The following is a 57671-nucleotide window of genomic DNA, read 5'->3' as shown; positions in this document are numbered from 1 at the left end:
AAAGATTATCGACATATATTGTAAATAGAAATCTTAGATTATTAGGTTTGCCTGCGCGCCTTCCCAACCAATAATAGCCGTTTTACGCGTATTTCCCCACATATAACCACCGAAGGTTCCTGAGGATTGAATCACTCGATGACATGGAATTAAAAAAGCTACAGGATTACTTCCAATTGCAGTTCCAACAGCACGAAAAGCGTTTGGTTTCTCGATTTGTTGTGCGATTATTCCATAAGTAGAAAGTTGTCCCATTGGGATTTTAAGTAAAGTTTCCCAAACTTTCAGTTGAAAGTCAGTTCCTTTTAAGTGCAGTTTGATTTCGGATAATTTGCTCCAGTCGTTCTGAAAAATAAACAAAGCATTTTGTTGCGATAAATCCAGTTTTCGGGAGAATGCTGCATTTGGGAATTTGTGTTTTAAATTTTCGAATCCGGTTTCTTCATCTTCGGCGAAAGCCATAAAACAAACGCCTTTATTGGTCGACGCAACAATAATATTCCCAAACGGACTTTCGGCAAAACTGAAATTAATATCTAAGTTTTTACCACCGTTTTTGTATTCGGCAGGTGTCATTCCTTCAATGTTTACAAACAAATCATGCAAACGGCTGGTTCCTGATAATCCTGTGTCAAAAGCGGCATCAGATAAAGTAACTTTATTATTTTCTTTTAGGATTTTCTTGGCGTGTTCGACACTAATATATTGCAAAAATTTCTTCGGACTTGTTCCTGCCCATTCTGTAAACAAGCGCTGAAAGTGAAACGGACTTAAATGCACTTTTTCGGCAACCTCATCTAAGTTGGGTTGTTCCTTAAAGTTTGTTTTGATATAATCGATCGCATCGGCTATTCGATTATAATTGATGTTTTCCTGTGTGTTCATTTTCGTTCAATTTTATAATGCAAATATCGAGCGGTTTTTGCGGGTATAAAATCCGAAACTTGCTGTCTTTTATTTTAACCGCAAAGGTTGCAAAGGTTTACGCAAAGAACGCTATGTTTTTTTTGCTCGCAATCCCGATGGTTATCGGGAGCGGAGCCGCAAAGTTTTTTCGCAATATTGTCATCCTGAGCGAAGTCGAAGGACCGCAAAGTAGCTCGACAAAGATTGGCTTAAACTTAAACTTTAAAATTAAAACTTTGCGACTTCGCGACTTTGCGAGAGATTATACAGCTACTTCAAACTTTTTTCCATTTTGTAATTGATCAATTCAACACCTAATCGGATATTTTTTTGTTTGGTTTTTACAACAAATCCCTTTTTCTCAAAAAATGGTTTTGCGGTTATGCTTACGTCAGCTGTGATGATTTCTGAGTTTTCCTTTTTAGCTTCGAGTTCTAATTCATTAAAAACTTTATCAGCAATTCCCTGACGCTGGAAATCTTTATGAACGCAGAAAAAGTCGATGTAATTTCCATCTTTTAGAGTTCCGTAACCTACAATTTTATCATCAATAAGAGCTAATAAAACAAATTGAGCATGAATAACTTTCAGCCAGCGCTCTACATTGTTTAGTCCGGAAATCCAGGCATCAATCTCTAGAGGACTGTAATCGTTTTTGCAAACCCATTTTATAGTCTCGATATACATTTCCTGCATTTCTGTCAAATCTGAAATCGTAGCTTTTTTAAAATCCATTGTTTTATTTTTAAAATGAATAGGTCTGAAATTGTTGAATATAGATGGCTTAGGGCTCTAATCAACCCGAAACTTGCAACAATTTATTATTAAGATCTAATGCGCCGTAGTTTTAGAAAAAACATTAATAACTACAACACCAATCATAATTAAGGCCAAACCAATTATTGCAGGTAAATCAGGAATTTGCTTGAAGAAAACGGCTCCAATAATTGTAATCAAAACAATACCAACTCCGGACCAAATAGCATATGCAATACCAACCGGGATGGTTCTAATTGCAAAACTTAAAAAGTAGAATGCTGCAAAATAACCCACAATCGTAATAATGCTCGGGATAATCTGTGTAAACTGCTCCGATTTTTTTAGGGCAGAAGTGGCAATGATTTCGAATATAATAGCAATACCTAAAAAGAAGAAGTTTTTCATGATTAACGGTTTTCACAAAGTTAATCTTATTGAAATGAAATTAATTTATTTAATGACAGAATCAAGATTTTTTAGATGAGATTATCTAAAGTCGTATTCGTAATTTATCTCTTTTAAATCGTCTTCTAATAATTTCCAATCTTCGATTTCGTCAACAATAGATAAAACCATTTCTTTGGTTAATATCTTACCTTGATAAATTTCGGTTACTGTTTTTAATGATATTCCGGTTTCTTTATAAGAATCTTCAAAATATTCGCTTGCCCAGTCAATGTAAGTTTGTGGATTTCCGTCAAAAATAGCCAGCAATTCAGCTGAGTTATCATTATAATCTTCAATCATTCCTACTTGCCAATTTCCGGTTTCATTTGTCCATAAACAAAATGTAGTTCCCAGAGAGGCGACCGGTTCTCCAAATATAAATTCATTATAAATTTCAGGTAAATTTTTAGTCAGGTCACTTTTTTTATTATGCTGAAATTCGTGTGCAAAACCATTTATTACACAATGATTTTCAAGAAAAAGAATGTTCATTAAATCGCCGGATCCATCTCTCATTTCGCAGTACTCTTCACCTTCTCCCCATTGAGAATTGTAGGAGTAATAACGATATTCCCATTCCTGACAAATGATAGCATCTAAAACCGAAATTGCTTTACAGATATTTTGTAATGAATTTTTATTGGGTAATAATTTAAAATCTTTTGTAGTAATCATTGTTATTTATATTTGATCAGTTCCAAACTGAATTGCTTTTGCCTCATCAAAACAATCAGCACATAATATTTTAAAATCGGCTTTAGCTTCAAAAGCATCATTCCATTCTTCGCCGTTATCCAGCAACCATTGTTCGCATGCTCCGCACCAGGCAATTTGAGGAAGATCTTCTTCGGCTTCAGAATAGAAGAAACCTACTTTTTCTTTTTGGTCTATTGCCATTGCAATATGAATACACGAAAATGACATGTCTTTTGTGCCATGCATTTCGCATACAACTTTTTCGATCATAGTATTATTTTTTCTTGTCTTGCTTTTCTTTTTGTTTTTTCGCCTTTTCCTCTTCCTTTAACCTTTTTTCTTCTTCTTTGGCTTTTTTCTCTTCTTCGTGTTGTTTCTCTAATTCTGCTTTTTTGATTTTATCAGCTTGTATCTGGTTTTGTAAATCCTGAATTTTATTCGAACTTTTTTCGATATCTGTTTTCGATTTGCTTATTTTTTCTTCAGACTTAGCGATTTCTTTTTTAGACTTTTCGATATTTTTTAGAATATCAGAATTGCTGTTTTTTTCGGAGTTAGTTTCAAGCGTTTTTAGTTCATCGGTTTTGGTCTTTAAATCGGCTTCTTTTTGGGTTACTTTTTCCTGAAGTTTTTTAAGTTTTTTTTCTTCTTTGGCGAGTTTGGATTCCTTTGTTTCGATGTTGTTCATCATACTTGCCATAGCGCGTTGCTGCTGTTGTTGCTGCAAGAACATTTGGTTTTGTTGTCTTACCATTGCGTTCGAAGCCTGCATTTGTCTTTGCAGACTAGATTGTGCATTGGTAAAAAAAGGCAATAGTAGTATTAATGTTAAAATTAGGCGTGTTCTCATGATTAGGTTTTAGATATTGGGATTTGAAGTTCAAATGTAAAGTTTAAATTTAAAAACCGTCTAAAATATCTGATTAAATTAATGTTCTTGGTTTACGTAAGAGTGAAGAATAGAAGCCAATGTTATTAAGTTAAGGGAAAAAAATTAAATGAGGTTGTTAAGCCTGATGTCTAATCAGGTTGTTTATTTGATTATTAGAAAATAAATAAATCTCGAACATTATTAATACACATATTTATATTTGCGGTTTTTGTTCCATCGGAACACCTCATCGGTAGCCCAATAAATTAGGTGTTTTTTTTCGTTCCGTAGGAACGTTTGATTTATAAATAATTGATAAAAATATATACAGAGATTTCTCAAACGTCCCAATGGGACGATATTTCTCACGATGCCTTTTTTTCTACCGACGAGATGTTCTGATGGAACAAATAGTTGTTAATTATACCTCGTCAGGTTGTTTTGGGTTAGCTGTATTTTATTTTAGAAGTCTGAAATCTTGAAACAACTGATAATCTTAATATTTACCCGCATTAAAATCAAAAATCTTTTAAATTAATTGCACTCCCTTATAATTTTAGATTGGAGATTTTTGATTTTAGATTAAAAAAGAAATTATGGATTGAATGATAATCCGACACTAAAAAACAATCGCACTTTGTCGATATTATTTATCCAGGAAGTATCAAAATGAATAGGTCCTAAAATGGATTGATAAGAAATAGCGGCTCCTCCTGATATTACAAGGCTAGGGTCTGAACCATCATCCCATTTTCCTTTTGGACTAAAGGCTTTATTGATGTATTTATCAAAAGATTCAAAACCAACAGTTGCGATATTAAAATGGGGAGTTAGATAAATTTTTCCCATAAGATTGATTTGAGAAGCAATTTTTAAGCCCATATATTGCGAAACATTGAGTTCATCTTCATGCAAGCCCGGAAATGAAAAACGATTACTGCCCGAACTCGGTATGTTTCCTCCTAAGAAATATTTTGAACCGTAACCAAAATCTGAAAATGAGATTTGACTATCTTTCAGTTTATCCTCAAAAACAAAATAAGAATCAAAGCCAATGATTCCTGTAATTTTCTTTCTTAAGAGAGCCCTTTTTTCAAAGCTGAAACCAAATTTTGTATAACCATTGGTTGCACCAGATATGCTTGTTTGATCAGGATCGTTAAAAGAGGTATAAACCTCTGATAACAAGGATCTGGTTACATTTGCTTTCATAATTGTTCCGTTTTCAGCAAAGAAAACTTTATCCATATCATTGTAAGAATAATGCAAGTTTAATTCAATAGTGTTTAAGGAATAATTCGTGATATCGATGGCATTAGGATTGTATTCTCTGCTGTATTTTGGTTTTAAATTGGCGTATTGATAGTTTAAACCATAGCCAAAATAACTTTTTAGTGAATTTATGTTTCTGTTGATCTCATTATTGAATTCTACAGCATTGTAAAGTACATTATCTGAAGCTTTGCCGTTAAAATAAATCTCCTGTCTTAAAAAGGCTCCATAAAGTTCAGATGACCACCACCAGTCCCTGTTTTTTCCAAAATTTTTCTGATAATTGATTCGTGCTTTTGGCTGTTCTGCAATATCGACTGATAAAAGAAGACGCGATGCTCTGGCAAGAACATTTCTCGCGGTGTAATTAAAAATGATTCCAACGCCCCGGTAAGTGTCATAATGTACAGATGTGTTCAGTTGGTTTTTGGCACGTTCATGTCCAAATATTGTAACGCCTAGTTTGTCGCCATCTTTGATGAAATAGCTGTATGTAATTTCATCAAAAAGATTCGTGCCCATTGCCCGGTTAATACCTGCTATTAAATCTTTGGTGGTATATTTTACATGTGTTTTAAGATTTATTCTTCCTAATACCAAAGCAAGGTTTTCCGGACTTATTTTTTTGTACACAATAGTGTCAAGAACAAATTCTGCGGGAATGTTTGGTAATTGGTGAGTTCGTTGAGTGTATCCTTTTAATTTTTCGGATAATGCAATTAAAGCCGGAAGGTTTTGTGCTGTTGCAATTTTACCATCTTTATAGATTTCGTCACTATCAGCAAAATCAGCTGTAGAAAAACGTAAGTTAGGCAAGTGGTCTACTAAGATATTGCAAAGTTTTCGGTTTGCCGGGTTTTTAATATTACTCGGAAACATACTAGTTTGAGTTAATATCGTTAAAAGATTGTTCAGTTTGGCAATGGGCTCCAATCCGCCGCCGACATCACTGCCAATAATAAAGTCAGCGCCCATTTCTTTGGCAACATCAGTAGGGAAATTATTCATTACACCACCATCAACTAATACTGTTTTTTCGTAGGTCATAGGCTTAAAAATACCCGGCAATGACATACTTGCTCTCATGGCATAAGCAAGACTTCCTTTGCTTAGTATAACTTCTTTCCCTTCGGCCAAATCGGTAGCCATGGCTCTAAATGGTATTGGCAGGCTGTCAAAGTCTTTAATATTGTATACCGGGTAAGTTAATTCAGAAAGGAGTTCTCTTAAGTTTTGATCGTTTAAAAGAGAGCCAACACTGTTTAGTTTTTTGTCTTTAACACCTATTCCAACTAAATACCGCTGAAATTCTCTTTTTTCTTCTACACTCACAGATTTTAACGACTGGCCACCGCCAAATAATTTATCCCAAATAATATTTTTGGTTAATTTTTCGATACTATCGCCAGAGTATCCCATCGCATACAAACCTCCTATAATGCTTCCCATACTATTCCCAACAATAAGATCAGGAACGATGTGCAAAGAATCTAGTTTTTGTAAAAGCGGAATATGTGCAATACCTTTTGCGCCCCCACCACTTAAAACTAAAACGACTTTAGGTTTCTTTTCCTGTGAAAAAATAATTTGCGGGAGGGAAAGTAAAAATAAGAAGACGATTAAATAAGTTGTTTTTTTCAAGTTTGTACTTTTAAGTATTTGATAAATAGATCCTTACTTTGATTATTAAATGTAAGTAGATATTTATAAACGTGCAATTTTTTGAGAGAAATGTTTTTTATGCCTGGTTGGGTGAGATTTTAATAAATTGTAGAGATAAATTATTGTAACTTAAAATATTGAAAGTGAGAATTACCGCATATCATCTCAGAAACTCCATTTTCTGTTTCAAAACCGATAAAATAAGCATTTAAAAGCCCTGAATTTTCATCAATAGAATATCGCCAAACTTCTTTATTTTTATACACAAATTCTGTAAAGTTAGAATCATAGTCGATATAAGTTGCAATTTCTGATTTTTTGCAAAAAATCACTGGCTCAGTTTTTATGAAACACCATTCTTTCGATTTTTTGTAAAGCTCAAAAAATAATATTTCATTGGAATTAATTGTTAACATTTCTCCAATCAAACCATTTTCATCAGGCATAACCCAATTTGAATCGGTGCTAATTTTTTTCCAATTTCCAGATATGTTTTTCAACAAATTTTCTCTGACGATTGATTTTAAGGAATCATATTTTTTATATGCAATTTGTCCTAGTTCGTTGTGGGGAATAATATGATGAGCAAAAAAAAATAATTGGATTGCTTTTTCATTTTGCCCTTTTTGTAAAAAAGATTCTCCTAAATCAAATCTATCTTTTTGAAATTCATATTTAGAATTGCCTTGGGCGGTTAATTCAATAGACACAATTAAAAAAATAATGATAAAAATATAATTTTTCATGTTTTTTAGATTGTTACAATAATACAAAAACCCTCACATTTCTGCAAGGGTTCTATATTCAGTTAATTTTAAAAATCTAAGATCAACAATCTTAAATCTAAAATTAATCTAGTATCTGTAGTACTCTGGTTTGAATGGACCTTCAACCGGAACACCAATATAAGCAGCCTGATCGTCACGTAAAGTTTCCAATTCAACTCCTAATTTAGCAAGGTGCAAAGCAGCAACTTTTTCATCTAAATGTTTTGGTAACATATAAACGTCATTGTTGTAAGCAGCACTGTTTTTCCATAATTCGATTTGTGCCAAAGTTTGGTTGGTGAATGAGTTACTCATTACAAAACTTGGGTGACCTGTAGCACAACCAAGGTTTACTAAACGACCTTCAGCAAGAATGATGATATCTTTTCCAGCGATAGTATATTTGTCAACCTGAGGTTTGATTTCGATTTTAGATGCACCGTGGTTTTTGTTCAACCAAGCCATATCAATTTCGTTATCAAAGTGACCAATGTTACAAACAACAGTTTTGTCTTTCATTTGCTCGAAGTGCTCTCCAAGAACGATATCTTTATTTCCTGTAGTTGTAATGATGATATCAGCAGTAGCAATTACAGTGTTTAATTTTTTAACTTCATAACCGTCCATTGCAGCTTGTAAAGCACAAATTGGATCAATTTCAGTAACAGTTACAATAGATCCTGCACCTCTAAAAGAAGCAGCAGTTCCTTTTCCAACATCACCGTATCCACAAACGATTACTCTTTTCCCGGCTAACATTAAGTCAGTTGCACGACGTACAGCATCTACAGCAGATTCTTTACAACCGTATTTGTTATCAAATTTAGATTTAGTAACAGAGTCATTAATGTTGATTGCAGGCATTGGTAAAGTTCCGGCTTTTACTCTTTCGTAAAGTCTGTGAACTCCAGTTGTAGTTTCTTCAGACAATCCTTTGATTCCAGGAACCAATTCAGGGAAACGATCAATAACCATGTTAGTTAAATCTCCACCATCATCAAGGATCATGTTCAATGGTTTTCTGTCTTCACCAAAGAATAAAGTTTGCTCAATACACCAGTCAAATGATTGCTCATCAAGACCTTTCCATGCATAAACCTGAATTCCTGCAGCAGCAATAGCAGCAGCAGCCTGATCCTGAGTAGAGAAAATGTTACAAGAAGACCAAGTAACCTCTGCACCAAGAGCAATTAAAGTTTCGATTAAAACTGCAGTCTGGATCGTCATGTGTAAACATCCAGCGATACGAGCACCTGCAAGAGGTTGTTCGTCTTTATATTCAGCGCGAAGTGCCATTAAACCTGGCATTTCAGCTTCAGCCAATTCAATTTCTTTTCTTCCCCAAGCCGCTAGAGAGATGTCTTTTACTTTGAAAGCCACAAAAGGCGTAGTTGTAGTACTCATTTATAGTATATTTGTATATTGTAAAATTTTTGCAAATTTACGGAATAGGTTTTTAATTCTACCTACTTTCTATAAGATTTGTGAAATGTTTAATTCCTTAATCTTTAGAATATTAGTTTGCGAATCTTTTTTAACCATATAAGTGATATAAGTTCATTTAAAAAAGATTCTTAACTATGCAGTTTTGCTGCGAATTGCTTAAATTTACTAATACATTTTTTTAATCTCAAAGTTATATTTTCTTATATAACTTATATGGTTTAAAAGACGCAAGCCATAATTAATAATTTACAATTAAAAAAGAATGCCTTTATTTCAAACCATACAATTCAACGAAACTACCAAAATCTTAATTTGGCACATAACAGAATCTTTTGAGGAGTTATTGAGCAAGGTAGTCTTAAAAGAAAAAACGCAGCAAAGACTCAACGGAATGAAGTCGCAAATGCACCAGCGTGCTTTTTTGAGCGTTCGTATGCTAATACAGGAAATGGGTTTTACAGATCATGAAATGCATTACGACGAATTTGGAAAACCTTATTTTAATTGTCACAATCATATTTCAATTACACATTCGCACGATTTTGCAGCCATTATCATCAGCGACGAAACCGTAGGAATCGACATGGAATTGCAACGCGAAAAAATTCTTCGCATTGCCGATAAATTTGTAGATACAGAAACCAGTTATTTAAACACTCAAAACACACCCGATTATATAAAAGAACTCACCGTAATCTGGGGAGCAAAAGAAGCCATCTTTAAAATCAGAAACGAAAAAGGAATCAGTTTTAAAGATCATATCAGGGTAAATGCTTTTTCATTAAACAAAAATCTAACAGATGCCAGTTTGCATTTTAATGATCTCGTTGTAGATTTTGATGTGCATTATAAAGAGATCAAGTCAAGTACTTCAGGACAGGATTTTACTTTGGTGTATGCGTTTGAGAAATAAAATTTCACTAAATTCCAATTTAAAAAAAACCAAATTCCAATCCTCGCGATAATCTTGTCATTTCGACGCAAGGAGAAATATCCGCAAGAAACTTCGCGAAGAATGTCAGGTTTAAAACTTTGACAAAGATAGCTTACGCCAAACTCGACAGGTTTTAAAAATCTGTCGGGTTTATATGGACGTTACACTTTGTCTATATAGCAAATGAGATTGCTTTCGCCCCGGCGAACACGTCGTTCCTCGCAAGGACAAAAAATGCGTTTAATTTAAATGCTCTAAAGAAGCTTCACTCATCTTCTTACGATGCTCAAACATACTCATAAACAAAAAAGTACTCATTTTTCTGGCACGTCGTTTTAGTGTATCGGCATTTTCTCCTTCAAAATGTTCGTCTATGGTTTGAAACCAGTGATTCAGCCAGATTCCAAAAACCTCTGCCGTTATATTGCTTTCAAAATGAGCATCAACTTCGTTGTGCACCGCATGCGGATTGCCTTTGTATTTTTTTACGGCAAACAGATTCGTTTCCCAAAAATCAGTCAGTTTTTCCAGATGCGAATCCCAATCTTTAATCATCGTATTAAAATAAAAGCCGATCTCTTCATCGGCTCTTATTTTAGCATAAAACTGATGTACTAAAAATGAGATATCAGCTCTGTTTTCTATTGGTTTTCTCATAGAATAAAATTGTTCAGGATGATCAATAACACACTTAAAATAGCACTTGTAATAATAAAGTTAAAAACTACTTTGTGTTTCATTTGTGCAAGTATAGAAGTATTGGCTAATATACAAGCCAGAACAATAATAGCCAATTGTATCATTTGACCAATAGAAGTTCCGTGAGAAAGAATATACATCGCTGCAGCTGCGCCTAAACAGCTTTGACCAATTACAGCCATTGCTGCAGAACCCATATAATTTTTATTGAAATTTTCGAATGTTGTTTGATATAGTGTCATGATATTTGTTTTTAGAGTAACAAAGGTACAGGCACTTCAGTTCTTGTTTTTATGATTAAAATCATAAAAAAAGAACTTTTTTATCGGTATACTTTTCTGTTTATAATCTTTAAAACGCCCTTTTTTTCAAGAGCTTTAATGGTTCTAATTACGGTTTCGACACGCAAACCGGTCAAGTCTCCTATTTGTTGTCGGGTAAAATTGATGAGGTAACCGTTTTCGTCTTTTTTGAAATTGAAATAAGCGATTCCGTGATCGATTAATTTAAGGACACGGTGCTCTGGTTCCTGCGTAGACATTTCTGCCGCCATAACCGATTTATAATACAAGCGTTGTGCTAAATTCTCGATGATTTTAATACTTACGATTGCGTTTTCTTCCAGCAATTTTATAAAACTGTTTTTAGGCAACAAAAGAATTTCTGCATCTTCGACAGCAATTGCATTGGCAGGATAATTTTGGTTTAAAAATAAAGGCGGTTCTCCAAAAGACTGACCTTTATAAAAAATACCCTGAATAAATTCGCGGCCATCATCATTGTAATTGCTCATTTTTACCTCACCGGAAATGATCTGATAATAATGCGTAGGGAGATGACCATCTTCAAAAATAATTTCGTTTTTATCGAAAGATTTTTTCAGGGCGCCATATTTTTCCAACAGATCAATTGCAATCATAATTACGTTTTAGCTATAACACAAATATAATTCATTCAAAATAGTTCTTCTACATTAAAAAACTTTTACTTTTACGCCCGTTATGAGACAAAAAATACCCAATATACGCCAGCAAATTCTGGAAGCTAAAAGTAACGGACAAAAATTACTCGCTATACTTTTAGATCCTGATAAAATTGTTTGGGAAAATTTAGATCATTTGCTGCTTAAAATCAATCAATCGCCTGCAACGCATATTTTTGTGGGAGGAAGTATTGTAGAATCTACAATTTTAGAAGATTTAATTGCAGCATTAAAACAAAAAACAAAGCTGCCTGTTGTCATATTTCCGGGTAATCCGTCGCAAATTTCGCCTCAGGCCGATGCTATTTTGTTCTTGTCTTTATTGTCTGGAAGAAACCCGGATTATTTGATAGAATATCAGGTTCAGGCCGCGCCAATACTTAAAAAAACAAATCTCGAAGTTATTGCTACGGGTTATATTTTGATCGAAAGCGGCAATGAAACGGCCGTTGCACGAGTGAGTAAAACAAAACCATTAAACAGAGAAAATTTTGATCTGGTTCTGGCCACTGCACAAGCAGGAGAAATGCTGGGCAATCAATTAATCTATCTCGAGGCAGGAAGCGGAGCAAAGCAGCCCGTTCCGCTGGAAATGATACAGTTAATTGCTCAAAACATTAATATTCCTATTATTGTTGGAGGAGGAATTGTAGATTTGCACGGAATTCAAAATGCCTATAAGGCCGGTGCAGACTTGGTAGTTATAGGAACGGCTTTCGAAAACGACAGCCATTTTTTTGAATCATAATTAAGAACCACCAAAAACAACCCGCCCAATGATAGATTTTTTTCTTGAAAGTTACAAAAACGCTCCGCTTTGGCATATTGTTCTGGAATTTTTGGTTTTTGTTTGTGGTATTTTGAGTGTTTGGTTTGCGAAGAAAGAAAATATCTGGGTATATCCAACTGGTTTAGTCGCTACGGTGATTTCAGTGTATTTATTGTACGTAGCAGGTTATATTGGCGATATGATTATTAATGGGTATTTCTCTATAATGAGTATTTACGGTTGGTACGTTTGGGGAAAAGGCGGAACCACAGAAGATAATTTGCCTATTACGAGAACAAATATTAATGAAAAAATAATTGGAGTTATACTGTTTTTTGTAACTGTTTTTGTAGTTTTCGGAATTTATAAATATTTCGATTATGAAATTCATAAAGACAATTATGTCGACATGATTTCGTCTGGAATATTTTTTGCAGGAATGTGGTACATGGCCAGGAAAAAGATCGAAAACTGGACACTTTGGATCATTGGCGACATTATTGTAGTGCCTCTTTATGCCTATCGCGGTTTAGGGATGTTGTCGCTACAATATTTAATTTTTACAATTTTGGCTATTTCAGCTTATTTAGAATGGAGAAAAATCTTAGACAGCAAAAAACAGCTATCATAAAAATTGCCTTATTTGGTCCTGAAAGTACGGGCAAAACTACATTGGCAAAACAACTTGCAGAATATTACGAAACCGAATGGGTTCCCGAATTTGCACGTGATTATTTGCAGGAAAAATGGGAAGAAAACCAACACATTTGTGTGGCCGATGATATGTTGCCTATTGCATACGGACAAGTTGCATTAGAAAATAAAAAATTGGCCTCCGCCAAAAAGTATTTGTTTTCTGACACTAATTTGATGGTGACCAAAGTTTTTTCTGAAATGTATTATGGTTTTTGTGATCCGCTTTTAAACGAAGCTGCATTAGAACATGAATACGATTTGTTTTTTCTTACCGATATTGACGTTCCTTGGGAAAAAGACGATATTAGAGATACTCCTGACGGAAGGGAATCGGTATTTTCGGTTTTTAAACAAACCCTGATTGATACTAAAAAGCCTTTTATAACACTTTCCGGTAATAAAGAAAGCCGTTTGGCAAAAGCAACTTCAATTATAGATAATTTATCTCTTGCAAAACAGCATGGTTTTTCATCAGCAGATTTTGTTCAGATATACAATCACGGAATTCCTTTTGATAAAATTCTGAAGCAACTTGAAATTTTTAAAAACGGAATTTTAAAAAGCAACTTAATAAGTCCTGCAACAATCAATAACGGAATTTTAAGTTTATCCGAAACTGAATTCGAAGAAAAAGCGAATTTTTTTGATCTTCAAAAAGAAAAATTAAAACTAAAAAAGTTTGTTCCGGCTTCGGGTGCGGCAAGCAGAATGTTTAAATTTTTAACTGCTTTTCTGAATGATTTCGACATTAAAAAAGAAACAATAAACGCTTACATCAATAGAAAAAAAGACAGTGATTTGTCTATTTTTATTGTCGCAATGGATAAGTTTCCGTTTTTTAAAGCTTTAGACGAAAAGCTTAAAGAGATTTATCCTGATTTTGAAACATTAGACAGGGATTATAAAAATTATTACTTCGTAAAAACATTACTTTCTCCTGAATATTTTGATTTTGCAAACAAGCCAAAAGCAGTTTTGCCATTTCATCAATACAAAGCACATATAGCCAACCCGATAGAAGAACATTTGAATGAGTGTGTGCATTATGCAACTTCAAATCAGGTTTCTAATTTACATTTTACAGTGTCTGAAATTCATCAGACTTTATTCGAAAATGAAGTTGAGGTACTAAAAGAAAAAGTAGAACAAGATTCGAAAGTTAAAATTGATATTGGTTATTCGTACCAAAACAAAAGCACCGATTCTATTTGTGTAGATGCAAAAAATATTCCTGTTCGGGACAAAGAAAACAATTTGGTTTTTAGACCAGGCGGACATGGAGCGTTGATTGAAAACTTAAAAGAGCTCGATTCGGATATTATTTTCATCAAAAACATTGATAATGTAATTCAAAATCATATCGATAAAATTGCATTGTATAAAAAGGCTTTAGCGGGTGTTTTAATAAAAGTGCAGCAAAAAGTTTTCGGTTATTTAGATGCAATTGAAAAGCAGGAAATAAAAGAAGAAAACATCGAAGAAATTGTTGCTTTTTTAATGCAGAAACTCAATATTGAGTTAAGTAATGATTTTAATAAATTCACTTTCGAAAATAAAATCAATAAAATAAAAGAATTATTAAACAGGCCAATTCGTGTTTGCGGAATGGTAAAAAATGAAGGAGAACCTGGTGGCGGACCATTTTGGGTAAGAAATGATAAAGGCGCTGTTTCGTTGCAGATTGTAGAAACATCGCAAGTAGATTTGGCAAATAAAAAACAAACTGAAATTCTTGCCGAAGCAACTCATTTTAATCCGGTTGATCTGGTTTGCGGAATCAAAAATTATAAAAATGAAAAGTTTGATCTGCTGCAATTTGTAGATCAGAAAGCAGGTTTTATAGTCGAGAAAAGTGTAGACGGAAAAACAGTCAAAAGCTACGAATTACCGGGATTATGGAATGGTGCAATGGCCAATTGGTTAACTATTTTTGTAGCAGTTCCCCTGATTACTTTTAATCCGGTGAAAACAGTAAACGATTTATTAAAAGCAGCACATCAGCCACAATAATGGATATCGAAAAAATCATATCAGAGTTAAGTTTTAAAGCGGTCAAAAGTAGTGGTGCCGGCGGACAAAATGTAAATAAAGTATCTTCGAAAGTAGTACTGACTTTTGATTTGAATGCTTCTCAGGCTTTATCTGAAGAAGAAAAATTACTTTTGCTAACCAATATTTCATCCCGATTAACCACAGAAAATATCCTGATTTTAAACTGTGATGAAGACAGAAGCCAGATTAAAAACAAAGATATTGTCATAAAACGCTTTCTGGAAATTATCAAAAAAGGATTGTTTGTACCTAAAATTCGTAAAGCAACCAAGATCCCAAAATCGGTAATTAAAAAGAGAATCAAAGACAAAAAGAATATTTCTGAGAGAAAGCAATCAAGAAGAAAGCCAGATTTAGATTAAATTCCAATTTATAAATTCCAAATTCCAACTGAAGCTTAAGTTGGAATTTGGAATTTATTTTTTGCAGTTTTAAAATTGAAGATTTGTAATTTTTGGAATTTGGAATTTAATTTTTGGAATTTGTTTTTTAACACTACATTTGCACTGTCTCAAAGGGGTGCTCTAAATAACGAGCTGAGATCATACCCAACGAACCTGAGCGAGTAATGTCGCTAAGGGAAATAAACGACAATTTTAGCGTGCACACTATATTTTGTCGTGAAACATTTATTAATTTTAACAAAGAATAATTCCCCCTTTTATTCGTAATTCTTTACGAATGAAAACATTTTTTTTAGGTACTAACGTACTAAGTGGCAAAGGTTCTAAGGTTCAAAAAATGAGCAGAACCAAATCTATTTTCTTTACTCTATTCTCTTTACTCTATTCTCTTTCTTCTATTTCACAAGAACAAGATTCAACCAAAGTCAATAAGCTTGACGATGTGTTAGTTTCGGCGGTTCGTGTTACGACAAAAACTCCGGTTACATTTAGTAATATGGATAAAAAGGAAATTAAATTTAGAAACTTAGGACAGGATATTCCAGTTTTAATGAACTATTTGCCATCTGTTGTTACTACTTCTGATGCAGGAGGAGGAATAGGATATACCGGAATCAGAGTCCGCGGAAGCGATGCTACAAGAGTAAACGTAACCATCAACGGAATTCCGTATAATGATTCTGAAAGTCAGGGAACTTTCTGGGTAAATATGCCTGATTTTGCTTCGTCTGTAGAAAGTTTACAGTTGCAGCGTGGTGTAGGAACTTCTACAAATGGTTCAGGAGCTTTTGGTGCGAGTTTAAACATGCTTACAGATAGTTATGCTTCAAAACCAACCGGAGAAATTTCGAGTTCTTACGGAAGTTTCAATTCAAATAAAAACACGGTAAAATTCAGCACAGGTTTATTAAACGATCATTTTGAATTGGCCGGACGTTTGTCTACCATTAAATCTGATGGTTATGTAGATCGTGCCAGTTCTGATCTTAAATCCTATTTTCTGCAAGGAACTTACGTAGGAAAAACAACTTTAATTAAAGCATTAGTTTTTGGTGGAACCGAAAAAACCTACCAATCCTGGAACGGAATTGATGCTGAAACATTAAATTCAGATCGAACTTATAATTCTGCAGGGAAATATAAAGATGAAGCAGGAAATGTTCATTTCTACGACAATGAGACCGATAATTACAAGCAAAACCATTATCAATTGCATTGGAGTGAATCATGGTCTGATAAATGGAGCAGCAACTTCGCTCTTCATTATACTAAAGGACAAGGATTTTATGAAAATTATAAATACAATGAACCAGTAGAAGGATACGGACCAATTCAGCCTACAAAAATGGTTGAAAATGATTTAGGAGAATTAGTTCCCGGAACAGATTTAATTCGTCAGAAATGGCTAGATAATGATTTTTACGGAACAACTTTTTCTGTAAAATACAAAGAAGACAAACTGGATGTTATTCTTGGCGGAGGCTGGAACAAATATGAAGGCGATCATTACGGAAAAGTAATCTGGGCAAGAAATTCTGATCTGTCAGAATTAGGCGATCATTATTACGATGATTATTCAACAAAAACAGATGGAAATATCTTTGCAAAAGCCAACTATCAGTTTACTGAAAAATTGAGTTTCTACGGAGATTTACAATATAGAAGAGTTCAGTATAAAGCAAATTCAAAAGAAACAGGAATAGTCGATGATACTTTCAATTTCTTCAATCCAAAAGCGGGATTAAATTATGAAATCAATCAAAATAATACACTTTACTTTTCGTACGCACGCGCTAATCGTGAACCCAACAGAACCGATTATGAAGGCGGAAATGTAAAACCTGAAAAATTAAATGATTTTGAATTAGGATGGAGATTCAATTCAGAGAAATTCCAATTGAATTCTAATTTCTACTATATGGGTTACAAAGATCAATTGATCTTAACCGGAAGATTAGATGATGTTGGAGCTCCAATTCGTGCCAATACTGAAAAAAGTTATCGTTTAGGGTTTGAAGTAGATGCGACAATAAAGCTTTCGGAGAAATTCCTTCTTAGACCTAATTTCACTTTAAGCAGCAATAAAAATGTTGATTTAGCTGTTGAAGGGCAATACTACGGAACAACAGATATCGCTTATTCGCCAAATGTTATTGCCGGAAATATTATTGTGTACAGCCCAATCGAGAGTTTACACATTTCATTATTGCAAAAATTTGTTGGAGAGCAATACATGAACAATATCGAATTGCCCGAAGCGAAGCTGGCAGACTATTTTGTAAACGATTTGAATGTATCTTACGAGATAAAACCAAAATCAGTTTTCAAATCGATTATGATTACCGGTTTAGTAAACAATATTCTGGATAAAAAATATGTTTCAAACGGAGCCATGTGGGATATATACCCATACTATTATCCGCAGGCGGGGATTAATTTCCTGGCCGGACTGACATTGAAATTCTAATAAGCCTAAAAATAAAAAAGCCTGAAAGTTTAAATTTTCAGGCTTTTTTTATATTAATTATAAACGTGAATTACGCTTCCGCTTACTTCAACTCGATATTGTTTTAATGGATATTCTTTTCCTCCAAGTCCGGTATATAAACTGTACTCTGTTTTATCGCAGGAACAAACGGCATAAATACCATTAATTGTCATAGCAATGCATGAAGTCACAGCTTGATTAGGACAAGCGGCGTCAAATGCATTATAGCCACTTCCGGTATTAAAAATAATAATCCCTTTTGCTCCGTAATTAGGAACGATAACTCCATTACTAGGAAATTTAAGATTAGAGTAAGCCGGTAAATTCATATCAACTGTCAGGTTAACAGGATAACTTGGTATGTTTGGGTTTTTGTTACTTACGCCATTATCACTGCAAGAAATAAGTACAGAAACAAATACGATTAATAGCCAGAATTTTTTCATTATTTTAATAAGAATTAGTGAAACAAAAATAATTTATTTAGATTTGATTTTTATATGATTAACATATAATTATGTACTATAAAAAATAATAGTATATTTGTAATACAAAATCCCGTCCCGATGGGATTTTTTGTATTTATATAAACGACGAAGTTATGAGTAAAGTATCTTATTATACAGCAGAAGGATTAAAAAAATTAAAAGATGAGTTGGAGCATTTAAAAAGTGTAATGCGTCCAAAGGCATCTCAAGATATAGCAGAAGCAAGAGACAAAGGTGATTTATCTGAAAACGCCGAATATGATGCCGCAAAAGAAGCACAAGGTTTACTTGAAATGAGAATTTCTAAACTGGAAGAAGTGTATTCGAACGCAAGATTAATAGATGAATCTCAATTGGATGTTTCAAAAGCATTGGTACTTTCTAATGTAAAAATTAAGAACCAAGGCAACGGAATGGAAATGAAATATACGCTTGTTGCAGAAAGTGAAGCCGATTTAAAAACAGGAAAAATCTCTGTAACATCTCCTATTGGGAAAGGTTTACTAGGGAAATCGGTTGGAGAAGTAGCTGAAATCACAGTGCCAAACGGAGTTTTGAAATTTGAAATTCTTGAAATTACAAGAGACTAAATTATAATGTTTAATTGGTTAATCGTTTATTTGTTTAACCGATTTAACGATTCAATAAATAAACAAGTAAAGAATGTCATCAATATTTACCAAAATAGTAAACGGAGAAATTCCTGCATATAAAATTGCTGAAGACGATAATTATTTGGCTTTTTTAGATGTAAATCCAAATGCAAAAGGGCATACGCTTTGTATTCCGAAACAAGAAATCGATAAGATTTTTGATATGGATGATGAGTTGTATTTAGGTCTAATGAAGTTTTCTAAGAAAATTGCAATCGCTTTAGAGAAAACCGTTCCCTGCAAAAGAGTAGGAATGGCTGTTGTAGGATTAGAAGTTCCTCATGCGCACGTTCATTTGATTCCATTAAACCATATGGATGAAATGCGTTTTCATGATAAAGTTTCGCTTTCTAAAGAAGAATTTGAAGCTTTGGCTAAAAGTATTCAGGCGAATTTGTAGTTTAATGATAATTGTTATAACGGATGTCAGGCTGAGCGAAGTCGTATGTCAGGCTGAGCGAAGTCGAAGCCCAGTCCTGATTGAACATAAAGGGTTTCGACTTCGCTCAACCTCACAAAACGTTCAGAAATAAAAAAAATATTAAAAGTGTAGTAAAGTAAAATTTGCTACACTTTTTTATTTAAAGAAATCTGAAATGTAGTTCCTTTTCCAATTTCAGAATGTAAGACTTTTATTTTTCCGCTATGATATTCTTCAACGATTCTTTTGGTAAGGGAAAGCCCCAGTCCCCAACCACGTTTTTTTGTAGTAAAACCTGGCTCGAAGATGGTTTTAAATTGATTTTTAGCAATCCCGGTTCCAGAATCTTTTACGTTTATTTTTACATGATGCGCATCTTGTTCAATTCGAAGATCTAAACTTCCTTTTCCTTTCATGGCATCAATGGCATTTTTGACTAAATTTTCAATCGTCCAGCTGTGCAGCGTTGGATTTATCATTACCAAAACAGGATCTTTTGGACCATTGTAAGAGAAAGTAACTTGTTTAGAAAAACGTGACTGCAAGTATTTGTAAGTATGTAGTGTTTCTGCAATAATATCGTGTTTTTCTAAAACAGGAACCGATCCAATTTTAGAAAAACGATCTGTAATAGTTTGCAGCCTCTCGATGTCTTTTTCTATTTCTGTAGTTATCGACTGATCGATATCTTCTGTTTTTAATATTTCGACCCAGCCAATTAATGAAGACAATGGTGTCCCGATTTGATGTGCGGTTTCCTTTGCCATTCCGGCCCAAAGTTTATTTTGCGTGGCCATCTTATTACTTCTGTAAAAGTTATAAATCAGTGCGCCAAATAAAAAGATGATCAGCAATAAAGCAACAGGATAATATTTGAGTTTATTAAGTAATGCAGAGTTTCCGTAATATACCTCCTGATGTTTTCCGGGAGCATATTCAATAATTATAGGTTCATTTTCGCTTTTTAAGTTCTTTAAATACGACATTGATTTCTTTTTGTCAGCAAGAACTTCTTCAGGAACATTTACAGAACTGATCACTTTGTTATACATCGTAAGCATAACAGGAACCGATGTATTGTTGTTTAAAATATTAAGAGGTAAATCAAGATCGGTATTTTCATCAGCATTTACCAGTGTTTTTTGTGCATTGGCCCAAAGATTCATCTTTAATCTTTCTTCATTTTTAAAAATTTGGAAAAATGTATAAGTGTTCCAAAGAATCAAAGAAATGATTAAAAAGGAAATGAAAATAATAATCCAACGAGTTGTATTTCTTCTTTCAGAAAAAGACATAAATTATTTTTTGAGGTATAAATATAACGAAATAAACACATTTAATATTTTATAAACGGCTAAAGATTTTTTGTTTTTAAGTCTAAAATGATTTCTTTGACAAAAACGATTTCTCTACTTTTGCAGTAACCGAAATGAGATTTGGTCAAAAAGAAAATTCTATGATTAGCATCGATCCTAAAGAAATTACCACAGCAAAATTGCACGGCTATCTGCAAAGCGCTGTCGGGCCAAGACCAATTGCATTTGCGAGTACAATTAGTGCAAAAGGAATCCCTAATTTGTCGCCATTTAGTTTCTTTAATGTGTTCAGTGCCAATCCGCCAATTTTGGTTTTTTCGCCGGCACGCCGTGTACGCGATAATACTGTAAAACACACGTTGATCAATGCAGAAGCAACTCGCGAAGTTGTGATAAATGTTGTCAATTATGATATGGTACAGCAAACCTCATTGGCAAGTACAGAATATGCTGAAGGTGTAAACGAATTTCTCAAAGCCGGACTAACACAAATTCCGTCAGATTTGGTAAAACCTTATCGTGTAAAAGAGTCGCCGGTGCAGTTTGAGTGCAAAGTCATGCAGATTATTCCGTTAGGAGATGAGGGCGGAGCAGGGAATTTGGTTCTTTGCGAAGTGGTAAAAATGCATATTCATGAATCTGTTTTAGATGAAAACGGAGCCATCGATCAGCATAAAATTGATCTGGTTTCAAGATTGGGAAGTAACTGGTATTCAAGATCGAATGAAGGACTTTTTGAAGTGCCAAAACCTCTTACAACATTAGGGGTTGGTGTAGATGTAATCCCTGATTACATCAGGAAAAGCAGGGTTTTTAACGGAAATGATTTAGGAAAATTAGGTAATATAGAAGCCTTGCCTACAACGGAAGAAGTTAGTATATTTGTGAAAGAAAACTTTTCGGTGAAAGGCGTATTAAGTTCCGATGATCAGGAAAAGATACATTTAGAAGCCAAAAAATATTTGAATAATGATGATATTTCATCGGCATGGAAAGTGCTTTTAGCAAAAAAATAGAAAAGAAACAATAATTAATATAGAAGAAGATGGAAGTTACAGGAAAAGTAAAAGTGGTGAACCCAGAGCAACAAGTTAGTGCTGCATTCAAAAAAAGAGAGTTGGTTGTTACCACAGATGAGCAGTATCCACAGCATATTTTGATCGAATTTACACAAGATAAATGCGATTTATTAAGTAGCTACAAACAAGGAGAGGCAGTAAAAGTTTCTATCAATTTAAGAGGAAGAGAATGGGTTAATCCACAAGGAGAAACCAGATATTTCAATAGTATTCAAGGTTGGAGAATCGAAAGATTAGCACCAGAAGGTCCTGGACAAACTCCGGCAATGCCAGCTGCAGAAGCTTTTGCTCCGGCAACAAACTTAAACGAAGACGAACCAGACGATTTACCTTTCTAAGCGTTTAAAATTCAAAAAATAAATTCCAAATTCCAATTCATAAAATATGCAATTGGAGTTTGGAATTTTGTTTTTGTACGCTTTTTAGTGCACATTAATCGTGCAGGCCTAATCAGCACTTGGAATTTGGAATTTAAAAAATTGGAATTTTTAAAAACATGTATTACGTATTCAACGATTTATTTTTCCCTCCCGTTTCAGAAGCCGATGAAGAAGGCATTCTGGCCATTGGCGGTGACTTAGATCCGGAACGATTAAAGTTAGCTTACAAAAGCGGAATTTTCCCTTGGTTTAATGAAGGAGATCCAATTCTTTGGTGGTCGCCGGATCCTAGAATGGTTTTGTTTTTGGATGAGTTGATTGTGTCTAAAAGTATGCGGAATATTTTGAATAGAAACCAGTTTAAAGTTACGTTGAATCAGAACTTTAAAGAGGTTATTTCGAATTGCCAGAACATAAAGCGCGATGGTCAAAACGGAACATGGATTTCAAACGAAATGATCGATGCCTATTGTAAACTGAATGAACAGGGAATTGCAAAATCTGTTGAGGTTTGGCAGGATGAGGTTTTGGTTGGCGGTTTGTACGGAATCGATTTGGGACATGTTTTTTGTGGAGAAAGTATGTTTTCGAAAGTATCAAATGCTTCCAAAGTCGCTTTTATTACTTTGGTAAATTATTTAAAAAAGGAGAATTACAAACTTTTAGATTGTCAGGTTTACAATCCGCATTTAGAGAGTTTAGGTTGTCGCGAAATCGATCGTGAAGAATTTATGTCTATTATAGAAAATAAAGAATAATGAGTGCAGTTTATAATGTAAAAGAAATTTATGTCTACCCGATAAAAAGTTTGGCAGGAATTAGTTGCCAACAAGCTTTAGCAGAAGAAATGGGATTCGAAAACGATCGCAGATGGATGTTGATTGATGCAGATAATCAAATGATAACGCAAAGAGAACATCGCATTATGAGTCAGTTTTATCCACAGATTTCAGATGGAAAAATCAGTATTACTTTTCAGGATCAAAAGCATGAATTTTCTATTGATGAACATTTAGATAATTCGATAGAAGTGAATGTTTGGGACGACAAAAGCGAAGTTATAGAAGTGAATGCATCAACTTCAAAATGGTTTAGCGAACATTTAGGTTTTGAATGTAAACTGGTTAAAATCATTAAAAATGGAGATCGCAAACATGAAAGTTCAAAATTAAAAGAAACTTTCAATGTAAGTCTTGCTGATGGTTATCCGTATTTAATGATAGGAAGTCAAAGCTTGGATTTTCTAAATGAAAAATTAACAGATAAAATTACTGTTTTAAGATTTCGCCCTAATATCGTAATAAGTACAGAAACTCCTCATGAAGAGGATGATTTCACCACTTTTAAAATTGGTGATGTAGATTTTAAAAATATAAAAACATGCGAAAGATGTATTATGGTGAATAATGATCCTGAAAATGGTAAATTAAAAAAAGAACCTCTCAAAACCTTAAGTAAATATCGAGTAGTAAACAATTCTGTTTTATTCGGGACCAATGTTGTGAGTTTAAATTCAGGAATTATTACTGTCGGAGATGAAATTGTGTTCTAGAAATTCAGTTTTGTAAAGTTCCAATTGATTGTATTAAAAAGTACTAACTCATTTTTTAAAGTAGGTAATTCCAGAATTAATTTTAAGGTTTCGTGCGCCATCATAGTTCCAATAATTCCCGGAAGAGTGCCCAAAACACCATTCAAATTGCAATTCGCAACATCTTTTGGATCCGGCATTTCAGGAAATAAATCGCGTAAATTTTTACTTCCGTTGTGATTGAAAACTGCGATCTGGCCTTCGAATTTTAGAATACTTCCGTAAACCAATGGTTTTTGTAAAGCAACACAAGTGTCATTTACCAGATAACGCGTTGCAAAATTGTCCGAACCATCTACAACAATATCATAGTGCTGAATTATTTTTTCAGCATTTTCAGCAGTTAGTTTTTCTCTAATTGCAATTACTTCGATCAGCGGATTTAGTTTTGAAATTACATCTTTTGCAACAAGCGCTTTTTCTTGTCCAATCTCATTTTCAGTATATAAAATCTGACGATGCAAATTGTGAATTTCGATACTGTCAAAATCCATAATTCCGATACAGCCAACTCCTGCAGTCGAAATATATTGCAAAATAGGGCACCCTAAACCTCCTGCACCAATAACTAATACCTTTGCTTTTTTTAGTTTTTCCTGACCTTCATCACCAATTTCGGGTAATATAGTTTGTCTGTTATAACGAAGGAATTCTTGTATAATACTCATTTGGGGATTTTAGATTTTAGATTGTTGATTTTAGATTTTTGGAATTTGGAATTTAAAATTTGGAATTTCTTTTACCCATAACATTTATCCCAATCTTTCCAAACGGGTTCGTAACCTGATTTTGTTATGACTTGCGCGATTTCTTTAGCTGACCTTTCATCGCTAATTTCAAATTGTTCTAAAGATTGCGGATCAACGACATAACCTCCGGGATTTGTTTTAGAACCTGCACTCATACTTGTAACGCCAATTGGGATAATGTTGTTTCTGAATTTCTCGTTTTCGCGGGTCGAAATTGAGATTTCCAGATCTTCATTCCACAAACGATAGGCACAAATCAATTGGGTTAAATCTTTATCGTCCATAATAAAATTGGGTTCGATAATACCTTCGGCAGGACGTAATCTTGGGAAAGAAACGGAATATTTAGTTTGCCAATATTTTTTTTGGAGATAATCCAGATGTAAAGCATTAAAGAAACTGTCTGTTCGCCAATCTTCTAACCCCAATAAAACGCCTAAACCTATTTTATGAATTCCTGCAGTTCCTATTCTGTCAGGCGTTTCGAGTCTATAGTCAAAATTTGATTTTTTACCTTTGGTATGGTATTTTTTGTAAACTTCCTGATGATACGTTTCCTGATACACTAAAACGGAATACACGCCAGCTTCGTGCAAACGCTCATAATCTTCAGTAGAAAGTGGCTGAACTTCAACCGAAATAATCGAAAACTCCTTTCGTATTAACGCAATGGCATTCAGGAAATAATTAATATTTACGGTATAATTTGCTTCTCCGGTTACCAATAAAACATGATCGAAACCAATATTTTTTAGTGCTTCGACTTCAAGTTTTATTTCAGCATCAGAAAGCGTTTTTCGTTTGATTTTATTGTCTAAACTAAAGCCGCAATAAGTGCAAATGTTCTGACATTCGTTGCTGAGATAAAGCGGCGCATACATTTGGATGGTTTTGCCAAAACGTTTTTTGGTGATTTCATGGCATTCCTGTGCCATTTGCTCCAGATAATTTTGGGCAACGGGAGAAATTAGAACCAAAAAGTCATCGAGATTGCGTTTGGTTTTTGCCAAAGCTCGTTCTACATCCTGAGAAGTTGTTTTGTATATTTTAGATTGAATGGTATCCCAATTATATTGCTCAAATATTGCTTTAAATGTTTTCATTTGGATTGTGGTGTTTTACCGCAAAGAGCGCTAAGGTTTACGCAAAGTTCGCTAAGCTTTGGGTTTCTTTATTTTTGACTAAGAGTTCGCAAAGCTTAGCGAACTTTGCGTAAAAACCTTGCGAACTTTGCGGTTAAGTACGTTAGTCATATAAAAATGATGTCAAAGGACTAGAAGCCACAGCATAATTCTGCTGATGAGCAATTTTAGCCTCAAAAGCCTTTCTGCCTGCAATAACCGCTTCCTTAAAAGCTTCAGCCATTAATTTCGGATTTCCGGCTACTGCAATTGCAGTATTAACCAAAACAGCATCGGCACCAATTTCCATTGCTTTTGCAGCGTCAGAAGGTGCGCCAATTCCGGCATCTACGATTACGGGTACATTGCTTTGTTCGATTATAATTTCCAGAAAATCTATTGTTTTAAGACCTTTGTTACTGCCAATTGGTGAACCCAAAGGCATTACAGCGGTTGTTCCTGCGTTTTCTAAATGTTTGCATAAAACAGGATCAGCATGTATGTAAGGCAAAACGAAGAAACCAAGTTTAGCCAATTCTTCAGTTGCTTTTAAAGTCTCGATGGGATCCGGCATTAAGTATTTTGGATCGGGATGAATCTCTAGTTTTAGCCAGTTTGTTTCTAAAGCTTCTCTGGCTAATTGTGCAGCAAAAACAGCTTCTTTTGCATTTCTTGCGCCTGATGTATTGGGTAATAAATGAATATTTGGGTGTTGTAAATGCGATAAAATAGCATCGGTTTCTGTTTCTAAATCGATGCGTTTTAGGGCAACAGTCACCAACTCACTTCCTGAGGCTAAAATCGCTTCTTCCATTTCAAGGTTAGAACCAAATTTTCCGGTTCCTAAAAATAGGCGGGAGGTTAGGGTTTTGTCTCCAATTTTAAACAATGACGTTTGCATATAACTTTTCGTTTAGTTGTTGAATTAATTTCTTTTTTTGATCACTGCTTGTGATCATTCCTGAAACGGCAATTCCGTGAATTCCAGTTTCTATTAATTGGGTTACATCATCTAATGTGATTCCTCCAATAGCATAAACAGGAGTTTTGAGATGGCTGTTTTTCATCTTTTCAATAATAGCAACATATCCTGATAAACCTAAAACAGGGCTCAGTTTCTCTTTTGTTTTAGTAAATCTAAATGGACCAAGACCAATATAATCACAGCTGTTTTTTACGTGATTTTCAATGTCTTCAAAAGTATTTGCTGTTCCTCCGATAATTTTGGTAGTGCCTAATATGGCTCTGGCTTCGGCAATATTCATATCGGTTAAACCTAAATGAACTCCGTCAGCGGCAATTTGCTGAGCGAGATAGAGATTGTCGTTTACAATAAAATTGGCGAGATATTCTTCGCATAAAAATTTTACTGCTTCTGCTAAAGCAAAAGTATCTTTGGTTGTTTGATTTTTAAATCGCATTTGTACCCAATCGCAGCCAGCATCTAATGCCTGATGAATATTGTACAATTGTTCTTCGATTGTATTTCCTTGTGAGATGTATTGTAATTTGTTATACATAATGATATCCGATTAAAGTTGTGTTTGAACTCAGGAATTTTTCTATGTAGGTTTTCGCATTTTTACAAGCTTCTGTTAGCGTTTGATCTAAAGCCAGATTTGAGGCGATGGCAGAGGATAACACACAGCCGGAACCATGTTTTTCGAAGCATTCTTTATTAGACGGAAGTAAATCGATAATTTCATCTTTTAGAAATAATCGATCGGTTCCAATTTCAATAGGATTGTGCCCGCCTTTTAATAAAACAGAAGTTGGAATTTCATTTTTAAGCAAAATTTGATTCGAAATAAAACCCGGAAATAAGATTTCAGCTTCATTATAGTTGGGCGTAATCAAATCAATTTTGGATAGCATTTTATTCAACTCCAGTTGGTTTTCAATTGTGATGAAGTTGAAATCTGTAGTCGATTTTAAAACGGGATCCCAAACAATTTGTGTAGTTGGTGATACTGCTTTTATAACTGAAAGAATTTGGTTTAAATAATCTAACGAAGGAACAATCCCAATTTTTACTGATTGAATATTATACCTTTTAAACAATGTTTCAATTGATCGAATAACAAAACTCAAATCTGTCCATTCAATTTCAAAAAACTCATTTTCAGTCTGTATGGTATTCGCCGTTGTAATGGCAAATCCGGTCACCTGATGTTGCTCAAATGTTTTGATATCGGCCAAAACACCTGCGCCACCAATAGGGTCAAAACCTGCTATACTAAGTGCGATTGGGCGATTTGTTGACATAATTTGAATTGTTTTATTGGATTTTCGTTATTCCAGATGGTTCCTAAAAGCGCTACATCATCAAAACCGTTTTCTAATGTTTCTTTCATGTTTTTAGCATCAATTCCGCCTAAAGCGATCACTTTTATTTTGTGATTTGTTCTTCGTTTTAAAGCTTCGAAAAGATTAGTTTTTGGATGATAATTTTCTTTAGAAATACTTGTAAAAACAGGACTTAAAAAAGCATAATCAAAATCATTTTCTAAGGAATTGAAATCTTCCATAGAATGTGTTGATGTTGACAATATCTTTTGATCCTGACAAATTGAAAAAATACTTTTTCTGTCTTTTTCTGAAAAATGAATTCTGTTAATGCCAAAATCTTCTGCTAATTCATGATGATTGTGCAAAGCCAATTTAGAGCGGAATTCCAATCTTATCTGATGAATAAATTGCGCCATTTCAAGCTCAGAAAAATCAGGTTTCCGAATATGAAGCAAAGACAATCCTTCTTCAAATAAAGATTCAATAATGTTGATTTCATTTGCAATCGAAGAAGGATTTGTAATTACAATCATATCTTTTTTCTTTACTCTTTGTTCTATTCTCTAGATATAAATCTCTTTCCCTTGCTCAATAAACTCTTCTGATTTTTCCTGCATACCTTTCTCAGCTGCAGCGACATCACGAATTTCCTGAGATATTTTCATGGAGCAGAATTTTGGTCCGCACATCGAGCAGAAATGAGCGACTTTTGCGCCATCTGCCGGAAGGGTTTCGTCGTGAAATTCTCGTGCTGTATCGGGATCTAGAGAAAGATTGAATTGATCTTCCCAACGGAATTCAAAGCGTGCTTTGCTTAAAGCGTTATCACGGTATTGTGCTCCCGGATGACCTTTGGCTAAATCAGCTGCATGAGCGGATATTTTATAAGTTATCACGCCATCTTTTACGTCTTTTTTGTTGGGTAAACCAAGATGCTCTTTTGGTGTAACATAACACAGCATCGCGCAACCGTACCAACCAATCATAGCGGCTCCAATGGCCGATGTAATATGATCGTAACCTGGTGCAATATCAGTGGTTAAAGGTCCTAAAGTATAAAATGGGGCTTCATGGCAATGTTCTAATTGTTTGTCCATGTTTTCTTTAATCATATGCATTGGTACGTGACCAGGGCCTTCGATGAAAACTTGTACATCATGTTTCCAGGCAATTTTGGTTAGTTCGCCAAGCGTTTCTAATTCGGCAAATTGTGCAGCGTCGTTGGCATCAGCAATAGATCCGGGACGTAAACCATCTCCAAGAGAAAAAGCAACATCATATTGTTTCATGATTTCGCAGATTTCCTCGAAGTGGGTATATAAAAAGTTTTCTTTATGATGAAATAAACACCATTTTGCCATAATCGATCCGCCACGAGAAACGATTCCGGTAACACGATCAGCTGTTAAATGAATGTAACGCAATAAAACTCCTGCATGAATCGTAAAGTATGAAACACCTTGTTCTGCCTGTTCTATTAAAGTATCGCGGAAAACTTCCCAAGTTAAATCTTCGGCGATTCCTTTTACTTTTTCTAAGGCCTGATAAATAGGAACTGTTCCGATAGGAACCGGAGAATTACGAATAATCCATTCTCTGGTTTCATGGATATTTTTTCCGGTTGATAAATCCATAATGGTGTCAGCGCCCCAACGACAAGCCCAGACTGCTTTTTCTACTTCTTCTTCAATGCTTGATGTTACGGCGCTGTTCCCGATATTGGCGTTTATTTTTACTAAAAAATTACGCCCCACAATCATGGGTTCGCTTTCGGGATGGTTGATATTGTTGGGTATTATGGCTCTCCCGCAGGCTACTTCGCTACGAACGAATTCGGGAGTAATTTTACTTTTTGGTGTGTTGGCTCCAAAACTATGTCCACTGTGCTGGCATTTCATAGCTTTGGTTTGCTCGTTCAAAAGTTCGATGCGCTGGTTTTCGCGAATCGCAATGTATTCCATTTCCGGAGTTAAAATTCCTTGTTTGGCGTAATATAGTTGCGTAACGTTTGCGCCTTTTTTAGCACGTTTTGGCTGGTGTAAATATTCGAAACGAAGGTGATTTAAACTTTCGTCTTTTAATCTGGTTTGTCCGTAATCTGATGTGATTTCGTTTAGGATTTCGACATCATTTCGGTTTAAAATCCATTCTTCTCTTAATCTTGGTAATCCTTTACGAATGTCAATTTCGATATTAGGATCTGTGTACGGACCTGAAGTGTCGTAAATTGTTACAGGTGGATTTTTTTCGATTCCGCCATTAGAAAGTTTGGTATCGCTAAGGATTACTTCGCGCATGGCTACTTCTATGGGATGAATTTCGCCTTTTACATATACTTTTTTGGAGTTTGGAAAAGGGGTTCTGGAGATTTGTTCTTCTGTAGTCATAAGGAAAGAGGTTATGAGTTATAAGTTATGAGTTATTGTAGGGGTGCACAGCAGTGCGTCTACGTCTGATATGAAATTGGAATTTGGAATTTATTCTTTCTGCCAGGGATAGAAGTGGAAAGCCCGTAAAGGAGTAAACCGTAAAAAATAAGGATTAGGAAAGCGACCAGCGGAAGCTTTGCTAAGACTATATTTTTTTGGTTGACGACTGCGGACTTGCAACGGATAGCCCGTTTAGGCAGCCTTATTATCCTCCTTGTGTTGCTGAAATAATTAAAATTTCGTCGGTTTCGTGTACGAGATGTTGGTTCCAGTTTATTTTTGGAACAACGGTATTGTTGATGGCAACGGCGATTCCGTTTTGTTTGTGGGGAATTTCGAGATCGAGCAATGATTGAACGCTTAGCGATTCAGCATTGAATTGTTTGATTTGTTGGTTGATTTTTAGTTCCATTCCTTCAGAATTTAGAGTTTTTTGATGATACACAATAGTGCGTCTTTACTCTAGGAATGGCTACAATTGCGCATAAAAATGCGCGCAGAAGTCATCTTACTTTTCCCTACGCTAGTATGAACTAGATCAGGTTCAGAGGGTAAAATCTCAGCCTGCTCATTAGCAGACACCCCTAAAGTGTGAAGCAAATATAATGTTTTTTTTAAAGTTTTCAGTCTTGGTTTTCAGTTTTCAGTCTTTAACTTAAAAAATTAAGCTCTAAAAGCTGAAAACCGAGATTGTGACTGAGACTAAAAACTGTGACTATTTTCCCTTTCGGGTAAAGCAATCTTCGACGTGATCGTTGACCATTCCGGTGGCTTGCATTTGAGCGTAAATTACGGTTGAGCCTACGAATTTAAAGCCTCTTTTTTTTAGGTCTTTGCTAATTTCGTCTGAAAGTGGAGTAGTGGCAGGGACGTCTTTTAGTGTTTTTGGGTTGTTGTCGATTGGTTTTCCGTTGGTGAATTTCCAGATATAATTGGAGAAACTTCCAAATTCTTCCTGCACTTTCATAAAGGCATGTGCGTTTGAAATGGTAGCGCGAATTTTAAGTTTATTGCGAATGATTCCGCTGTCTTGTAAAAGGGATTCAATTTTTTCTTCGGGATAATTGGCTATTTTTTTATAATCGAAATGATCAAAAGCAGCTCTGAAATTTTCTCTTTTATTTAAAATAGTAATCCAGCTTAAACCCGCCTGAAAAGTTTCTAAAATTAAAAATTCGAATAATGACGCATCGTCGTAAACAGGTATGCCCCATTCTTCGTCATGATATTTTTTGTATAAATCGCTGGCAGAACACCAACCGCATCTTATTTTGTCTTCCATTTTTTATTTCAAATGTATAAAAAAAACCTCCTTTCATTGAAAAGAGGTTTTATAAATCTAATATTAATTATTTTCTTTCGTAAATTGAAAATCCAGTAATTGATACGTTCTCTTCTGAATAAGCAAATTTTATTTTTAATCTGCTTTTACTTAATTCTAAAATTTCAATTTTAGATGTTTCATCATCTCCATATTTTAAATTTAATGTATTTCCGTCCTTAGTCCAGGTTCCGTTTTCAACATATGTGCTACATTTTGAATCCCAGAATTCTGTAGTTGTGTCTATGAATTTGCCATCTGCGAAATATTCAAAAGTTGCATTTCCGCAATTACCATCAGTTAAAATTGGTATAACAGATTCTTTTCCATTTGCTATTATTCCACTTTGTACTATTTCCCATTTCCCTTCGATTGATGCATTGTCATCATTATCGTCACTACTACATGATACCACGGATAAGCCTACTGTCAATATTGACAAAAATAAGATACTTAATTTTTTCATTTTTTTTTGTTTGTTTTTACTTGTTAAATTAATCAACAAATCTAAAACCTTTTTACGGTCAAAACAATTAAAAAAGAAAGTATTTTCTTATTTAATTTTAAGGGTTAATTTTTGATAATATTATTAAATATCATTTTCCTATTTGCCAGCTATATCCTTTTACGCCGGGAATGTAAGCAGAACGGCCAATGATGACCAATTCATTGTAGATTTTTTTGTCGTATTTAATGCCTATTGCAGTTCCTGAAGTATATAATTTATTGGCTTTGAAAGTAATTTTCATTAAGCCGTCCTTAAATTTAGCATCGGAGACTTTTTCTATAAACCATGTCGAACGCCATTTTACGGCAATTTCGTCATCATCGGTTTTTGTGATGCTTTTTACCAGTTTAACGGCTTCGTGCGGAATTTCGAATTGTTGAGTCAGCTGTTCCTGGGTTAAAGTTTGTCCAATTTTACTTCCGGAAAGTATTTTGCGTAAATTCACAAAAGTCATTAAGGTTTTGTTTGCCTCTTCGCTGAAATCTAGCGTATTATTTACATTGTGCTGATTTTGAATTTGCGGTTTTAATTCATTTTCTTCTTCAGAAAGAATATTCTTTTTAGAATTTGTATGTTTTTTTTGGGCATTTGGAAGAGCTGCCGTTTTGAGTGCTGTTTTTTTAAAGATTTTTGCCGAAACTGGTTCTAATTTATTTACAGGATAGGTTTTTTCTTTTTTAGATATGTTTTTTGCGTCGTTGCCACAGCCTGTAAAAAAATAGGCTATTGAAAAAAGTAAGATGGCAATTGTCATTTTCATACTACAAGGTAGTTTTATTCTTTATTATTAGGGTCGTCTTTAAGATATTTTTTTATTAAATGGTGTCCCAGATAAATTAGCGGAGTTAGCAAAACAGCGACTGAAAGTTTAAAAATGTAACCTGTTAGTCCGGAGGATATAAAAGTTTCGAAATTAATTTTTCCGGGTAACCAAAAGGCGATTCCAAGGACAATAAAAGAGTCAAATAGCTGCGAAATTACAGTTGAACCTGTTGTTCTGAGCCATATTTTTCTTTCTCCCGTTCGTCTTTTAAAGAACCAAAATATCCAGACATCGATTAGCTGAGATGCCATAAAGGCAATTAAACTACCTACAATGATCCACATACTCTGGCCAAAAACAGCCTGAAATTGTTCGTCGTTTACAGGACTAATTCCTTTTGCGGCCGGAATTACAATGGCCATAAATAATAGTAGGAAAGCATAAGCAATTAAACATGCTGTTATAAAAGACAGTTTTTTTACGCCTTTCTCGCCAAAATATTCATTGATTAAATCTGTGGTTAAAAAAACGATTGGCCAGGGCAAAATACCAATACTCATTACAAATGGTCCAATTTGAATTAATTTTCCTCCAATGAGTTCAGCTACAACGGCATTGGTTATAAAAATGCCTGCAAGGACAACAAAAACAATTTCTTTTCGGGTTTTAAACATGTGATGTGGTAAATGATGTGCCAAATTTAAACTATTTCTTTATAACAGGAAATGGGTAGTTATGAATTAAGTGGAGTGAGATGCTAATCTGAAAGTTAAAATTTTACTTCGAATGCTGATTTTTGGTTACATTTGAAACAATAACATGTTTTATTTTTATTTTAAATCAAATTAATGATAATGAAAAAATTAATGACAATTTTTCTCATGGGAACAACTTTATTTACGGCCACTGCGCAAAACAATTCAGATAATCCATTGCTGAAAAAATGGACAGGGCCTTACGGAGGAGTTCCTGCTTTTAATGAGTACAAAGTTTCGGATTTTAAACCGGCACTTCAATTTGCAATTCAGGAAAAACTAAATGAGGTTGATGCTATCGCAAATAATCCAAAGGCGCCAACTTTTGATAATACCATTGCTGCTTTAGAGCGTTCAGGAAAGACAATTGCCCGAATTTATACTGTTTACGGAATTTACGGTTCTACTTTAAGTACTCCTGAATTTGATGCTGTTGAAACAGAAATGTCTCCTAAACTGTCTGCTTTTAATGACAAGGTTTTACAGAATAAAAAATTATTCACCAAAATAGAAACATTGTACAACTCAAAGGAAAGTAAAAAACTGACCAGCGAACAACAACGTTTGATTTGGTTGTATTATACTGATTTTGTTCGTGAAGGGGCAAAACTGAATGAAAAAGACAAAGAAAAAGTAGCGAAGATTAATCAGGAACTGGCAAGTCTTTATACTAAATTCAGTCAAAATTTATTGGCGGAAGAGCACAATCAATACGTAGCCTTAAAAACAGAAAGCGATTTTGATGGTCTGCCTGCTGAAGCAAAAAATGCTGCAATTGCTGAGGCAAAAAGCAGAAAACTGGATGTGATGGGTTGTGTTGCAAACACACGTTCGTCTATTGAGCCGTTTTTAACTTTCTCAACTCGTAGAGATTTGAGAGAAAAAGCTTTTGAAATTTTTGTAAAACGTGGCGATAATGGCAATGCAAACGACAACAATGCAACACTTGTTTCTATTTTGCAATTGCGTACTCAAAAAGCAAATTTATTAGGTTTTCCTACTTTTGCTGACTGGAGCTTGTCTAACAAAATGGCAAAAGATCCTAAGAAAACATTAGATTTAATGTTATCAGTTTGGGAACCTGCTGTAGAAAAAGTACATCAGGACGTTGCTGAAATGCAGAAAATTGTGGATGCTGAAGGTGGAAAATTTAAAATTCAGCCTTGGGATTACCGTTATTATGCTGAAAAAGTTAGAAAAGCAAAATACGATTTAGATCAAAATGAGGTAAAACCTTATTTGCAATTAGAGAACTTACGTGAAGGTATGTTTTGGGTTGCAGGAGAATTATTCAACTTAAGTTTCAAACAAATTACTAATGTTCCGGTTTACCACCCTGATGTTCGTGTTTGGGAAGTGAGTAATAAGATTACAGGTAAAGTGGTTGGATTATGGTATTTTGATCCGTATGCGCGTGCAGGAAAACGTTCTGGTGCCTGGATGAATGCTTACCGTGACCAACAAAAAATGGATGGAGAGGTTCTGACAATTGTTTCTAATAATTGTAATTTTATAAAAGGAACTGGAAGCGATCCGGTTTTGATTTCTTGGGAAGATGCTACAACTTTATTTCATGAATTCGGACACGCGCTTCACGGATTATGTTCTAATGTAACCTATCCAAGTTTAGCAGGAACATCTGTTGCAAGAGATTACGTAGAATTCCCATCTCAATTGTTAGAGCATTGGTTGGCTACTCCTGAGGTATTGAATAAGTTTGCTTTGAATTATAAAACAAATCAGCCATTGCCACAATCATTGGTAGACAGAATTGAAAAAGCGTCTAACTTTGGTGAAGGATTCTCTACTGTAGAAACAATTTCGAGTTCATTGATCGATATGAAGCTACATTTAACGACTACGCCTATTGATCCTCATAAATTTGAAAAAGAAACATTAGAAGCGCTTCATATGCCTTCGGAAATTGTAATGCGTCACAGAATTCCTCAATTTGGACATATTTTCTCTGGTGATGGATATTCGGCTGGATATTACAGCTATTTATGGGCTGATGTAATCAATGCAGATGCTTATGAAGCTTTTACAGAAGGTAAAGGACCGTATGATAAAGAGGTTGCAAAACGTCTTTATGATAATGTTTTCAGTGTAGGAAACACTATCGATCAGGAGAAAGCTTACGAGAACTTTAGAGGAAGAGCTCCTAAGTCTGATGCATTAATGCGTGCGAGAAATTTCCCGATTATAGATAAAAAATAATAAGATTAAATTCTTGTTGAAATCCCCGGATAATGTAATTATTCGGGGATTTTTTTTGGAGTTTGAGTTTAATTTTTTGCCACAGATTTGTGGATTATAAAGATTTTAGTAGCAAGTTTATCAGGTTTGTTAAGCTTTGTAAAAGTTTAAAACCAAGAGTGTAGCGACTTTGTGAAAACCCAATTTTAAAGTTGGTACCTAATTTAATTTCTGTCTTCAAACATAGCCCGTGGTTTCAACCACGGGAGCACAATACGAGGCGTGATAATATTGCACCCCGTGGTTGAAACCACGGGCTATGTTTGGCAAGTTTGAAAGTGAAAAAACTTTGGCAAAGTTTAAAACCAAGAGTGTGAGAAACTTTTGTGAAAGCCCAATTTTAAAGTTAGTCCCTAATTTAATTTCTGTCTTCAAACATAGCCTGTGGTTTCAACCACGGGAGCACAATACGAGGCGTAATAATATTGCACCCCGTGGTTGAAACCATGGGCTATGTTTGGCAAGTTTGAAAGTGAAAAAACTTTGCCAAAGTTTAAAGCCAAGAGTGTAAGAAGCTTTTTGTGAAAGCCCAATTTTAAAGTTGGTACCTAATTTAATTTCTATCTTCAAACATAGCCCGTGGTTTCAACCACGGGAGTACAATACGAGGCGTAATGATATTGCACCCCGTGGTTGAAACCACGGGCTATGTTTGGCAAGTTTGAAAGTGAAAAAAATTTGTCAAAGTTTAAAGCCAAGAGTGTAAGAAACTTTTGTGAAAGCCCAATTTTAAAGTTAGTCCCTAATTTAATTTCTGTCTTCAAAAACATAGCCCGTGGTTTCAACCACGGGAGCACAATACGAGGCGTAATAATATTGCACCCCGTGGTTGAAACCACGGGCTATGTTTGGCAAGTTTACAAGTAAAAAAAAACTTTTTCAAAGAATTAAATACAAGTTCCTTGTACTATTTGTTTAAAACATTGGAAAAGTTCTTCTGCTCTGATGTAAACCTTAAATTGCAGCCTCTTTAATAATCTTATAAATCTAACCGAAGACAAGAATTATTAAAACAAAAAAAGCCCTGAATAAATGAATATTCAGGGCTTTTTATATTGAAATAATATATTAACCTAAAGTAACTCTTTTGAAACCTGTGATTTCAACGTTGTATCCTTTAACGTAATCACCAACTTTTTTACTGTCGTCTTTGATAAAGTTTTGATCTAACAAAGCTTTCTCTTGATCTAAAGTAGTATTGTCAGAGATAAAACGTTGAACTTTTCCTGGGATAATTTTGTCCCAAATTTGCTCTGGTTTACCTTCAGCTTTTAATTCAGCTTTAGCATCTTCTTCAGCTTGTTTTAAAACTTCTTCAGTCAATTGAGAGAAAGAAATATATTTAGGAACATTTTTTAAAGTTTTTCCTAAACGTTTTGCTTCTTCATTATCTTTTTCGATTACAGCAATACGAGCAGCAAGTTCAGATTCAACGAAAGCAGGATCAAAATCTTTGTAAGATAATGTATCAGCTCCCATAGAAGCAACTTGCATAGAAACATCTTTAGTTAAAACGTCAGCGTTAGGAATTGCAGCAGAAATTGCAGTTAATGCAGCAATTTTGTTAACGTGAACATAAGATCCAACGAAAGCACCTTCTAAAATTTCAAAACCACCGATTTCGATTTTTTCACCGATAACACCAGTTTGCTCGATTAATTTTTCAGCAACAGTAATTCCGTTGAAATCTGAAGCTAAAAATTCTTCTTTAGAAGAGAAGTTAATAGCTCTTTCTACTAATTCTTTAGCCAAAGTTACGAAAGCCTCATTTTTACCTACGAAATCAGTTTCGCAGTTTAAAGTGATGATAGCTCCTTTAGTATTGTCAGCATTGATAAAAGAAACAGCAGCTCCTTCAGATGAGTCACGGTCAGAACGGTTAGCAGCAACTTTTTGTCCTTTTTCTCTAAGGACTTGTATAGCTTTATCGAAATCTCCATCAGCTTCAACTAAAGCTTTTTTACAGTCCATCATTCCGGCACCTGTAGATTGTCTTAATTTATTTACGTCTGCAGCAGTAATTGTTGCCATAATATTTTGAATTTTAATGTTAAAAGTAAAAATTCCATCTTTTAAATTCTAAATTCCAATTTTATTAAATTATCAACATAACGTTTTTAATTTGTGGTTGGATTTTAGAATTTAAAATTTGGAATTTAAATTTGATTTATTCTTCAGTTGCAGGTGCAGCAGCTTCAACAGCTGGCGCAGCAGGAGCAGCTTCTACAGCAGCAGGAGCCGCAGCTTCTTCTGTTGTAGCTTCAGTTTCTTTGTCAGAACCTCTGTCAGAAAGACCGTCGATTACAGCAGCAGTAACTAAAGATAAAATTTTGTCAATTGATTTAGAAGCATCATCATTTGCAGGAATAACGTAATCAACCTCTCTTGGGTCAGAATTCGTATCAACCATTGCGAAAACTGGAATGTTTAATTTTTGTGCTTCTTTTATTGCGATATGTTCAGCTTTGATATCTACTACGAACAATGCAGCTGGTAGTCTAGACATGTCAGCAATTGAACCTAAGTTTTTCTCTAGTTTCGCACGTAGACGATCAACTTGCAAACGCTCTTTTTTAGATAACGTCATGAAAGTACCATCTTTCTTCATTTTATCAATAGAAGACATTTTTTTAACTGCCTTTCTGATAGTTACAAAGTTAGTTAGCATTCCACCAGGCCATCTTTCAGTGATGTAAGGCATGTTTGCAGCTTTTGCTTTTTCAGCAACGATGTCTTTTGCTTGTTTTTTGGTAGCTACGAATAAGATTTTTCTACCTGATGCAGCGATTTTTTTCAAAGCTTCATTAGCTTCTTCAATTTTAGCTGCAGTTTTATATAGATTGATAATGTGAATACCATTACGCTCCATATAAATGTAAGGGGCCATATTTGGGTCCCATTTTCTAGTCATGTGTCCAAAGTGAACACCTGCTTCTAGTAAGTCTTTTACTTCTATTTTGTTTGCCATTTTTGTACTAGTTTACGTTCTGTTGATTAGCAATGTATAAATGGCGGTTTCCCAGGCTTTATACATTTAGATGCTAAACTATTTCCTACCTCGGTAGGAGAGCAACAACAACTGTGTTTTTTAATTTCAATAAATAATTGATCATGTCTTGTCCTAATTGAACAAGACAGGTAATATTAACGTTTAGAGAATTGGAATCTCTTACGAGCTTTCTTCTGACCGAATTTCTTACGTTCAACCATTCTTGGATCTCTTGTTAATAAACCTTCTGGTTTAAGGATACCTCTGTTTTCAGCATTTACTTCACACATAACGCGTGCTAATGCCATTCTTACAGCTTCTGCCTGACCAGTTGAACCACCTCCGTAAACGTTTACTTTTACATCAAAGTTGTTTACATTTTCTGTCATAGACAATGGTTGTAAAACTTTGTATTGTAAAGTTGCAGTTGGAAAGTAAGTTGCGAATTCTTTTTTGTTTACAGTGATTTTTCCTGTTCCTTCAGAAACATATACACGTGCAACAGCGGTTTTTCTTCTACCGATTTTGTGAATAACTCCCATTACTTAAGATCGTTTAGGTTAACAGTTCTAGGTTTTTGAGCTCCTTGTTTGTGCTCTGGTCCTACAACAACATTTAGATTTCTAAAAAGTTCAGCTCCTAATTTGTTTTTAGGTAACATTCCTTTTACAGCTTTTTCTACTAATAATGCAGGGTTTTTAGATTGCAATACTTTAGCAGTTAAAGTTCTTTGTCCTCCTGGGTAACCTGTATGACGCATGTAAATTTTGTCATTCATTTTTGTACCTGTAAGGTTAATTTTTTCTGAGTTGATAACAATTACGTTATCTCCACAGTCAACGTGCGGTGTGTAACTTGGTTTGTACTTACCTCTTAAGATCATAGCAACCTTTGAAGCAAGACGACCTAAGTTATGACCTTCAGCATCTACAACAATCCACTCTTTAGTAACAGTGGCTTTGCTTGCTGAAATTGTCTTGTAGCTTAATGCGTCCATAATATTATTTTAATTAAACATTCCATCCCCAATAAAGGGGATGCAAAAGTACAATTAATTATTTTAAAACCAAATACCTGAAAAGAATATTTTATCTGCTGAAAATCAGGACATCAGTTTTATATTTAAAACAATAAAAAAAAAACCACCTTCACAATAACGCGAAGGTGGTTCAATATTTAGAATTGTTTTGTTAAACAATAAAGATATTTGCGATGTCAACGACCTGTTGTGTCGTAAGTGGTTCATCGTAAGCTTCTGATCCTGCGGAAGCTCCAAATGCGGCGGCTGTATTAAATCCGGCTTGTACCGTAACTCCTTCACCGGCATAAACGGCTTGTGTAGCTGCGGGCATTCCTGCACCTCTTTCATCATTAGAAATCCATCCTTTTAGTCCGCGTAGTCGTCGTACTTCTGATGCATGACGCGCTTCTACAGAATGTATTTGTAATGCTGCAGTCAATAAATCTGGTGTAGAAATTAAATTTCCTGCCTGACCTTTATAGGCTCTTACACCTGTATCTTCAAAGGCTTGTGCCAATGCTAAAAAGGTTTGATAGTCGCCAAACGGATTAAATGTTCCGCCAACAGTAAAGTCAAAAGTAGGTTTTGCAACAAAATTAGCACTTCCTGATCCGCCTAGTCCTGCAATTAAAAATTTAACATGACTGGATTCGTGTGCTGCTATTTGCTGGAAAACTTTTAAATCACGACCGCCGTTTTCTGATGCAGGAATTACTCCTGAATCTAATGCCATGGCATAAAATTCGTTTTCCAGATATTCTAAAGTTAAGGCAAACTGCAAAGCTCCAATAGGTGTTGCAGGTGTTGCGGTAATATCTTTTGCTAATGCCTTGTTTGCCATTGCAGATAATCCGAATGGGATTGATGCATATGCCAGTGTTTTCCCTATGTTTCCAAACTGATTAAAACTATCTCTTCTAGAGCCAGTGCTTCTCATTAAGCTGTCATCAGTAAATGTTTCTATAAATTTTAAAATATTCATAATTTCTAAGTTTTAGCTAGTTAAGATTAAGGTAAATATTTGGCAGTAAATTTTGTAGTAATGAAACCTCCTGCAATTGGTAAAATTTTAGAAGGATCTTTAGCAACATCCAAACCAGTAGATGTACTTATGATATCATCGCCAGCAAAATCCTTAGAGTTAGGATTAATTAAACTTCTGATAGCTGCAGCATGTCGGGCTTCGACCGAAACAATTTTCCCGGCTAATAGTAAATAATCGGCGCTTTTAATTAGTTTTCCGGCTCCATTATAAGCAGCAACTCCTGTGTCTTCCAATGCTTTTGCTGTTGCAAGAACTTCGGTACGGCTATTAAAATTCAGAGAACCATAATTAAAAGCTAAAGTAGGGAGTAATTGTGAACTCGGATCAGGAAGCGCTCCGGATAAAGCAGCTTTAAAAAAATCTCTGTGAATTACTTCGTGATGATACAAATCAGTTAGAACCTGACGTTCTGTATCATTAAACGCACTGTTAAAGCTTGTAGAATTTACAACTTTAGTATAAAAATCGGCTTCAAGTTGTTCAAGAGCATAAGCATAAGTTAATACTCCAAAATCTCCAGAGCCTAAATCAAAGACACCATTTCTAACTCCTGGTAACGATGTATCTTCCATATCGTTATCATTATCATTGTCGCTGCACCCAGCCAAAACCAAACCTGCAGTAACTAATGTTAGCCCGCTGAGCTTAAGGAAGCTCCTTCTGTTATTCAGTGAAGGGTCAACTTCATGAATTTTAACTTCGTTTTTCATAATCTAGGTTTTTTAAAAAGGTTAATAACATGTATTAAGTTATTAACGAAATTTTATGAGATGCGGTTTTAAAAAATCGCACTATTTTAAAATTATTTTAAAAAGACCTTACAAATTCAAATACTGGTAGGTGTTTTTTGTTTTATTTTAGGTAATTCTACTATATTTGTACTAATTACATAAAATTATTTTTAAATGAAAGCTAAAGCAACTCTAAAACAAATTGCGAAAGAATTAGGCGTTTCTGTATCTACGGTTTCTAAGGCGTTAAATGACAGTCCGGAAATTAGTGAGCAAACGAAGGTGAAGATTAAGGAGTATGCCAAACTCAAAAATTATAAACCGAATGTTATTGGTCTGAATTTAAAGAATCGTAAGACGAAAACAATTGGTGTAATTATACCTAATATATTAAACTCCTTTTTTGCTAAGGTTTTTAGTGGTATCGAAAAAGTAGCCGATAAAAAAGGATACAATGTAATCACGTGTATTTCGAATGAATCTTTAGAGAAAGAAATTCATACGCTTGAAATGTTGAGCAACGGAACAATTGACGGATTCATTTTGTCAGTTTCTCAAGAAGCTCAGAAACTTCAGGATTATAGTCATTTCTCTGCTATTATAAATGACGGAACTCCAATTGTAATGTTTGACCGTATTGCAGATGAAGTAGAATGTGATAAAGTTGTGGTTGATGATTTTGATTCGGCTTTAAACTCAACACAGCATTTAATTAATTTAGGATGTAAAAATATTGCCTTAATTTCTTCTGTTGATAATTTAAGCGTTGGAAAATTAAGAGCAGATGGGTATTTGAAAGCTTTAGCTGACAATAATATTCCGGTAAACGAGAAAATTATTCTTCGTACCGATTCTGAAGATGATATGAAAGCTAAGATTGATGCAATTTTCGACAACAAAATCGACGCTATTTTTGCTTTGGATGAAAATGATTCAGTTGCCGCTTTACGTGTAAGTTTGAAAAAAGGATATAAAGTACCGGAAGATATTTCGATTATTGGTTTTGCTGACGGAATTTTAGCTTCAAGACGTTTGTCACCAAGTTTGACTACAGTAAGTCAACACGGAATTGAAATTGGAGAAGTTGCCGCCAAACAATTGATCAAACGTTTAGAAGAGACTGAAGAAGAAACTTCGGATTATGAAACTATCGTTATCAAGACGAAGTTGAAAGAACGAGAATCGACAAGAAAGAAATAAAAAACAAAAAAAACCATTCGCAGCAACGAATGGTTTTTTGTTTTTAACAATGTTTTTTAATCTGTTATTCTATTTTTTGACAAGGTATAGATTTTTGGTTTCGTTGTCAGAAATTATGGTAAACTTCAAATTAGGATTAAAATAATAGCTGTATTTTTCTTTTACTGAGTTTTCCATTTTTTGTTTATTGTCACTAGTGGAGTCATATATTGACCTTTCTTTATTGTCATAATCATCCAAATAAACATCTTCTTTTTTAAATTTTAGTGTGTCTTTTTCAAAAGCAATATTGATATACGCAATTCCTTGCCAGTAATAATAGGTATATGGACTGTTAGATTGAGTCTGTCCAGCCATATTTGATTCGTATTTTAATTTCTGATAATATTTGATCTTTATTTTATCGTTAGGTATATCGCTTAATAGATTTTCATTAATGATTTTTTTATTATGATCATTGCTTTGAATTCGGGCATTTTTAGATATCTCTGAACCAACTCCATATAGTACATACCATTGGTTATTTGCAAAATAAACTATGGATTCTCTTTTGTCAACAGGTATTGAGTCATCTCTCCATGCGTAAAAAGGTTCCAGATAAATAGAATTTGGAACTATAGTGTCGTAATAATATTTTGATAATCTTTCGGTAGTCCAGGTTAAGTCTTTGTTTATGGCGATAAATGCTTGCTTTGCTTTGTTTCCATCTGCTGGCCAAGTTTGATAGTATAAAAACGCTTTGTTTACTATTTGCTTATTAAGTAAAACAATATCACCAAACTCAGATTGATCTGAAGAGGAAGTTTTAAAGGTTGTTGTGTCTAAAACTTTTCCAAAGGAGTCTAACTTAAACAATGTGTTAGAAAAATTACTACCACTATTTCCTCCTCCATGATCAAAGGCTTCTGTTTTGGTGATCACTTTAACCATGATTTTATCATTAGAAATTGAAAGAACCTGAAAATTAAAATTATATGCTCCTCCTTTATGAAATAATGTTATATCATGATTACCGAATTTTTTTACTTCAGATAAATTTTTGTAATCGACAAGTTCGCTTGGTAATTTTGTGCGAGGAAAAAGATTTATAAAAAAAGTATCAATACCCAAAGCAAGACCAACATTAATTTGATATACTAAAAACAAAATAATTATTGTCGCAATGGAGTATTTGATTGTTTTCTTTTTCATTTCAGTTTTTTAATGCGCCTATAACCAATCTTTATCCAATCCAAGTTCTACATCTAAAAGGACGTTAATTATGATTGGCGAAAATTGGTTTAAATTCAATGTCTTTTTTATAATTATATTTTGAATTTTATTTAAGAATTTCTTGCAATTAAAATTAATCCCAATATAAAAGGAAGGGCATAAAAAGCTAATATAACATAATTGGTATTTCTCAAATATATTTTATTCTTCTTATTAAGCTTCGAAGTTTCACTTAAAAGTGTAACAATTATTAAAAAAAGGATGAAAAGAGAAAAGAAAAAAGCGATATATGCCATTCCTATGTTGCCTGAATAATCTACAATCGAGTATAATAGAAAAAAAATAAAAAGAGGAATGATTATTCTGATAACGATGTGAACAATTATGTTGAATAGGTCTGAGTCTGTATCTTCTTCTGGTTGAGTATTTTTAATCTCAAAAAGTTTATTTAATTCTTCATTCATGATACTCTTTATTTATTGTTTTTTGTATAATGCTACAAAAAAAGGCAATAATCCGACATACGCTAGAAATTGTAGAAATCCTATGATTTGTGATAACCGATAGTATACTGCCTGATCTATTGGTATTGATGCAGCAGATTGTATAAACCAAAATAAATTTACTGTTGCAAGTATGCAAATTGATATTATTGCTAATAAGGTATTTTTTTTCATTTTTACTTAAAGAAGATTAATCTTGTTATTTTGTATTTTTTGCAATATACGAATTTTCTTATTTGAGTTTAATCATAGGTTGAATTTTCTCGAGTCCATCATTATCAAAACAAAATTGAAAGAAAGAGAATCGACAAGAAAAAAATAAGTATATATTAAGGTTATAAAAAAAAGGACTGTTCTTCTGAATAGTCCTTTTTTTATACATTATTTATATCAATTTCGGTATTTGTGTCATTTCGACGAAGGAGAAATCTTCGCGAGAAGCTCGACAAAGATTAGCGATTTTGATTGCGGAATTTCTAGTGTGATTTCTCCTTCGTCAAAATGACAAAATTGCGTAGAAATCTAAAATCTACAATCAAAAAATCTAAAATTATTAGTGCGCTTCTAGCCAATCTTTACCCAAACCAAGTTCAACATCTAAAGGAACACTCATCATAAATGCATTTTCCATTTCGTGTTTAATCATAGGCTGAATTTTCTCGAGTTCATCATTGTGAACATCGAACACAAGCTCATCATGTACCTGAAGCAGCATTCTTGATTTCCAGTTTTCTTCTTTTAATTTTTTGTGAATGTTGATCATCGCGATTTTAATCACATCGGCAGCACTTCCCTGAATTGGTGCATTTACGGCATTTCTTTCGGCAGCACTTCTAACCACGGCATTTGCAGAGTTAATATCTTTTAAATATCGGCGACGGCCTAAAATCGTTTGTACGTATCCATTTTCGCGGGCAAATTCTATTTGTTCGTTGATATAAGACCTTAATCTTGGATAAGTTTTGTAATACGCTTCAATCAAAGCAGCACTTTCGCTACGGGATAATGAAGTCTGATTGCTTAAACCAAAAGCAGAAACACCATATATAATCCCGAAGTTTACCGTTTTGGCATTGCTTCTTTGTTCGCGCGAAACTTCGTCTAAAGGAACATCAAAAACTTTTGCAGCGGTTGCTTTGTGAATGTCTTCTCCGTTTTGGAAAGCGGCAATCATATTTTCTTCTCCGCTTAATGCGGCAATAATTCTTAATTCTATTTGCGAGTAATCCGCAGAAATTAAAGTATGGTTTTCATCACGGGCAACGAAAGCTTTACGAATCTGACGACCTCTTTCTGTACGAATTGGAATATTCTGTAAGTTCGGATTATTAGAACTCAAACGTCCCGTTGCGGCAACAGTTTGCATATAATCAGTATGAACGCGTAATGTTTTTTGGTCTACTTGTTCCGGCAAAGCCAAAATATAAGTGCTTTGTAGTTTTACCATCTGGCGCCAATCCAGAATTTGTTTTACAATTGGATTGTCGTTGGCTAAATAAGTCAAAACCTCTTCGCCAGTCGCATATTGACCAGTTTTGGTTTTCTTTTGTTTTGCTCCGCCAATTTTTAATTTATCAAATAAAATATCTCCTAATTGTTTTGGAGAAGCAAGGTTGAATTTCTCACCGGCGGTTTCGTATATTTTTTCTTCCAGAGATTTAATTTCAATGTCCATTTCTTTAGACATTATACTTAAAAACTCAACATCTAAACGAATTCCTTCTGTTTCCATATCGGCCAGAACACTTACTAATGGAATTTCGATTTCTTCAAATAACTTTTTAGTTTCGGTTTTGTCTAATTCGGCAGTAAAAAGTTCTTTTAATTGTAATGTAATATCAGCATCTTCGGCAGCATATTCCTTGATTTCTTCAAGAGCTACATCGCGCATTGTAATTTGATTTTTTCCTTTTTTACCAATTAATGTTTCAATTGATTTTGGAGAATATTTCAAATACGTTTCAGCTAAAATATCCATATTATGACGCATATCCGGATTGATCAAATAATGCGCGATCATCGTATCAAAAAGTTTTCCTTTTACAACAACGCCATAATTAGAAAGGATCTTTAAATCGTATTTTAAGTTTTGACCAATTTTTTCGATGTTTTCATTTTCGAAAAACGGTTTAAATTTATCTACTAAAATCTGAGCTTCTTCCTGACTTTCCGGAAACGGAACATAAAATGCTTTTCCTTTTTCATAAGCAAAAGACATTCCGACTAATTCTGCGTGCAAAGCATCCAGACCAGTAGTTTCAGTGTCAAAACAAACAGCAGTCTGTTTTTGTAAATTCTGCAAAAGCAATTTAATTCCTAAATCACCTTCAATGGCTTGATAGGAGTGAGGTGTGTTTTCTAAAGTATTGTAAAACGAAGTTCTCTCTTCTGTGTTTTCATCTGTAGTAGCACCGCCTCCAAATAAATCAAACTGATCTTCGTTTTTAGGTTGTGGTTTTTTATACAATTTAGCGTCTGAAGGCTGACCTGCATTCGCCAGTTCATTCCCGCCGCCTACTTTAAATAAATTATCAAATTGTTCGGCCATTCTTCTAAATTCCAATTCCTGAAAAATAGCGTCGGTTTTTTCGATATCAGGACGTGAAAGTTCGTAGTCATCCTCATTAAAAACTACATCACAATCGCATATAATAGTGGCTAATTTTTTAGATAAAATTCCTTTTTCTTTATTGGCTTCGATATTCTCTTTCATTTTACCTTTCAGTAAATGCGTATTTTCAAGAAGGTTTTCCATCGATCCAAATTCTTTCAGGAACTTTTTGGCAGTCACTTCACCAACTCCTGGTAATCCCGGAATGTTATCGACAGCATCACCCATCATTCCAAGAAAATCGATTACCTGTTCAGGTTTTTCGATTTCAAATTTTGCCAAAACTTCAGGAACGCCCCAAATTTCGATACCATTTCCCATACGGGCTGGTTTGTACATAAATATATTTTCAGAAACCAATTGAGCAAAATCCTTATCAGGAGTCACCATAAAAACTTTGTAGTTTTCTTTTTCAGCTTGTTTAGCAATAGTTCCAATCAAATCATCAGCTTCGCAACCTTCTATTTCTATAATAGGAATGTGCATTGCTCTTAATAATTCCTGAATATAAGGTACAGCAATTTTTATCGCTTCCGGAGTAGCGTCACGATTGGCTTTATATTCCGTAAACATTTCAGTTCTTACATGACTTCCGCCTTTGTCAAAAGCAACGGCCAAATGATCTGGTTTTTCACGTTTAATAACATCCAAAAGCGAATTCATGAAGCCCATAATCGCTGATGTATCCATTCCTTTTGAGTTGATTCGTGGATTTTTTATAAAAGCATAATAACCACGAAAAATTAATGCATAAGCATCGAGAAGAAAAAGACGTTTTTGAGTTGACATAAAAAAAATATTAGTCTGTAAAAATAAACAATTGGGTCTCAAAAATTAATCAAAAAAGAAATTTTTTACCATATAAGTAATATAAGTACATTTTAGTAGAGATGAATAGCATTATAGGGAAGCAAAGCAGTGCGTATAACATTTCGGTGATAAAATTAAATGAACTTATTACTTATATGGTGGAAAAGCACCCAATAGTTAATGTCAAGTTAAAATATTTATGATCAGAGATTTCTTCATTTTGTCTTCATATTACAGGGGTACATTTGATCTATAAAATAAAAGGTATTAATTTTTTAAATAGTAGAAATCATGAGAAATTTATTGATGTTATTAGTAGCAGTTTTTGGCACAAGTGTTATGGTAAGTGCTTTTCCTGCAAAAGATGTTAAAGCAGCTCCTGCAAAAGAAGTAAAAGCTACAAAACACCCAAAAGCCAAATCTGATAAAAAAGTGAAATCAGAAAAAAGCGAGGCGACTAAAGTAGAGACTGCTAAAGTAAAAAAATAAGAAAAGGTTATTGTAAAATAAAAGGTTAATTAATTTAAAATTTAGAAATCATGAAAAATTTATTGATGTTATTAGTAGCAGTTTTAGGAACAACTGCAATGGTAAGTGCACAAACAGCTCCAACTCAGGCAGCCCCTGCAAAAGAAGTTAAAGCTACAAAACACCACAAAAACAAAGCTGATAAAAAAGCAAAAGCAGAGGCTCCCAAAGCAGAGGCAGCTAAGGTGAAATAATAAAAGTTGTTTTTGTTTTGCTTTCAAAGAATTGTAAAGGAGGCAAAACAGAAGTAATGATTATGAGAATGCAGATGGAGAAAGCTGGTAAAGAAATTTATCAGCTTTTTTTGATTCGTTAATTTTTTAATAATGCGCAATAATGTTTTTTAGAATTGATTAAATTTATTTGCGCTTAAATGCTCTGTTATGAATATTTTAATTGTTGAAGATAATAAGGAACTAGCTGTCGAAGTTTATGATTTTTTATGCAACGTAGGTTATGTTTGCAAGATTGCTCATAATTGTGCCGATGCCCTTGAAGAAGTAAATAGTAATGATTATGATGCGATGCTTCTGGATCTTGGTTTGCCTGACGGAGATGGATTTGAGGTTTTGCAGACGGTTCGAAAAACAAAATCGAAAATAGCGGTTATTGTGCTTACGGCGCGAGGTGAACTAGATGACAGAATAAATGGCCTGCATCTTGGTGCCGATGACTATTTGACTAAACCTTTTGCCCTGACAGAACTTAGCGCGAGATTATTTGCCGTAATTCGCAGAATTCATGGTTTTACTGTAAATAGTTTAAGTATTCATGGATTTTTGCTGCAGCTTCAGGATTATAAAGTGAGTTACGATAGTGTTCCAATTAGTCTTACGAAAAAGGAATTTGATATTTTTCAGTATTTGGTTTTAAATAAAAATCGCGTAATTACCAGATTACAACTTACAGAACATATTTGGGGAGATATCTTGGAGGTCAATTCAGATTCTAATTTTATTGATGTTCATGTTCGAAATCTTCGAAAAAAACTCGACAAACATACGGCTATAGATTGGTTTGAAACCGTTAGAAATGTTGGTTATCGTATTAATGAGTAAATAAAATATTGTGAAGATAAAGCATCAATTGGCTATTTTTAATGCACTAACAAGATTGTTAGTGATTTTGGTTTTATGGCTAATGTTGCCCATTTTGGTCGAAAATGTTGTTTACCGGCATATTAATAATGGATTGCTGGAGAAAAAGCAAAAATTCATACAGCATTTAGATCAAAATGAAATAAATGATTTTATCGAAAACTCAGATGATTCGACCGAAACCTATTCGCAGTTTTCGACCTTACATAGTGAGTTTTTAGTACTTTCTAAATCGCCTGTAAAAATTGCCAAAAAGAAAGCTGTTTTTACTAATGAATATCGCATTATAGAAGGTGAAGAAAATGAATATAGAATTTTACAATATCATTTTACTTTTGGTAATCAGGGATATAATTTAGAAATAGGAAGCAGTCTTGCGGAAATAAATGACCTTACATTTATCATCAGATTTTTTATTATCATTGTTTTTGTGGTTATCCTGCTGATTACTTTTTTGGCAGATACTTTTTATATCGAATATTTACTGAAGCCTTTTTATAAAATTATTGATACTAAAATAAGGCGTGTCAACGAACCTGAAGCATTTGATCATACGCCAATAAAAGCGAGATCAAGGGATTTTAGGGAACTCGATTTTGTTTTAAATCAGATGATGGATCGTATTGCAGAACTTTTTAAAAAAGAAAAACAATTCATATCAAATGTTTCTCATGAGTTGCTTACGCCTATTGCTTTACTTAAAAACAAGTTCGAGAATTTGCTTCAAAATGATTCTCTTGATGATAATGCTTTCGATAAAATTGCGGGTTCGCTTAGAACATTAGACATGCTCAAGAAAATCATCAATAACTTATTGTTGATTTCCCGAATCGAAAACAATCAGTACGAGGCAAATGAGGATGTCAATTTTCATGAGATTATTGCAGATCTTCAGGAGGATTTGCAAGATCGAATTGATGACAGGGAAATTCAGTTTTTAAACAAAATGGAACATGATTTTTTCTTTACAGGAAATAAAACACTGATTCATATTTTGATTTATAATCTGGTAACCAATGCAATAAAATACAATAAACCCAACGGAAGCATTATAGTTACAGATGGTTTTTTAAACGATCGTTATTTTATTTCGATCGCAGATTCCGGTATAGGTATGAATGCTGTTCAAATCGAAAATATATTCAACAGGTTTGCCAGAATTAGTTCAGATCAGGAGGGTCAGGGGTTAGGGCTTGCGATTGCGGATAGTATTGCATCTTTTCATCATATCGAGATAAAAGTTTCTTCTGCTTTAAATGAAGGTACAACCTTTATGTTGCTGTTCCCGGAGGTTTTAAAACACAATTAAACGTTAATTTTTTCAAAGTCGTTCAATCTTCATTTTGTCTTCATTTAGCGTATATATCTTTGAGGTATAATAAATGAAAATATTAATAATCATAAAAACTTCAATCATGAAAAAATTAGTAATGTTAGCAGTAGCTGTTTTAGGAACAACTGCAATGGTAAGCGCTCAAACAACTCCAGCTCAAACAACTCCGGCAAAAGAAGCAAAAGCTCCTAAAAAAGCGAAAAAAGCAGACAAAAAAGCGAAAAAAGCTGAAGTAAAAGCAGAAGCAGCAAAGCCAGAAGCTAAAAAATAAAACAATACTGGTTTGATTTAAACCGTGTTGTGGATTATAAAGGTTTTAAAAAATTTGGTAGAGAAAAAGCTGGTAGAGAAATCTATCAGCTTTTTGTTATTTGAGTTAAATTTTTGATAATAAAAAGCGATAGAAATTTCATTCTTTGTTACTTTGCTTAAAACTATAAATAATGATCATTCGTTTTGTAATTCTATGTGCTCTTTTTCTATTTATTGAGTTCTATTCTTATCAGGCCTTTCGTACCTTAGTTAAATTGAGATGGGTTTTGATTAGTTATCAAATTATAAGTTTACTGCTTTTAATTTTTATCATTTACTCTTTTACGCAATTTGATCGTTCTGTTGGGCAAACCAAGCAAACCATGTTTACAATGGGTTTGATGTTATTGGTTTATGTGCCAAAAATAGTTTTGACACTTGTGATGTTTGGAGAAGATATTTTTAGAATAGGGGCAAGCATCCTGAATTACTTTATGTATAACACACCTCGTTCAGAGATGATGCCGAACAGGCGAAAGTTTGTTAGCCAGATAGCATTGGGTTTGGCTGCCGTTCCTTTTTTATCATTGATCTACGGAATTTTTGAAGGGAAATATAATTTTAAAGTTTTCAGGCAGACGATTTATTTTCCTGATTTACCTGATGCTTTTGATGGATTTAAAATTACTCAGATTTCAGATGTTCACAGCGGTAGTTTTGATAATCCTGAAAAAATAAATTATGCTATTGATTTGATTAATGAGCAGGAAGCGGATATGATTTTATTTACAGGAGATATTGTAAATACTCATGCTAAAGAAATGCATCCTTGGTTAGAAACTTTCAACAGAATAAAAGATTATAAATACGGGAAGTTTTCAGTTTTAGGAAATCATGATTACGGAGAATATGTTACATGGCCTTCTGAAAAAGAAAAAGACGAAAACTTCAAAGAAATAAAAAGTCTTTACGGACAAATAGGATTTGAACTTTTGCTTAACGAACATACTTATATCCAAAAAGGCGATGATAAAATTGCACTTATTGGAGTAGAGAATTGGGGACATAATTTTAAAAAGGCAGGAGATTTAAATAAAGCATCTCAAAACGTGCATCAGGACGATTTTAAGGTATTAATGAGTCATGATCCGAGTCATTGGGAGTATGAGATAAAAAATCATCCTAAGAACTTTCATTTAACGTTGGCCGGTCATACGCACGGTATGCAATTTGGAATTGAAATTCCGGGGTATTTTAAGTGGAGTCTGGCACAGTACATATACAAACAATGGGCAGGATTATACGAAAATGTTGGCCGATACGTTTATGTAAATCGTGGATTTGGTTTTCATGCTTATCCGGGACGTGTGGGTATCATGCCTGAAATAACGGTGATTGAACTAAAAAAAGGGAACAATGTGGCTTAATTCGTTAAAAATGCTACATTTGTATATAATTATCTCTTTTTAACAGAATAAAAAAGAATTAAATTTTTGGTTTTATGTCAAAATTTGGAGAACTTATAAATGCTCAGGTTCCGGTGTTAATTGATTTTTACACTGATTGGAACGAATCATCTGTATCGATGCATCCTGTTATTAAGGATGTTGCGGCTGCACTAGGCGACAAAGCCAAAGTGATTAAAATTGATGTGGATAAAAATCAGGAATTAGCAGAAGCCTTACGTATAAAAGGATTACCTACTTTAATGATTTATAAAGAAGGGCAAATGATCTGGAGACAATCAGGTGAACTTGATGCAAATACCATTATCGGAATTGTCCAGGAGCAATTCAATCAATAAAATACTACTTTTTATTTGATGTTATTTAGTGAATAATATCAAATGTATAGCCGTTTTCCTTTAAAAAGTGTAACGTTTTAGGCAGGGCAAATTTTAAATTAGGCGAAGCTTTTATGCTGTCGTGAAATACAATTACACTTCCAGATTTTACATTTTTAGTAACGTTTTCAAGGCACTTTTCAGGAGTAATAGTCTGGTCAAAATCTGCGCTCAAAACATCCCACATAATAATCTTGTAGCCCAGTTTTCTTAGGATTTTAGATTGTGCTTTTTTAATTTTCCCGTAAGGCGGGCGAAATATCATATTGCATGTTTTTTCTTCTTCTAAAACAGCAGCACAATTCTTTACGTTTTCTATATAATCGTCATTATTGCTTTTCCATCCATTTACATGATTCATGGTATGGTTGCCTATCGCGTGTCCGTCTGTGAGTAGTTTTTCGAATAAAGCTAAATTGGCTTTTATGTTTTTTCCTATGCAAAAGAAAGTAGCCTTTGCATCAAACTTTTTCAATTCAGATAAAACCCAGTCTGTAATCTCCGGAGTTGGGCCATCATCAAAGGTGAGGTATATTTTCTTTTCGTTGTTTGGGATGTCCCAACAGTACTTAGAAAATACCCTTTTGATGAATGAATTTGTTTTTACCCAATAAAAGCTCATTTTAATTTGTTTTACAGATATGTAAAAATAAAAAATGCAGCGCTATTTATCAAGTTGCGCTGCATTTTTTTAATTGCTATGTTTTTCGTATATTATTATTCTTTTTCTCTTCCAAAACGTTCAAAAACATTTACATAAGTATTAAATGTCACTTTGTGTTTTTCGTAAAAAGCAAGATCTTTATTTTCTTTCATCACTTGCAATAAGCTTCTGTAACGCTCAATATCAGTAATGATATCAATAGCTAAGTCGGTTTGATCGCCAGGCGTTAAGGTTGCGTAATAATTTAGTTCTTCTTTGTATTTATTAACTAGTTTATTCAGCAAATCATGTGCTTTTGCAGTTTCACCAACTTTATAATATCCTCCTGCAAATGGTTCTACTAACGAGTAGTATCCGTATTTGTCCAGCGGCATTTTTGTTATTGCCAGGTTGATGATGTTTTTGGCTTTATCAATTTTGCCTTCTGCAATAAGCTGATTCATCAAGCGTGACAAGTTTGTGCGGTATGTAATACTGTTTCTTCTGGTTTCAGGATCATGGTAAATGTTACCGTTGCTATTTCCCCAATCCCATTTCATTACAATGTCGTACATTTTATCAGCATCAATTTGTCCCATGTCCATAGGTCCGCCATCTTTTGAAGGTGTGTTTTTAATAGGAACTAATTTGTACACCATTCCGTCTAGTTGTAAATAATCTTTCAACCATAAATAATCTTCATCGTCAAAAGCGCCTCCACTAAAATAAATTGGTCTTTTCCAGTTGTTATTAGCAAGGATATCCAACATCATTAAACGGTTTTTATATAACGCACTTCCTTTGATGTCAATATCCATATAAGGTACGATAGAATCGTTGTATTTAGGATTAACAACTTTATTTTTAATGATGGCTTCTTTATCAACATTAAGTCTGATTTTATTCGTTGGATAAAAATGAATTGTTTGTCCGTTTTGTAAACCTACAGTCGATTTTGGATTTTTAATAAAATCAATGAAATCTTTTATGTTCCAGCGTGTTTCGATTTTAGGAATATGAGCAACATAATCTAAATTATCACCCACATATTGATCGTGTGTAAAAGATATTGGCAACGGATCTGACTCGTATGCTTTTGCTTTCATTTGATCGATATACCAATCTGTCATAAATAAACTTGTGTTTACAATTTTAACATCGGTTCTAATACCTTCAATTTCCTGTGCATACCATAACGGGAACGTGTCATTGTCTCCAATAGTAAATAAAATAGCGTCTTTATCACAAGAATTTAAATAAGCTTTTGCCATTGCCACTGCAGTATATTTTCCTGATCTGTCGTGATCATCCCAGTTTTGAGCCGCCATTAAAACAGGAGCAGCTAATAAACTTGCAGCAATGATAACCGGGCCTGCAATTTTAGGCGCAATGTATTTTTGAATAGTTTCATAGAGAGAATAAACTCCAAAGCCTATCCAGATCGCAAATACATAAAAAGATCCTACAAGGGCATAATCTCTTTCTCGAGGTTCAAAAGGTCGCTCGTTAAGGTATATTTTCAATGCAATTCCGGTAAAAAGGAATAATGCTAAAAGCACATAAAAACTTTTAAGATCTTTATTGGCGTGATACATTAAACCAATAAGCCCAAGAATAAATGGTAAAAAGAAATAAACGTTTCTTCCTTTATTGTTTAAAACATCTGATGGTAAATTGTCCTGAGAACCAAGGTGTAAAGAATCAAGGGCTTTGATTCCGCTAATCCAGTTTCCGTCAAGATTGTCGTATTTTCCCTGAACATCACTTTGGCGTCCAACAAAGTTCCACATTAAATATCTCCAGTACATATATCCAAATTGATATTCGAACATAAAACTGAAATTATCTATAGCTGTTGGTTTTTCGATAATTAAATAATCACCATAGCTTTTTAAGAATTTAACGTAACCTTCGTTGTCAATTTGTTTTTGAGCATACGCATTTCTGAATTCAGAAATTGTTTTTTCAACCTCATTACGCAATTGTGCTGTAGCTTTATTATATTCTTCTTCGCTTAATTGGCTTGCGTCAATTCCGTATTTTCCTAAATCCTGTTCGTAATCGTAGTTAGGATTTATCTTGAATTTAGGAGGATTTGTAAAACTGATATAGTTTTGAATGTGTCCTGTTTCAGTACTCCACATTCTTGGTAAAAGCGCTTTTTGATTGTCGTCTGAATTCTGACTAGCGTTTTTATAATTATTGGTAATGATATATTTACCGGTTTTATAATCTCTTTCGTAGTTAGGTTTTTTGTCTGAGTATGGGTTTTTTGCATCAAGACCAGCAAAAACTTCTGTGTATTGAGGACCATAAAACAAAGGATTTACACCGTATTGTTCACGATTGTAATATGCTAAAACCTCTGCAGCATCTGATGGCTTGTTCTCGTTAATTACAGGATTTGCATTAGCACGAACCGGTAACATCATCCAGGTTGAGAAACCAATAAAGATAAATAAGATGCAAAGAATGATAGTGTTATAGAAAACTAACCCTTTTTGTTTTGTGAATTTTAATCCAAAATAAAAGAACGCAATTAAAACTAATGCTACAAATAGAGTTCCTGAGTTAAATGGTAATCCAATGTTGTTTACCATGAAAACCTCAGTATCTGCAAATGCTTCCATAGTTAATGGTAAAAGCAATTTGAAGATGAATAATAAAATACCAATTACCACCACATTGGCGATAAGAAAGTTTTTAATGGTAACTTTTTCGTAATGTTTAAAGTAGTAAAGAAAACCTATTGAAGGAATGGTAAGTAAAGCCATAAAGTGAACTCCAAACGAAAGTCCTACAACCAGTGATATCACTAATAACCATTTGTTTCCTTTTGGTTTATCCATGTCTTGTTCCCAACGAAGACCAAGCCAGAAAAGTAATGCGATCAATAAAGAAGCCATGGCATAAACTTCGGCTTCAACGGCATTAAACCAGAAACTATCAGAGAAAGTATAGGCTAGGGCTCCAACAAAAGAACTTCCTAATATTACAATAGAATTGTTTTGATTAATTTCTGAAAAGCGTTCTATAATCTTTTTCAAAATCATAGACGAAGACCAAAACATGAATAGAATAGTAAAAGCACTTGAAAAAACAGACATCATATTTACCATTACAGCGACATGTTGAGCATCGATAGCAAACATGGCAAAAAATGCGCCCATCATCTGGAATAAAGGTGCTCCGGGAGGGTGACCAACTTCTAGTTTAGCTGCTGTGGCAATATATTCGCCACAATCCCAGAAGCTCATAGTTGGTTCAACAGTTAATGTATAGGTAGTTAAAGCGATTGCAAATGCAAACCAACCAATAATTGTATTCCATTTATTGAAATTGAATTGTGCCATATTTAGGTGTTATAATTATGTGTATTTTCTATCTTACAAAGAAAATGTTTTTTTGTTGAAAGAGAAGAGCATTAACATAAAAATCTACAAAAGTATTTGTTGTGAGTAATGTGTTGTTTGTGAAATACTTGTAAAAAGATTACGAGTTACGGAGAAGAAAAAACGAAAAAAAACGAATTTTTTTTATCAAAAAGTTTGCGCAAACTAAAAAAAGCTCTAAATTTGCACTCGCTTAACAGCAACGCTGGTCTATGGTGTAATGGTAACACAACTGTTTTTGGTGCAGTCTTTCAAGGTTCGAGTCCTTGTAGACCAACATAAAAAGCCTCTCAATCGAGAGGCTTTTTTATTCAAAAAAAAAGTTGTGCAAACTAAAAAAAGCTTTAAATTTGCATTCGCGTAAGCATTCTTACTGGTCTATGGTGTAATGGTAACACAACTGTTTTTGGTGCAGTCTTTCAAGGTTCGAGTCCTTGTAGACCAACATAAAAAGCCTCTCAATCGAGAGGCTTTTTTATTCAAAAAAAAAGT

Annotated in this window: 58 protein-coding genes, 2 tRNA genes and 1 riboswitch; of the genes, 23 read left to right on the top strand and 37 right to left on the bottom strand. The window is 34.1% G+C overall.

Annotation, left to right across the window (positions count from 1 at the left end):
- Positions 1-33: 33 nt before the first annotated feature.
- The 9 genes from ACIDC4_RS13175 to ahcY all read right to left on the bottom strand — a co-directional run bounded on the left by ACIDC4_RS13175 (position 34) and on the right by ahcY (position 8784).
- Positions 34-885, bottom strand: a complete 852-nt coding sequence (locus ACIDC4_RS13175; protein WP_412043175.1) for a bifunctional helix-turn-helix domain-containing protein/methylated-DNA--[protein]-cysteine S-methyltransferase — start codon at positions 883-885, stop codon at positions 34-36.
- Between the two features lie 291 nt (positions 886-1176).
- A complete protein-coding gene (locus ACIDC4_RS13170) occupies positions 1177-1641 on the bottom strand; it encodes a GNAT family N-acetyltransferase (RefSeq protein WP_230035059.1) in 465 nt (154 codons plus the stop codon).
- Positions 1642-1737: 96 nt separating this feature from the next.
- Entirely contained in the window at positions 1738-2070 is a 333-nt protein-coding gene (locus ACIDC4_RS13165) for a DMT family transporter (protein WP_065448073.1), read from the bottom strand.
- Positions 2071-2151: 81 nt separating this feature from the next.
- Positions 2152-2787, bottom strand: coding sequence for a hypothetical protein (locus ACIDC4_RS13160; RefSeq protein ID WP_412043176.1), 636 nt, complete (start codon positions 2785-2787; stop codon positions 2152-2154).
- 6 nt (positions 2788-2793) lie between these two features.
- Positions 2794-3078 carry a hypothetical protein gene (locus ACIDC4_RS13155; protein ID WP_230035064.1) on the bottom strand — a complete coding sequence of 95 codons (285 nt, stop codon included), beginning with the start codon at positions 3076-3078 and terminating at the stop codon, positions 2794-2796.
- Positions 3079-3082: 4 nt separating this feature from the next.
- On the bottom strand, positions 3083-3658 hold the full coding sequence (locus ACIDC4_RS13150; RefSeq protein WP_412043177.1) for a hypothetical protein: 576 nt from the start codon (positions 3656-3658) through the stop codon (positions 3083-3085).
- Between the two features lie 615 nt (positions 3659-4273).
- Positions 4274-6592, bottom strand: a complete 2319-nt coding sequence (locus tag ACIDC4_RS13145) for a patatin-like phospholipase family protein (protein WP_412043178.1) — start codon at positions 6590-6592, stop codon at positions 4274-4276.
- 140 nt (positions 6593-6732) lie between these two features.
- Positions 6733-7359, bottom strand: coding sequence for a hypothetical protein (locus tag ACIDC4_RS13140; protein ID WP_412043179.1), 627 nt, complete (start codon positions 7357-7359; stop codon positions 6733-6735).
- A 108-nt stretch (positions 7360-7467) separates the two neighbouring features.
- Positions 7468-8784, bottom strand: a complete 1317-nt coding sequence (gene ahcY / locus ACIDC4_RS13135; protein WP_065448069.1) for an adenosylhomocysteinase — start codon at positions 8782-8784, stop codon at positions 7468-7470.
- A gap of 304 nt (positions 8785-9088) precedes the next feature.
- On the opposite strand from ahcY, the gene ACIDC4_RS13130 reads away from it, so the two are divergent.
- On the top strand, positions 9089-9739 hold the full coding sequence (locus ACIDC4_RS13130) for a 4'-phosphopantetheinyl transferase family protein (RefSeq protein ID WP_412043180.1): 651 nt from the start codon (positions 9089-9091) through the stop codon (positions 9737-9739).
- A 261-nt stretch (positions 9740-10000) separates the two neighbouring features.
- Here ACIDC4_RS13130 and ACIDC4_RS13125 read toward each other — a convergent pair whose 3' ends face one another.
- From ACIDC4_RS13125 to ACIDC4_RS13115, 3 genes are all read right to left on the bottom strand, one after another.
- Positions 10001-10417, bottom strand: coding sequence for a group III truncated hemoglobin (locus ACIDC4_RS13125; protein ID WP_412043181.1), 417 nt, complete (start codon positions 10415-10417; stop codon positions 10001-10003).
- Positions 10414-10701, bottom strand: a complete 288-nt coding sequence (locus ACIDC4_RS13120; RefSeq protein WP_065448066.1) for a hypothetical protein — start codon at positions 10699-10701, stop codon at positions 10414-10416. The genes ACIDC4_RS13125 and ACIDC4_RS13120 overlap by 4 nt, the downstream gene beginning before the upstream one ends.
- 80 nt (positions 10702-10781) lie before the next feature.
- The gene (locus ACIDC4_RS13115; RefSeq protein WP_412043182.1) at positions 10782-11378 is read right to left on the bottom strand and encodes a Crp/Fnr family transcriptional regulator; all 597 of its coding nucleotides are present in this window, start codon (positions 11376-11378) and stop codon (positions 10782-10784) included.
- Between the two features lie 82 nt (positions 11379-11460).
- Between ACIDC4_RS13115 and ACIDC4_RS13110 the strand changes: the two genes are divergently transcribed.
- The 5 genes from ACIDC4_RS13110 to ACIDC4_RS13090 all read left to right on the top strand — a co-directional run bounded on the left by ACIDC4_RS13110 (position 11461) and on the right by ACIDC4_RS13090 (position 17829).
- Positions 11461-12189: a phosphoglycerol geranylgeranyltransferase gene (locus ACIDC4_RS13110; RefSeq protein ID WP_412043183.1), complete on the top strand. Its 729-nt coding sequence runs from the start codon at positions 11461-11463 to the stop codon at positions 12187-12189.
- 28 nt (positions 12190-12217) lie between these two features.
- Positions 12218-12841 (top strand): nicotinamide riboside transporter PnuC, encoded by a 624-nt coding sequence (gene pnuC / locus ACIDC4_RS13105; RefSeq protein WP_412043184.1) that lies wholly within the window; start codon positions 12218-12220, stop codon positions 12839-12841.
- Positions 12802-14916: a DUF4301 family protein gene (locus tag ACIDC4_RS13100; RefSeq protein ID WP_412043185.1), complete on the top strand. Its 2115-nt coding sequence runs from the start codon at positions 12802-12804 to the stop codon at positions 14914-14916. Before pnuC ends, ACIDC4_RS13100 begins: the two co-directional genes overlap by 40 nt.
- Complete coding sequence (arfB, locus tag ACIDC4_RS13095; RefSeq protein ID WP_412043186.1) at positions 14916-15320, top strand: alternative ribosome rescue aminoacyl-tRNA hydrolase ArfB; 405 nt, start codon at positions 14916-14918, stop codon at positions 15318-15320. Before ACIDC4_RS13100 ends, arfB begins: the two co-directional genes overlap by 1 nt.
- Before the next feature lie 319 nt (positions 15321-15639).
- Positions 15640-17829, top strand: a complete 2190-nt coding sequence (locus ACIDC4_RS13090; RefSeq protein ID WP_412043187.1) for a TonB-dependent receptor — start codon at positions 15640-15642, stop codon at positions 17827-17829.
- 53 nt (positions 17830-17882) lie between these two features.
- Here the strand turns inward: ACIDC4_RS13090 and ACIDC4_RS13085 are convergent, their stop codons facing one another.
- Positions 17883-18296, bottom strand: coding sequence for a Rieske (2Fe-2S) protein (locus tag ACIDC4_RS13085; RefSeq protein ID WP_412043188.1), 414 nt, complete (start codon positions 18294-18296; stop codon positions 17883-17885).
- Positions 18297-18451: 155 nt separating this feature from the next.
- Between ACIDC4_RS13085 and greA the strand changes: the two genes are divergently transcribed.
- Positions 18452-18928: a transcription elongation factor GreA gene (gene greA, locus ACIDC4_RS13080; RefSeq protein ID WP_065448058.1), complete on the top strand. Its 477-nt coding sequence runs from the start codon at positions 18452-18454 to the stop codon at positions 18926-18928.
- 73 nt (positions 18929-19001) lie between these two features.
- Positions 19002-19391, top strand: a complete 390-nt coding sequence (locus ACIDC4_RS13075; protein ID WP_078006218.1) for an HIT family protein — start codon at positions 19002-19004, stop codon at positions 19389-19391.
- A 167-nt stretch (positions 19392-19558) separates the two neighbouring features.
- Here ACIDC4_RS13075 and ACIDC4_RS13070 read toward each other — a convergent pair whose 3' ends face one another.
- Positions 19559-20707 carry a sensor histidine kinase gene (locus ACIDC4_RS13070; RefSeq protein WP_412043189.1) on the bottom strand — a complete coding sequence of 383 codons (1149 nt, stop codon included), beginning with the start codon at positions 20705-20707 and terminating at the stop codon, positions 19559-19561.
- Between the two features lie 161 nt (positions 20708-20868).
- Between ACIDC4_RS13070 and ACIDC4_RS13065 the strand changes: the two genes are divergently transcribed.
- The 4 genes from ACIDC4_RS13065 (at position 20869) to ACIDC4_RS13050 (ending at position 23739) form a co-directional block, all read left to right on the top strand.
- Positions 20869-21744: a flavin reductase family protein gene (locus tag ACIDC4_RS13065; RefSeq protein WP_412043190.1), complete on the top strand. Its 876-nt coding sequence runs from the start codon at positions 20869-20871 to the stop codon at positions 21742-21744.
- Between the two features lie 29 nt (positions 21745-21773).
- Positions 21774-22145, top strand: coding sequence for a DUF3127 domain-containing protein (locus ACIDC4_RS13060; protein WP_121322382.1), 372 nt, complete (start codon positions 21774-21776; stop codon positions 22143-22145).
- A gap of 158 nt (positions 22146-22303) precedes the next feature.
- Positions 22304-22945: a leucyl/phenylalanyl-tRNA--protein transferase gene (aat, locus tag ACIDC4_RS13055; protein ID WP_412043191.1), complete on the top strand. Its 642-nt coding sequence runs from the start codon at positions 22304-22306 to the stop codon at positions 22943-22945.
- On the top strand, positions 22945-23739 hold the full coding sequence (locus ACIDC4_RS13050) for an MOSC domain-containing protein (RefSeq protein ID WP_412043192.1): 795 nt from the start codon (positions 22945-22947) through the stop codon (positions 23737-23739). The genes aat and ACIDC4_RS13050 overlap by 1 nt, the downstream gene beginning before the upstream one ends.
- Here ACIDC4_RS13050 and ACIDC4_RS13045 read toward each other — a convergent pair.
- From ACIDC4_RS13045 to ACIDC4_RS12990, 12 genes are all read right to left on the bottom strand, one after another.
- Positions 23736-24446, bottom strand: a complete 711-nt coding sequence (locus ACIDC4_RS13045) for a HesA/MoeB/ThiF family protein (protein WP_412043193.1) — start codon at positions 24444-24446, stop codon at positions 23736-23738. The two genes, ACIDC4_RS13050 and ACIDC4_RS13045, sit on opposite strands and share 4 nt — an antisense overlap.
- Positions 24447-24517: 71 nt before the next feature.
- Positions 24518-25630, bottom strand: a complete 1113-nt coding sequence (gene thiH, locus ACIDC4_RS13040; protein ID WP_412043194.1) for a 2-iminoacetate synthase ThiH — start codon at positions 25628-25630, stop codon at positions 24518-24520.
- A 142-nt stretch (positions 25631-25772) separates the two neighbouring features.
- Positions 25773-26549: a thiazole synthase gene (locus ACIDC4_RS13035; protein WP_412043195.1), complete on the bottom strand. Its 777-nt coding sequence runs from the start codon at positions 26547-26549 to the stop codon at positions 25773-25775.
- Positions 26530-27168 carry a thiamine phosphate synthase gene (locus tag ACIDC4_RS13030; protein WP_412043196.1) on the bottom strand — a complete coding sequence of 213 codons (639 nt, stop codon included), beginning with the start codon at positions 27166-27168 and terminating at the stop codon, positions 26530-26532. Before ACIDC4_RS13030 ends, ACIDC4_RS13035 begins: the two co-directional genes overlap by 20 nt.
- Positions 27161-27913, bottom strand: coding sequence for a hydroxymethylpyrimidine/phosphomethylpyrimidine kinase (locus ACIDC4_RS13025; protein WP_412043197.1), 753 nt, complete (start codon positions 27911-27913; stop codon positions 27161-27163). The genes ACIDC4_RS13030 and ACIDC4_RS13025 overlap by 8 nt, the downstream gene beginning before the upstream one ends.
- On the bottom strand, positions 27880-28470 hold the full coding sequence (locus ACIDC4_RS13020) for a thiamine phosphate synthase (RefSeq protein ID WP_412043198.1): 591 nt from the start codon (positions 28468-28470) through the stop codon (positions 27880-27882). The genes ACIDC4_RS13025 and ACIDC4_RS13020 overlap by 34 nt, the downstream gene beginning before the upstream one ends.
- A gap of 30 nt (positions 28471-28500) precedes the next feature.
- Positions 28501-30324 (bottom strand): phosphomethylpyrimidine synthase ThiC, encoded by a 1824-nt coding sequence (thiC, locus tag ACIDC4_RS13015; RefSeq protein WP_412043199.1) that lies wholly within the window; start codon positions 30322-30324, stop codon positions 28501-28503.
- A 247-nt stretch (positions 30325-30571) separates the two neighbouring features.
- Positions 30572-30778, bottom strand: a complete 207-nt coding sequence (thiS, locus tag ACIDC4_RS13010; RefSeq protein ID WP_072954420.1) for a sulfur carrier protein ThiS — start codon at positions 30776-30778, stop codon at positions 30572-30574.
- Between the two features lie 86 nt (positions 30779-30864).
- Positions 30865-30962, bottom strand: a riboswitch (TPP riboswitch).
- Positions 30963-31081: 119 nt separating this feature from the next.
- Positions 31082-31648: a DNA-3-methyladenine glycosylase I gene (locus tag ACIDC4_RS13005; protein WP_412043200.1), complete on the bottom strand. Its 567-nt coding sequence runs from the start codon at positions 31646-31648 to the stop codon at positions 31082-31084.
- 67 nt (positions 31649-31715) lie between these two features.
- Positions 31716-32153: a lipocalin-like domain-containing protein gene (locus ACIDC4_RS13000; protein WP_412043201.1), complete on the bottom strand. Its 438-nt coding sequence runs from the start codon at positions 32151-32153 to the stop codon at positions 31716-31718.
- Between the two features lie 130 nt (positions 32154-32283).
- Positions 32284-32955 carry a hypothetical protein gene (locus tag ACIDC4_RS12995; RefSeq protein WP_412043202.1) on the bottom strand — a complete coding sequence of 224 codons (672 nt, stop codon included), beginning with the start codon at positions 32953-32955 and terminating at the stop codon, positions 32284-32286.
- Positions 32956-32969: 14 nt separating this feature from the next.
- The gene (locus ACIDC4_RS12990) at positions 32970-33632 is read right to left on the bottom strand and encodes a queuosine precursor transporter (RefSeq protein WP_412043215.1); all 663 of its coding nucleotides are present in this window, start codon (positions 33630-33632) and stop codon (positions 32970-32972) included.
- Positions 33633-33812: 180 nt separating this feature from the next.
- Between ACIDC4_RS12990 and ACIDC4_RS12985 the strand changes: the two genes are divergently transcribed.
- Positions 33813-35930 (top strand): M3 family metallopeptidase, encoded by a 2118-nt coding sequence (locus ACIDC4_RS12985; RefSeq protein ID WP_412043203.1) that lies wholly within the window; start codon positions 33813-33815, stop codon positions 35928-35930.
- A 1107-nt stretch (positions 35931-37037) separates the two neighbouring features.
- On the opposite strand, the gene tsf is transcribed toward ACIDC4_RS12985, so the two are convergent.
- The 6 genes from tsf to ACIDC4_RS12955 all read right to left on the bottom strand — a co-directional run bounded on the left by tsf (position 37038) and on the right by ACIDC4_RS12955 (position 41734).
- Complete coding sequence (gene tsf, locus ACIDC4_RS12980; RefSeq protein ID WP_230035114.1) at positions 37038-38000, bottom strand: translation elongation factor Ts; 963 nt, start codon at positions 37998-38000, stop codon at positions 37038-37040.
- Between the two features lie 136 nt (positions 38001-38136).
- On the bottom strand, positions 38137-38937 hold the full coding sequence (gene rpsB / locus ACIDC4_RS12975) for a 30S ribosomal protein S2 (protein WP_072954405.1): 801 nt from the start codon (positions 38935-38937) through the stop codon (positions 38137-38139).
- A gap of 176 nt (positions 38938-39113) precedes the next feature.
- Positions 39114-39500 (bottom strand): 30S ribosomal protein S9, encoded by a 387-nt coding sequence (gene rpsI / locus ACIDC4_RS12970; RefSeq protein WP_099710716.1) that lies wholly within the window; start codon positions 39498-39500, stop codon positions 39114-39116.
- A complete protein-coding gene (gene rplM / locus ACIDC4_RS12965; protein WP_160375569.1) occupies positions 39500-39955 on the bottom strand; it encodes a 50S ribosomal protein L13 in 456 nt (151 codons plus the stop codon). The genes rpsI and rplM overlap by 1 nt, the downstream gene beginning before the upstream one ends.
- A 193-nt stretch (positions 39956-40148) precedes the next feature.
- The gene (locus tag ACIDC4_RS12960; protein ID WP_412043204.1) at positions 40149-40961 is read right to left on the bottom strand and encodes a ferritin-like domain-containing protein; all 813 of its coding nucleotides are present in this window, start codon (positions 40959-40961) and stop codon (positions 40149-40151) included.
- 26 nt (positions 40962-40987) lie between these two features.
- Positions 40988-41734 (bottom strand): ferritin-like domain-containing protein, encoded by a 747-nt coding sequence (locus ACIDC4_RS12955; RefSeq protein WP_412043205.1) that lies wholly within the window; start codon positions 41732-41734, stop codon positions 40988-40990.
- Positions 41735-41929: 195 nt separating this feature from the next.
- Between ACIDC4_RS12955 and ACIDC4_RS12950 the strand changes: the two genes are divergently transcribed.
- Positions 41930-42955 carry a LacI family DNA-binding transcriptional regulator gene (locus ACIDC4_RS12950; RefSeq protein WP_412043206.1) on the top strand — a complete coding sequence of 342 codons (1026 nt, stop codon included), beginning with the start codon at positions 41930-41932 and terminating at the stop codon, positions 42953-42955.
- A gap of 69 nt (positions 42956-43024) precedes the next feature.
- Here ACIDC4_RS12950 and ACIDC4_RS12945 read toward each other — a convergent pair whose 3' ends face one another.
- The 3 genes from ACIDC4_RS12945 to polA form a co-directional block, all read right to left on the bottom strand.
- Entirely contained in the window at positions 43025-44146 is a 1122-nt protein-coding gene (locus tag ACIDC4_RS12945) for a hypothetical protein (protein WP_412043207.1), read from the bottom strand.
- 131 nt (positions 44147-44277) lie between these two features.
- Positions 44278-44631 carry a hypothetical protein gene (locus ACIDC4_RS12940; protein WP_412043208.1) on the bottom strand — a complete coding sequence of 118 codons (354 nt, stop codon included), beginning with the start codon at positions 44629-44631 and terminating at the stop codon, positions 44278-44280.
- A 592-nt stretch (positions 44632-45223) separates the two neighbouring features.
- Positions 45224-48070, bottom strand: coding sequence for a DNA polymerase I (gene polA, locus ACIDC4_RS12935; protein ID WP_412043209.1), 2847 nt, complete (start codon positions 48068-48070; stop codon positions 45224-45226).
- Positions 48071-48382: 312 nt separating this feature from the next.
- Here polA and ACIDC4_RS12930 point away from each other — a divergent pair, with 312 nt between their 5' ends.
- The 7 genes from ACIDC4_RS12930 (at position 48383) to ACIDC4_RS12900 (ending at position 53105) form a co-directional block, all read left to right on the top strand.
- Positions 48383-48580 (top strand): hypothetical protein, encoded by a 198-nt coding sequence (locus ACIDC4_RS12930; protein WP_412043210.1) that lies wholly within the window; start codon positions 48383-48385, stop codon positions 48578-48580.
- A gap of 50 nt (positions 48581-48630) precedes the next feature.
- Positions 48631-48813 carry a hypothetical protein gene (locus ACIDC4_RS12925; protein WP_065448031.1) on the top strand — a complete coding sequence of 61 codons (183 nt, stop codon included), beginning with the start codon at positions 48631-48633 and terminating at the stop codon, positions 48811-48813.
- Between the two features lie 189 nt (positions 48814-49002).
- Positions 49003-49677, top strand: coding sequence for a response regulator transcription factor (locus ACIDC4_RS12920; protein WP_230035137.1), 675 nt, complete (start codon positions 49003-49005; stop codon positions 49675-49677).
- Positions 49678-49687: 10 nt separating this feature from the next.
- Positions 49688-51025, top strand: coding sequence for a sensor histidine kinase (locus tag ACIDC4_RS12915; RefSeq protein WP_412043211.1), 1338 nt, complete (start codon positions 49688-49690; stop codon positions 51023-51025).
- A 106-nt stretch (positions 51026-51131) separates the two neighbouring features.
- A complete protein-coding gene (locus tag ACIDC4_RS12910; protein ID WP_412043212.1) occupies positions 51132-51320 on the top strand; it encodes a hypothetical protein in 189 nt (62 codons plus the stop codon).
- Positions 51321-51492: 172 nt separating this feature from the next.
- A complete protein-coding gene (locus tag ACIDC4_RS12905; protein ID WP_412043213.1) occupies positions 51493-52728 on the top strand; it encodes a metallophosphoesterase in 1236 nt (411 codons plus the stop codon).
- 74 nt (positions 52729-52802) lie between these two features.
- On the top strand, positions 52803-53105 hold the full coding sequence (locus ACIDC4_RS12900) for a thioredoxin family protein (RefSeq protein ID WP_026728605.1): 303 nt from the start codon (positions 52803-52805) through the stop codon (positions 53103-53105).
- 25 nt (positions 53106-53130) lie between these two features.
- Here the strand turns inward: ACIDC4_RS12900 and ACIDC4_RS12895 are convergent, their stop codons facing one another.
- Entirely contained in the window at positions 53131-53766 is a 636-nt protein-coding gene (locus ACIDC4_RS12895; RefSeq protein WP_065448024.1) for a polysaccharide deacetylase family protein, read from the bottom strand.
- A 95-nt stretch (positions 53767-53861) separates the two neighbouring features.
- A complete protein-coding gene (locus ACIDC4_RS12890) occupies positions 53862-57140 on the bottom strand; it encodes a glycosyltransferase family 117 protein (RefSeq protein ID WP_412043214.1) in 3279 nt (1092 codons plus the stop codon).
- Between the two features lie 245 nt (positions 57141-57385).
- Here ACIDC4_RS12890 and ACIDC4_RS12885 point away from each other — a divergent pair.
- Together ACIDC4_RS12885 and ACIDC4_RS12880 are read left to right on the top strand one after the other, a co-directional pair.
- Positions 57386-57456 (top strand) — tRNA-Gln (locus tag ACIDC4_RS12885).
- A gap of 97 nt (positions 57457-57553) precedes the next feature.
- A tRNA-Gln gene (locus ACIDC4_RS12880) sits at positions 57554-57624 on the top strand.
- Positions 57625-57671: the final 47 nt, after the last annotated feature.

This window comes from Flavobacterium sp. C3NV, from assembly GCF_046825355.2.
GTDB lineage: Bacteria > Bacteroidota > Bacteroidia > Flavobacteriales > Flavobacteriaceae > Flavobacterium.
The sequence above is the reverse complement of the archived record's forward strand: the minus strand, read 5'-3'. Positions and strand labels throughout refer to the sequence as shown.

Bases quoted from the DNA above. Each gene is read 5' to 3' on its own strand.
- rplM (WP_160375569.1), bottom strand. From the start codon at position 39,955: ATGGACGCATTAAGCTACAAGACAATTTCAGCAAGCAAAGCCACTGTT.
- ACIDC4_RS13175 (WP_412043175.1), bottom strand. From the start codon at position 885: ATGAACACACAGGAAAACATCAATTATAATCGAATAGCCGATGCGATC.
- ACIDC4_RS12900 (WP_026728605.1), top strand. From the start codon at position 52,803: ATGTCAAAATTTGGAGAACTTATAAATGCTCAGGTTCCGGTGTTAATT.
- ACIDC4_RS13020 (WP_412043198.1), bottom strand. From the start codon at position 28,470: ATGATTGTAATTACAAATCCTTCTTCGATTGCAAATGAAATCAACATT.
- ACIDC4_RS12945 (WP_412043207.1), bottom strand. From the start codon at position 44,146: ATGAAAAAGAAAACAATCAAATACTCCATTGCGACAATAATTATTTTG.
- ACIDC4_RS13085 (WP_412043188.1), bottom strand. From the start codon at position 18,296: ATGAAAAAATTCTGGCTATTAATCGTATTTGTTTCTGTACTTATTTCT.
- thiC (WP_412043199.1), bottom strand. From the start codon at position 30,324: ATGACTACAGAAGAACAAATCTCCAGAACCCCTTTTCCAAACTCCAAA.
- ahcY (WP_065448069.1), bottom strand. From the start codon at position 8,784: ATGAGTACTACAACTACGCCTTTTGTGGCTTTCAAAGTAAAAGACATC.
- ACIDC4_RS13160 (WP_412043176.1), bottom strand. From the start codon at position 2,787: ATGATTACTACAAAAGATTTTAAATTATTACCCAATAAAAATTCATTA.
- ACIDC4_RS13075 (WP_078006218.1), top strand. From the start codon at position 19,002: ATGTCATCAATATTTACCAAAATAGTAAACGGAGAAATTCCTGCATAT.
- ACIDC4_RS13030 (WP_412043196.1), bottom strand. From the start codon at position 27,168: ATGTATAACAAATTACAATACATCTCACAAGGAAATACAATCGAAGAA.
- greA (WP_065448058.1), top strand. From the start codon at position 18,452: ATGAGTAAAGTATCTTATTATACAGCAGAAGGATTAAAAAAATTAAAA.
- ACIDC4_RS13070 (WP_412043189.1), bottom strand. From the start codon at position 20,707: ATGTCTTTTTCTGAAAGAAGAAATACAACTCGTTGGATTATTATTTTC.
- rpsI (WP_099710716.1), bottom strand. From the start codon at position 39,500: ATGGGAGTTATTCACAAAATCGGTAGAAGAAAAACCGCTGTTGCACGT.
- polA (WP_412043209.1), bottom strand. From the start codon at position 48,070: ATGTCAACTCAAAAACGTCTTTTTCTTCTCGATGCTTATGCATTAATT.
- ACIDC4_RS12890 (WP_412043214.1), bottom strand. From the start codon at position 57,140: ATGGCACAATTCAATTTCAATAAATGGAATACAATTATTGGTTGGTTT.
- ACIDC4_RS12905 (WP_412043213.1), top strand. From the start codon at position 51,493: ATGATCATTCGTTTTGTAATTCTATGTGCTCTTTTTCTATTTATTGAG.
- ACIDC4_RS13110 (WP_412043183.1), top strand. From the start codon at position 11,461: ATGAGACAAAAAATACCCAATATACGCCAGCAAATTCTGGAAGCTAAA.
- ACIDC4_RS12925 (WP_065448031.1), top strand. From the start codon at position 48,631: ATGAAAAATTTATTGATGTTATTAGTAGCAGTTTTAGGAACAACTGCA.
- ACIDC4_RS12895 (WP_065448024.1), bottom strand. From the start codon at position 53,766: ATGAGCTTTTATTGGGTAAAAACAAATTCATTCATCAAAAGGGTATTT.
- ACIDC4_RS13170 (WP_230035059.1), bottom strand. From the start codon at position 1,641: ATGGATTTTAAAAAAGCTACGATTTCAGATTTGACAGAAATGCAGGAA.
- ACIDC4_RS13035 (WP_412043195.1), bottom strand. From the start codon at position 26,549: ATGCAAACGTCATTGTTTAAAATTGGAGACAAAACCCTAACCTCCCGC.
- ACIDC4_RS13125 (WP_412043181.1), bottom strand. From the start codon at position 10,417: ATGAGAAAACCAATAGAAAACAGAGCTGATATCTCATTTTTAGTACAT.
- ACIDC4_RS13140 (WP_412043179.1), bottom strand. From the start codon at position 7,359: ATGAAAAATTATATTTTTATCATTATTTTTTTAATTGTGTCTATTGAA.
- ACIDC4_RS12920 (WP_230035137.1), top strand. From the start codon at position 49,003: ATGAATATTTTAATTGTTGAAGATAATAAGGAACTAGCTGTCGAAGTT.
- ACIDC4_RS13115 (WP_412043182.1), bottom strand. From the start codon at position 11,378: ATGATTGCAATTGATCTGTTGGAAAAATATGGCGCCCTGAAAAAATCT.
- ACIDC4_RS13000 (WP_412043201.1), bottom strand. From the start codon at position 32,153: ATGAAAAAATTAAGTATCTTATTTTTGTCAATATTGACAGTAGGCTTA.
- ACIDC4_RS13100 (WP_412043185.1), top strand. From the start codon at position 12,802: ATGGAGAAAAATCTTAGACAGCAAAAAACAGCTATCATAAAAATTGCC.
- ACIDC4_RS13060 (WP_121322382.1), top strand. From the start codon at position 21,774: ATGGAAGTTACAGGAAAAGTAAAAGTGGTGAACCCAGAGCAACAAGTT.
- ACIDC4_RS13005 (WP_412043200.1), bottom strand. From the start codon at position 31,648: ATGGAAGACAAAATAAGATGCGGTTGGTGTTCTGCCAGCGATTTATAC.
- ACIDC4_RS13045 (WP_412043193.1), bottom strand. From the start codon at position 24,446: ATGAGTATTATACAAGAATTCCTTCGTTATAACAGACAAACTATATTA.
- ACIDC4_RS13120 (WP_065448066.1), bottom strand. From the start codon at position 10,701: ATGACACTATATCAAACAACATTCGAAAATTTCAATAAAAATTATATG.
- rpsB (WP_072954405.1), bottom strand. From the start codon at position 38,937: ATGGCAAACAAAATAGAAGTAAAAGACTTACTAGAAGCAGGTGTTCAC.
- ACIDC4_RS12955 (WP_412043205.1), bottom strand. From the start codon at position 41,734: ATGAAAAACGAAGTTAAAATTCATGAAGTTGACCCTTCACTGAATAAC.
- ACIDC4_RS12910 (WP_412043212.1), top strand. From the start codon at position 51,132: ATGAAAAAATTAGTAATGTTAGCAGTAGCTGTTTTAGGAACAACTGCA.
- pnuC (WP_412043184.1), top strand. From the start codon at position 12,218: ATGATAGATTTTTTTCTTGAAAGTTACAAAAACGCTCCGCTTTGGCAT.
- arfB (WP_412043186.1), top strand. From the start codon at position 14,916: ATGGATATCGAAAAAATCATATCAGAGTTAAGTTTTAAAGCGGTCAAA.
- tsf (WP_230035114.1), bottom strand. From the start codon at position 38,000: ATGGCAACAATTACTGCTGCAGACGTAAATAAATTAAGACAATCTACA.
- ACIDC4_RS12990 (WP_412043215.1), bottom strand. From the start codon at position 33,632: ATGTTTAAAACCCGAAAAGAAATTGTTTTTGTTGTCCTTGCAGGCATT.
- aat (WP_412043191.1), top strand. From the start codon at position 22,304: ATGTATTACGTATTCAACGATTTATTTTTCCCTCCCGTTTCAGAAGCC.
- thiS (WP_072954420.1), bottom strand. From the start codon at position 30,778: ATGGAACTAAAAATCAACCAACAAATCAAACAATTCAATGCTGAATCG.
- ACIDC4_RS12940 (WP_412043208.1), bottom strand. From the start codon at position 44,631: ATGAATGAAGAATTAAATAAACTTTTTGAGATTAAAAATACTCAACCA.
- ACIDC4_RS13165 (WP_065448073.1), bottom strand. From the start codon at position 2,070: ATGAAAAACTTCTTCTTTTTAGGTATTGCTATTATATTCGAAATCATT.
- ACIDC4_RS13155 (WP_230035064.1), bottom strand. From the start codon at position 3,078: ATGATCGAAAAAGTTGTATGCGAAATGCATGGCACAAAAGACATGTCA.
- ACIDC4_RS12950 (WP_412043206.1), top strand. From the start codon at position 41,930: ATGAAAGCTAAAGCAACTCTAAAACAAATTGCGAAAGAATTAGGCGTT.
- ACIDC4_RS12930 (WP_412043210.1), top strand. From the start codon at position 48,383: ATGAGAAATTTATTGATGTTATTAGTAGCAGTTTTTGGCACAAGTGTT.
- ACIDC4_RS13050 (WP_412043192.1), top strand. From the start codon at position 22,945: ATGAGTGCAGTTTATAATGTAAAAGAAATTTATGTCTACCCGATAAAA.
- ACIDC4_RS13150 (WP_412043177.1), bottom strand. From the start codon at position 3,658: ATGAGAACACGCCTAATTTTAACATTAATACTACTATTGCCTTTTTTT.
- ACIDC4_RS13065 (WP_412043190.1), top strand. From the start codon at position 20,869: ATGATTAGCATCGATCCTAAAGAAATTACCACAGCAAAATTGCACGGC.
- ACIDC4_RS12960 (WP_412043204.1), bottom strand. From the start codon at position 40,961: ATGAATATTTTAAAATTTATAGAAACATTTACTGATGACAGCTTAATG.
- ACIDC4_RS13025 (WP_412043197.1), bottom strand. From the start codon at position 27,913: ATGTCAACAAATCGCCCAATCGCACTTAGTATAGCAGGTTTTGACCCT.
- thiH (WP_412043194.1), bottom strand. From the start codon at position 25,630: ATGAAAACATTTAAAGCAATATTTGAGCAATATAATTGGGATACCATT.
- ACIDC4_RS12995 (WP_412043202.1), bottom strand. From the start codon at position 32,955: ATGAAAATGACAATTGCCATCTTACTTTTTTCAATAGCCTATTTTTTT.
- ACIDC4_RS12985 (WP_412043203.1), top strand. From the start codon at position 33,813: ATGAAAAAATTAATGACAATTTTTCTCATGGGAACAACTTTATTTACG.
- ACIDC4_RS13090 (WP_412043187.1), top strand. From the start codon at position 15,640: ATGAAAACATTTTTTTTAGGTACTAACGTACTAAGTGGCAAAGGTTCT.
- ACIDC4_RS13130 (WP_412043180.1), top strand. From the start codon at position 9,089: ATGCCTTTATTTCAAACCATACAATTCAACGAAACTACCAAAATCTTA.